Below are 57,671 nucleotides of genomic sequence, written 5' to 3' on the forward strand. Positions count from 1 at the left end.
TCTCCCCTGAACTCGCTTTTCCCGCAGGAGTGTCGTAAATTTCGCTAAAAATCATCCTATTAAAAAATCAACATTAGCCTTTAACATAGCCTTTTGGAAAAAAAATAAGAAAAGCGCAAGCGCCTATGAACACGAGCGTAGGGCAGTGCCTTTCCCCTAAAAACACCACTCATGTACTACCTCTGATTAAACGCTAATCGATTTGACTAGAGACATAAATAAAACTTATATTGATCTTACAATAAATGGGTTTTAAATGTTTGATAAATATAGCATAGTTATTTAAAATAATAAATACATTCTCCTGCATCTATCAAAACATCGCATTTTTCGATATGGAGTTCGACAATAAGCCTACGAATCTTTTGTACAAGTTGGTTTTTTCACTATAAAAAGAGTTGCTGATTCCGTTTCAGCAACTCCAGAAAAATTATATCCCTAGAACTTTTCACACTGGTAATAAGTCTGATTCCAACCATTTGGTCTTTACCTTACTAGTTAAAACGAAAGGTTTTAAGATTTAAACACAAAGTAAATACAATTCATTACTCATTCAGAGAATCTCAATCTTTAAAACGAAATAGATCACTATAGATAATTTTATCGGAGTAGTACAATTCCCATTCCCCACGATCTATTGCAGGTACACAATATTCCATGGAGATTTTTTCCCCGGTATCCGCCTCTAAACAGTCTCCATTGTAATAAATAACATCATCTGTAACAACAGTTCCATTACGGAGTACAGCGAAATCATCCTTCTCTTCTGAAAATAAATCACTTCCAAACATTATTTTATCTCCTTCTGGGATTCCCAGTAGATTTAATAATGTTGGCATAACATCCACTTGCCCAGATACCGTATCTAGTGTCTCCCCTTCTATACCCGGGATATGAACAATAAGAGGGACACGGTTTAACTTTACTTCTTCCACTGGAGTAATTTCCTTATCCAGAAATTTCTCTAAGGAAGGATAATGGCTATTAGCAATTCCGTAATGGTCTCCATACATGACGATCATGGTGTTTTCATAAAGGCCTTGCTCTTTTAAGTTCTCCACCAACACTTTCATAGCCTCGTCAGTATATCTCACCGTTTGAAAATATTGATTAACTATTTCACTTTCTGAATCAAATGGTTCGATGAAGTAATTCTCCTCATTTAATTCATATGGAAAATGATTGGTAAGAGTTAGGAAAGTACCATAAAAGGGTTCTGGAAGATCCAACACATAATTCATCGATTGTTCAATCCACTCAATATCTTTCATTCCCCAACCAACACTATTTTCTTCCGTAATTTCATAGTCTTCTAATTCAAAGTAACGATCATAACCTAGATTTTCATACATGACATCCCGATTATAAAATGTACCATCATTGGCATGGAAGGATGCATTATAATATCCGTACTCTTTCAAAGTCTCTGGTAAAGCTTCAAACTGATTACTAGAATGGGTATGAAATACCGCACCCCTTCCCAATGGATAGAGGGAATTGTTTATGAGAAACTCCGCATCGGAAGTCTTGCCCTGCCCTGTTTGGTAATAAAAGTTCTCAAAATAAAAGCTATCATCTATTAACTCATTTAAAAATGGAGTAATCTCTTCTCCATTCAACGTTTCTCCAATGACGAAGCTTTCAACAGATTCCAATGATACGACGACAACATTCATATCCTTTGCTATTCCAATTAAATCTTTATTCGGCTCCGCTCGAAACTGCTCTAAATGTTTTATGATTGTACTCCAATCATCGTGATCTGCAAACACTCTTTGAGCATTCGTCTGTGTGTGTACAAAAGCATCATAAACGTAAAAATTATATAATCCCATAGATTGAACTAGATGGTCTCGATTAAAAGAGTGAGTTCTTGATTCTGGATGATTGAATTGAGGTAGGGCTCCTAAGGTTAAGACAATGACTCCTATAACAGCAAATTTTTTCCTCGTTTTCCGGAGTGATGATTGCGTTATCGTTAAACTGGAAGGAGTTTTTATCATAAGATAACCAATAACTAAAACGGCCATGAAGTAGAAAATATCGTACCACTGAATTAACGCAAAAATACTAGTGCTTAAATCTCCCATATTGGCACTCATGACAAGCATTGGAAGAGTAATAATGTCACTGAATTCTCGAAAATAAACAGAGTTGGCATAAAGCACCACTGTTAACAATAGACTGATAACAAAATAATACTTCGGTTGTATCTTTGTGTTAAGCAAAATACCTACGCTAAACAAAACAATCAAAAATGCCAGCGGATTCAAGGCAAATATAACAACGTCAATATATTTATTCATCTGAATGTTGAATGTTAGTAAAGAGACAGTAAAGGTCTTCCCCCATAAGAGAAGAAGACAGAATAACATAAATTTATGACTTAGAATAAAGTCTTTCATCACTAGCCTTCCTTTCAAGATTTATTAATCCATAGTTCCTGTAGTTTAATAGACGTATGAGCGGAAATAAAAGTTTCAAAGGGTACAAGTATTATAGTCTTAAAACCCTCATGCAACCACTAATCCGCATTAAGCAGAATATTCGGTTATTCTATACTTTATGCTTACCGTATGAAAAGGAATGGTTGCCTGTTCCTTCGGGGCTCGAAGTTTCAAATTCAATTAGAAACTGTTACAATAATACCGATACAAATGGAATACATACCGACAGAAAAGGGAGATGAATATGGGACAATTTCAAGAAAAGCTGGAAAAGTATGCAGAACTAGCTGTCAAAATTGGTGTAAACGTACAGGAAGGGCAAACACTAGTCATTAACGCACCAATATCTTCTGTAGATTTTGTACGATTAATTGCAACGAAGGCATATGATGTTGGGGCAAAAAATGTTCATGTGGAGTGGAATGACGATGATCTAACTCGTTTGAAATATGACCGTGCTCCACTAGATGCCTTTAAGGAATTTCCTGTTTGGAAAGCAAGAGGTTTTGAAGAACTGGCCGAAAACGGAGCGGCGTTTATGTCCATTAAGTCCACTGATCCTGAATTATTAAAGGGAGTAGATGGTGATAAAATTGCTACCGCAAATAAAGCAGCAGGTAAGGCCATGGATAAATATCGCGAATACATACAAACGGATAAAGTAAGCTGGCTTGTCATTTCTGCCCCTTCTAAATCATGGGCAGCGAAAGTTTTCCCAAATGCCGCTGAGGACGAGCAAGAAGAAAAACTCTGGGAAGCGATGTTTGAAGCTGTACGTGTCAATAAACCAGATCCCGTTGCTGCATGGAAAGAGCATGATGAAAATTTACAAAATAAATCGAAGTTTTTAAATGAAAAGAAATACAAAAAACTTCATTATCGTGCACCTGGCACCGATTTGACCATTGAATTACCTGATGGGCATATTTGGGTTGGAGGTGGAGGTCCAAACCAGGACGGTGTTCATTTTGTGGCAAATATGCCAACGGAAGAAGTATTCACTGCCGCAAAAAAGGATGGCGTAAACGGAACAGTATCCAATACGAAACCTTTAAACTATGGAGGAAATACGATCGACGGGTTCACATTAACGTTTAAAAATGGTAAAGTAGTTGACTTTAAAGCAGAAGTTGGGGAAGAAACGTTAAAACATCTCCTCGACACAGATGAAGGTGCACGTTATATTGGTGAAGTTGCCTTAGTACCTCATAGCTCACCTATTTCTCAATCTGGAATTCTTTTCTACAACACACTTTATGATGAGAATGCCTCAAACCACCTTGCATTAGGTAGTGCTTACCCGACTAACCTCAAAGGGGGGGCAACGATGTCGAAGGAAGAACTGGAATCAAACGGAATTAATACAAGTATTACACATGTTGATTTTATGATGGGTTCTGGAGAAATGGACATTGACGGTATTAAAGAGGATGGCTCTGTAGAGGCTGTCTTCCGAAAAGGGGAATGGGCCATTTAGTTTTACTGATATATTCTCCATATATATTTATAAAGGAGATAATCTTAAAGGGAATGTAACCTAGTGATTACTTAGAAAATAGTTGAGGCTGTCCCACTTGATTGATTAATGGGGCGGTCTTTTTTTAGGACTAGTGATGATTTTTGAAATTAAAGTTGATTAAAGCAAAAGGTACTTTCTGTCTCTTCCTCTACTAACGTATGCTTCGAAGTATATCTGTCGAGACAATTCGTTGCCGTCTTGGAGAAGTAACCTCTTGCCTGTGGGAAAAGCAAACCAGGAGACACCGAAGGGTGCACTTTCAGTTAGGTGCAGCGACGTTGCCCGGAGCACTCTTTATTTGCGACGAGTAATCGCAGGAGCACTCTTTATTTGCGACGAGTAATCGCAGGACAGCTAGAGGAAAGTTCTCGTTTAAGTACTTCTATTATTTATCTCACACTCATTAAAATCGTGTTTTCTATATTTTTTCTATTTTTATAAATCCATAGGAACATTTCCTTATTAATTTCATAAATTTCTTTATTATTGACAAAATAGGACATAAAAATAGTTTGGATACACAGCATTACATACCATATAGATTTAATTTCACTAAATGATAAAGGGTTATATAGATTATATCCAATTACTAAATCACCAACGAATTTTATCCAATTTCCCCTCAAACTCTCCTTTGAGAAAACTTCACTTAACACACTGGTTGAACAATAACAAAGATCAAATAGATTAACATTTATCTCAGCAATATCGAAATCGATTACACCACTTAATGAGCCATCTTTAAAAACTATATTATGAATGTGGCTATCCCTATGTATTAGCTGTTTTTGCAAAGATTCAACTACTTTTTTAATGTCATCTTCTAGCTGTTGATATACCTTTAAGAGCTTTTTAGAACAATCGACTTTTACAATTTCGTTTATTGCATAGCCGTAAACCATATGGTATAAGTCTTTCTGTTGAAACTCATTAGCAAGGTTTATAGAGACCATTGCTTTATTTAAAGTAGCAATAGTTTCACCCAGAAGTTTAGGTATCATAGAGTTTTGCAGAGTTTCCGTAGCACTAAAGGTTTCACCATTAATATAATTGTATATACAGTAGTTGGCGTTTTGATAATTAACAATTAAATCACCAAACTTATTGTACAATGGAAATTGAGTTGGAAATTTATTGTTTTCAAGATGTTTTAGCAATTTTAATTCGCTTTCAAACTGTTCCAGGCTTCCCTTCTTCTTCAAAATAAATTTTTGATCAAAAGAAGAAATAATTAGAATTGCCCGTTCCGAAAGTGCTTTAAAATCCTTAACATTAATTTCCCAATTCAAAGAAATATTTCTAATATCTAAAAGCTCCATTATTGTTCCTCCAACTCTACTATAGATCATGTTATATATTCTGTTTTATCTACCTAACATCCTCCAAATTATAACAATAAAACAATGATGTAACACCTTAAATCACATGTGACCTTAGGTGTGAAACCTTGCTTGTCAATGGCTTGTTTACACCTCATAAATAAACCCGATAAATCTATTAACTAGTTGTATTATTTTTTTACTTTTAGAAAAAATTTGTTTCTTATTTTTCAGAAAATTAATATAATATGATCATCAACTATAAAAGGGGGTAATCATATTGTTAGAAAGTATTCAAAATGTCGTAGATTTAATCAATGATATTGTTTGGGGTCCGCCAATGCTTATTCTGATTGTGGGTACTGGGGTTTTCTTAACGCTTCGTCTTGCATTTCTACAATTCCGTACTTTACCTTACGCGTTAAAACTTGCCTTTAGCCCATCAAAACAGGACAAGAAATCTCTTGGGGATATCTCCCATTATCAGGCTTTGACAACTGCACTTGCTGCCACCATAGGAACGGGTAACATTGCCGGGGTTGCAACGGCCGTCGTGCTTGGGGGACCAGGGGCAGTGTTCTGGATGTGGATTTCTGCTTTATTTGGAATGGCAACGAAATATGCTGAGGCCATTCTTGCTGTAAAATATCGTGTACAAGGGAAAAACGGAGAGTTTTCCGGTGGTCCAATGTATTACATCGAAAAGGGATTAGGTTTAAAATGGCTAGCTGTTTTATTTGCTATCTTTGGTGCTATTGCAGCATTTGGTATCGGAAACCTTGTACAATCCTTTAATGTTGCCGACACATTAAGTGGCACATTCAGCATTCCAACTTTCGTCACAGGAATTATATTAACAATATTATCTGGTCTAGTTATTTTAGGCGGTATCAAAAGTATCGGAAAAGTTACAGCTTACATTGTTCCGTTCATGGCTCTTTTTTATGTACTTGCAGGACTCACACTAATTGTATTAAACTTTGACCTCGTTCCAACAGCTGTGGGATTAATTTTCTCAGAAGCCTTTACTGGAAATGCCATTATTGGTGGAGGAATTGGTGCTGCTATCCGGTGGGGAGTTGCCCGAGGAGTATTCTCGAATGAAGCTGGTCTCGGTTCTGCTCCAATCGCTGCTGCAGCGGCAAAAACCGACTATCCTGGACGTCAAGCTCTCGTTTCCATGACGCAAGTATTTATTGATACGATCATTGTATGTTCCATCACTGGTATTGCGATTGTTATGGGTAACCTGTACTTAGGAGACTTAAGGGGAGCAAACTTAACATCTGCATCCTTTGAATTATTCTTAGGAAGTACCGGAGGATACATCGTTGCAATCGGTCTTGTGTTCTTTGCCTTCTCCACGATCCTTGGCTGGTCATATTATGGGGAAAAATGTTTTGGTTATCTCTTTAAAGAATCGAGCATTAAATTCTATCGGATTGCCTTTGTTTTAGCTGTCTTTGTTGGGGCCATTGCCTCCCTCGACCTTGTTTGGGGTATTGCCGATATCATGAACGCCCTCATGGCTGTACCGAACTTAATTGGACTCCTTGGGCTCTCTGGTATTGTTGTGGCAGAGACTAATCGTTTCTTGAAGGTTGCAAAGGAAGAAAAAGAACAGGCAAAACTAGAGGAAAATAGTGCAAAAGCAGAATAACACGCTTTTAATAGCATAGTGAATAAAAAGAAGTGGGCTGCCCTTTAAAATGGACCCTATAAAATAGACAGTTTTAAAAAAGAGGCTTGTCCTTATTTTTTTACTGATTCTGTTTTGCAGGGTCTTTTTTTTGTTATATTTTAATTATTGGGACTGGGGAGGTTGTAAAATGGGGAAAAATAAATTTTCAGAAGAACAACAAAAACAACTACGGTCTAATCCTTTCATCGAGAAAGTAAGTGAAACAACTATTTCTTACACAGAAGAATTTAAAGAACGTTTTTATCAGGAATACCATTCTGGAAAAGGACCCTCGGCTATTCTACGTGATATGGGAATTGATCCTACTCTTTTAGGGAAAAGGAGAAAGGACAGTTTGGTTCTAAGAGTGAAAGAGTATGCAGTACGAATAGATGGTTATAAAGATCTGCGTGGTAAAAATCCTGGTCGTCCTTCCACAAAGGAATTATCAGATGCCGACCGAATAAAACGGTTGGAACATCAACTAAGGTACCTAAAGCAAGAGAATGAATTTCTAAAAAAAACAGAATTTCTAGACAGACAGGCAGAGTGGAAGGAAAAGCAGAAGCAAAGCCAGAAGAAAAATTCAGGCACATCGAAGAAATGACATTGCGAGATAATAATGAGCTTCATATCAATTGGCTTTGTGAAATGGCAGGAGTTTCTAGAGGTGGCTATTACAACTGGCTGAAGTCCGCTGAGAAACGCAGAAGTAAAGATGAGCAGGATAAAAAGAATTTTGAATTAATATTGGAAGCATATCGTTTTCGCGGATATGACAAAGGCAGACGCGGCATATATATGCGCCTTCTGCATATGGGCATAAGGATGAACCAAAAGAAAATCAGTCGCCTAATGAAAAAGTTCAATTTGTTTTGCCCCATCAGAAAGGCAAACCCATACAGAAGAATGGCTAAAGCACTGAAGACAGATGCAGTATCAGAAAATATAGTAAATCGGGAATTTGAAAACCATGGTGCTGGGAAAATACTCCTTACAGATATAACATATCTATATTACAATAATGGCTGTAAGGCTTATCTTTCTGTCATAAAGGACGCTTGTACGAAACAGGTGCTGGCATACGTTCCAAGTAAATCACTTGAAGTCGACTTTGTATTAGAAACTATTAAAATCCTACTAGAAACGCACGGGAATAGCTTAGAGACTGATGCTATCATCCATTCTGATCAAGGATGTCACTATACAAGCATCTCTTTCCGGGAACTTTTAAAAGATAAGGAACTTAGGCAATCCATGTCCCGACGTGGTAACTGCTGGGACAACGCACCACAGGAATCATTTTTCGGACATATGAAGGATGAAATCAATTTGAAAGACTGCAGTTGTTTTGAGGAACTTTGCCAGGAAGTTGATAACTACATGGATTATTATAATAATGACCGGTATCAATGGAAACTAGCAAAGCTCTCCCCTAATCAATATGCAAAATATTTAAAAACAAGTGAATACCCACTTAAAATATAATAGAATCATCACCAATAACGTCAGGGACGGATTTATTATTTAGGCTACCACGGATTTCGAATAATTCATTCATCAAACGCTGCTCATAGCGATGCCACAGCACTGGCAACCACTCTTCTTTGATTAGTGACTGAGGAGAACATTCGGGATCCATAATATCTTGAAAATATACAGCATATGATAAATCATCGAAATCATACTTTAGAATCCATTTTAGTACATAGAAAAGTTGTGCGATGTCCGTAACAAAGGTAACTGGTTCCATTATCTGTTCATAAAACCACTGCCATTGTGAATCATTCAATTGTTTACAGTACCTCCGAAGGTAACACGGAACATCTTCTCCCAGCATAAATACTTGAAAGCTTTCAATTGACATTATAAAATTTCTAATCATATTTACATTTAAGACACGGATAAAATTAAGAACCAGTAACTTTCTGAGGCAGAAGAGTTACTGGTTCTTATGTCGTATCTCTTCCTTAACGGAAGAATACAATACTAATTATCAAAATTTAAGGCCTTTTTTTTAAAGTGTCCTTGACATAGGGACCACTTTACTTAATGGTAGCCCCTTTTTATATGCTCCGTTTTCTAACTTGTGGAAGGTGTTGAAGTGCAATCATTTTGCTACTGCTTTTGAAAAATTATCAAGTCAACCTACGTAAATCTGACCTAAAACGTCCCCTCATAATCTCAAGCAATATTCACCCTTCGAAAAAACTTCCTGTAATCGGCAATAATATTATATTAAACAAATTTTCGGAATATATTAAATTTATAAATATACATTGAAGTTGTCTATTGAGTAGTAATATTAGATATTTTTTGCATAAAAATAAATATTTTTGTTGTATAATTCATGGTGTTGCATTAATATATATTTTATTGAATAATTATTTATTTTTTCGGAGGCGAGTTCGTTGAATATCACAAATCATAAAAACCTTACAATATGGAAGTTTTTAATTCCTTCACTCCTTGGAGTATTCTTGTTTTTAACACCACTACCAATGGAAGATGGATTTCGAATTCCTGTTGCCATTCTCTCTTATTGGTTGGGTGATCTTTTAGTTCATATTTTGCCTAAAGTGATGACGGTTCTTATTACCATTAGTTTCCTCGGAGTCTTTATTCAAAAAACAGTTAAACCTAAGATCCTAACGTCTAGCCCTTTTTTCATAAAGCTGTTTGATGTTAATGGATTCTGGTATGTTGTCAGGTTCATAGCTATGATTTTAGCAATAATGACATATTTCCAACTTGGAACTGAGGCAGTTTATTCCGAAGATACGGGCGGATTGCTTCTAGGGGAAGGGGGATTGCTTACCACATTATTTACAGTATTTGTATTTGCGGGGTTGTTTTTACCTTTACTCTTGAATTACGGCTTACTGGATTTCTTTGGTTCCCTTTTAACGAAAGTGATGCGCCCACTCTTCCGATTGCCGGGACGTTCCTCCATTGATTCCTTAACATCATGGCTTGGGGACGGCACTCTTGGGGTAGTGTTGACAAACAAACAATACGAAGAAGGCTACTATTCTAAACGGGAAGCTGCTATTATTGGTACGACTTTTTCTGTTGTATCTATTACCTTTTCCCTCGTCGTCATTCAAGAGGTGAATCTTGAGCATATGTTCCTCCCTTTCTATGGAACAGTTTTATTTTCAGGATTTGTGGCTGCTGTCATTATGCCAAGAATTCCCCCTTTATCCAGAAAACCATTAACCTATGTTAACGGACAGGAAGGCAATATTGACGAAACCATTCCAGCTGGTTTCACGGCTTTTAAGTGGGGTCTTCAAAGGGCAAAGGAACAAGCTGATAGAAACTCCAGCATTAAAGAATTCTTTCGATACGGTTCTAAAAATGTATTAGACCTTCTGCTCGGCGTTACACCTGTTGTCATGGCTTTCGGAACGATTGCTCTTATCATTGCTGAAAATACGAGTTTCTTTACATGGTTAGGTTATCCGTTTGTACCGGTTCTAGAATTGATGCAAGTGCCAGAAGCGGAGGCGGCAGCCGAAACGTTAGTCATTGGATTTGCTGATATGTTCCTTCCTGCCATTTTTGCAAGTGGAATTGAAAGTGAAATGACAAGATTTATTATTGCCTGTGTGTCTGTTACGCAGTTGATTTATCTGTCTGAAGTGGGCGGAGTATTACTAGGATCAAAAATACCAATTAATTTTAAGGATCTTGTCATTATTTTCTTAGAACGTACAATTATCACCTTACCTATTATCGTAATGATTGCCCATCTTATTTTTTAATAAGAAAAGCAAAAGCGCCTAAGGTCACGAGCGTAGGGCAGTGGAGGAATGACAACAGAAGTCCGCTCTTTGACTTCGGTTGTCACTTCCGAAGTGCCCCGCAGCGATTAAGAAGCAACTGAAAAAGTTTAAAACCACTTTTTCAGTTCCTTTTATTTGTATGGCAATGGCTACGCTCGTCGCTCGCATGATAGGAGAAAACCACTCCTATCAAGCTTTTTAAAGATTGCGACGGCTACGTTCATTGCTTAGGGACTGTAAAAGTGGAAAAGCACCACTTTTTCAGTTCCCATGCGAGTAGGCGATGGAGCTAGACAAATTGCCCGAAGGTGCAAAACTTATACATTCTTATCTTTCAAGAAAAGCGCAAGGGCCGTTCTTTCTTCCATACAAGAAGTTCACAAAAAAGTCGGGGACCAGGTCCCTGACTTTTTTGTGAACTTTATAAATTAATCCTCTTCTATCAACCTATTTACCTGCGCCACACCAAATCCCACATTGCTCTTCTATGCCCTGGATGTGCCGGGTCCACACCACATTTCATTAGCCAATTAGCCGCATAGTCCCTAGTTTCCGGCGTAACTCTCACCTCACAACATTCCGCCAACCGGTCAACTAATCCGTATGCTCCTGCAGGAGTTCTCAAATCACGAACACTACAACATCTTAGAACATGATAAACTCGTTGGGCACATGCAGGATTAGCAATTCTCGAACGAAACATACTCATTAAATGGGGGTCAACATGCCATCCCATACCATCCACCTCCTTGTTCCCTAGTTTATGTTACCATCCTCTATTAGTAACGGCGGATCTCCCGATAGTCTTTTATTTTAGGGAGAAAACTAGTTTCCAATGGGAAAATGCTGGATACTCACGTAATTAGTTGTGGCAGAACGAAAAATAGTACTCCAAGTAGCCACGTGTGTTAACTAACTTTATCCGTTCTCCATCTATATTTATTCAAGTAATGAGTTAAGGCAATTAACGGCCAGATATGGTTATAGCTGTGATAACGAAGATAGAAATTCCCGGGAAGTCCTGCCCCTGTGGGATAAAGCCAATTTCCCTTTTCATCTAATAGAAACCTTACACCACCGATTAATTCAACGGATGGTTTTTCCAGTACTGAAACCAATGTATCTACTGCCCATGCGGTTTGAGACGGAGTACTATCCTCAAGGGGAACGAAAGTATCTCTCACATCACTTTGGCATGATTCCCCCCATCCACCATCATGATTCTGTTTGGAAATAAGCCACCTTACAGCGTTCTGAATAACTGGATCATCCTTTGGTACTCCCACAGCCATTAAACCAGTAACCGCAGCCCAAGTCCCGTAGAGATAACAAACTCCCCATCTCCCATACCATGAACCGTCCTCCCGCTGTGCCCCCTTTAGAAACTTCACGGCAGCATCCACTTGAGGGTTTCCAACTTTTTTTGCCCCATAATTGCCTAAGAATTCTAATACTCTTCCCGTCAAATCAGGAGTGGATGGATCAATGGCAGTATCTTTCATATTTTCTATGGGAAGCTTTGTAATTAGTGATTTCCCCTTGTTTTTTTCAAAAGAACTCCATCCCCCATCAGCGTTTTGCATTTCCAATATCCACCGGACTCCTTTATGCCAACAATCATAAGCTTCTTTATTCTGCATCAGAAAAGGAGATAGGGAGCGTAGTGCTACTTGTGTGTCATCCACATCAGGATTATCGGAATTATTCTCAGAAAACCCCCATGAAATCGTCCCCTTCTCACAAAGAACTTTATGGTTTATGAGGAACTGACAACCCTTCCTCACTGGAAATTCCGTACCTTCCCCAACCGCTTGGATAGCAGATGTTACGAGAGCTGTATCCCAAATCGTGGATCGGGCATTTTGAATATGGAATTCACTATCCACGAAAGTACCTAACCCTTTGAGTCCTTGTATGGCTCCAGTAATGATGGCTGAGCTTCTACTGTATCCAAGGGCTAAGAGACAATATATCATATAGTACGTAGCTGTGGCATAACTCCCGAGCGTTCCATCTGTTTCAATCTGACTTACTACATAACGTTCAGCCCGTTTTAGCCACTTTCTGTTTAAATGCTTTGGGAAAAAGATGGTTTTGAGGCGTTGTAAGAACGTTGGTTTTCCTGTTCGCTGCCGCTCTAGTCTCTTTCGTTTATTTGCGTCATTAATAAGATGATCCAAGTTCGGTGTCCATTTGGTCCGTACTGAAAATCGTTTATTTGCTGTAATTAAAATGGGTGCAAAGTGTGTTTTCACATAACTCGTCATATCATCAAATCGGACTGGAGAAATTGTTGGCATGGATAGTAAAGATAAGGGAATGGGAAAAACGGTTGGCCATGGATATAGATCGTTTAATGCCAGCAAAAATTTAGTAGAGACATGGGCTTCCGGGAGCCCCCCGCGCTCACAGATAAACGTTTCCGTTTTTCTCCTTTCCGTTTCATCTAGTATAGGCTTTCCTGAAAACAAAAGGGCCGTATATGCTTCAATGGTAGCAGATAGATTCCCTTCCTTCTCATCGGGATATAATTTCCATGCCCCGTTTTGCTCCCTTGTTTTTAGAATTCTACTCGTCAATTGTTCTATTAAATGGTTATCTTCTATTCCTAATACCCTTAATACTATAATCATGTGCGCATCTGTTATGGGCCCATTTTCACACGGGAACCTCCAAGCCCCATCAGGACACTGTTTTCTTTTCAGATATTGAACTTTATTTTGTTGATATGCTTGTATCTCTGTTGCAAACCCCATCGTCCTCCTCCCTTTCTTTCCTTCACGTTCTTTAAGGGATCCTATATCATATATACCTATGAATGAAGGAATGGAAAGGACAGATACAACCGTCCAGAAAACAAGAATAAAGTTTTATAATAGTCAGGGACCATGTCCCGCACTCTTTTGTGCGGGACATGGTCCCTGACTATTCTGTGAACAATAATTATAAAAAGATTCCAGTATATTATTTGATGGTTTATTGAAATTTATCTAGAACCAAAAAATAAAAAAGCCTAACAAGATAGCAATGAACGTACCTAAAACAAACAACTTCTTGATGGATAGTTCCTCTTTTTTATCCTTGGCAGTCCTTTGAATATATCTCTTGCTTAATACCATTGCACCGATGGAAATCCCCATAAATACAAACGGTGTTATAAACAGTACATTTGGGTTGTCCACTAAAACTGCTATTAGGAGAATGAGGTTTATCCCAAGGTAAAAAAGGAAAAACAATGCGATGACATAAATGACTACTGCTAATTTAGGATTCATAAGAACCTCCTTTTAATCACTCCTCCTATTCTACCATAATATTTACACGAATTTACACGGGCCTGGTCCCGCACAATTTTGTGTATGTTCACAGAATTGTCGGGGACCAGGCCCGTGGCAATTTAGTTTATATTGTCAGTCCGCCATTTACTTCTAGTACTGTTCCGTTAATATAGGAAGCATCTTCTGAGGATAAAAATACATAAGCTTTGCCTATATCTTCTGGTTCGCCTAACCTGCGTAACGCCACTTTTTCTTTCAGCTGATCAATGATTTTTTCAGGCATGTTTGCGACCATTGCCGTATTAATAAACCCGGGAGCTACCGCATTTACCCGTATTCCTTTTGGTCCCAATTCCTTTGCCCATGTTTTTGTCATTCCGATCACCGCCGATTTTGTGGCAGCATAGTTGGTCTGACCAATATTTCCGTGTACTCCCACTACGGAAGATGTGTTAATTATAATCCCGTGCCCCTGTTCTAGCATCGCTGGAAGAACGGCCTTCCCACAATAAAATACTCCATTTAAGTTCACATTCATTACTTGATGCCACTGTTCTTCCGTCATTTTCCTAAACATGGCATCCCTCGTAATACCTGCATTGTTCACAAGTACATCTATTCTTCCAAAATGTCGTAAAACATTTTCTACCATTGCATTGACACTTTCTGAATTGCTCACATCCACTTGAACAAATAGATGCCCTTTTGTTCCTTCCGCCACGTGTAAGGAATCAACTGTCTTTTGTCCCACATCTTCAACATAATCCGCCACAACAACAGAATCTCCCTGTTCCGCAAAAAGTCGAGCGGCTGCCGACCCGATACCCCCAGCAGCACCTGTAATCACTACTACTTTATTAGCCACTTCACACTCACCCTCTCCACATTCACTTCTATCCTATAATAAGAAATTTTCACCTTCCAATCTTACTAACTGTGTTTTTCCACAAATAAAGTTACCACTTCTATTAATTGATCCAGGTCATCCACAAGGGGAGAATGTCCACAGCCTTTGAGTAAATGATAGGATGCCCTTCCCCCAAAGTCTTCTCGTATTTCACTCGTCATCGCTGGAAAAACAAGTTTGTCCTGTTCCCCTTCTAATATAAGGACCGGTGCTGTGATCGTTTCCACTTCTCCCGTACCTCCGTTCTGAAGACTAATATTGAATCTATCATTAATATAATAAATATCCACAAGGTTCCTCTGTTTACACATTTCATTCAGATAGACATCGTATCTTGTTTCTTCCGGTTCCTTATTCGTATAAACCACCTGCTTCCAGATTCCCTTCAGCATATCCCAATCCTTTTCCCGATAAGCTTTTTCAATGGGTATCGTTCTCCAACTATCTTGTTTTAACTCCTCCCTTGTTTCTATCCGTTTAATTGGCTGTCCTTTCTCATCCAACAAAAAAAATGGATATCCCCTTGTGGATAAAGAACAAAGGAGTGTCAGTGATTCAATTTTTTCCGGATACTTTACTGCGAGATTCATCCCCACTCCTCCACCTGTGGACCAGGCAACCACATGAGCAGATTGCAACTCTATTTTTTCATAAAACTCTGCGAAATCATCGGCCAAATCGTCAAATGAGTTGATGGGATTTATATACGATGATTCCCCAAACCCTCGAACATCAGGTGCAATAAGATGATACTTCTCATCCATCTCTTCAAAAACAAGATCCCAATGCTGTGAAGATGTCATGTTTCCGTGAATCAGTAGAATTGGTTTTGTATCTACCCTTTCCGATCCCTTCCCTGGACGTTCTCGATAGGCGATCGTTTCGCCGTTTGATAACTTTACTTTTTTAAGCTCCACTCCTATCACTTACATCACTCCTCTCCACTCCTAGTTGTTCAAATAATTGTTCTGTCTTTTCCATTGGCGGTACACCGAGTTCTTCCATTAAAACCTCTCGGCATTTATTATAATAATAAAAGACCATTTTCCGGTTTTGTTTACGGTGGTACGCCGTCATCAAGATACGATAAGCCTCTTCCCAACATCGGTCCTTTTCAAGAATTCTCTCCGCTGCTTCAATACACAAATCCCACATTTCATTTAACATATACAACTCTGAAAGCCGTTCTGCCCCTCGTAAATACAGAACTTGTAAGCGCTCTCTTTCTTCTGTACACCAATCCTCATGCATTCTTTCCGGTAAGTAATCCCCTTCATAAAGATCGAGGGATTGTTTTAACAAATGCACGGCTTCTCCATTGTCCTTCGTTTCCATTCCTTTTGTTATTCCATGCTCGAATTCTGCAGCATCCAAATCAAATGGAGACGCGAGATTCAGCCCATAAGCCCTCTCATGGCGTTGGATAAAAAATGGTGTGGATCTGGCTTTCCTATCTGGCTCTAGTACTTTATTCAATGTATTTAAAGCTACCTTGAAATCCCGTCCTGCCACCTCTTCATCCTGTCCTCCCCATAGAAGCTCAAAAATCTCTTCCTTTTGGAGTAAATGTTTCCTCTTCGTAATAAATAACTGCAGCAGTTCCTTTGCTTTTCCCCTTTTCCAATCTCGCTCCAAAATCTCTTCCTCTCCACGAAACACTTTGAATTCCCGAAATGTCTGGATTCGGAGAGTAAACCCCGGGTGGTTCGTCCGTCCCTCCTCCATGCCTAACTGGAGCATCAAGTGATGTAAAAACGGGTGATCCTTCTTCCGTTGATGATAAGCTTCTAACAACATGGGAGAAAGTTGTTGGACATCCACCGGGCCAAATAATGTTGGCTTCTTGAGTAAATCATGGTACCCTTCCTTTTCCATGAGCTGAAGAAAATGCCGGACATAAATATAAAATCTTTTTTCTTCTCCCATCCGATAAGTAATAAAAGACTGCCATAAAGTCGTTACCGTTAAACCATAACTATCACCGCACAACAGGAATTGATCATGACACCTTTCAAACTCTTGAAGCGCCTTTCCGTCATTATGGGAATAACAATAGGCAATGCCTTTACAAAGTCTAAGCCAGGAAGATAACCATCGATCGTCCACTTTATCCGTTTCCTTTAAACCAAGATCCGCAAACTTAATCGCAGCTTCTAATTCCCGTCTTTTCCCGTAAAGTAAACTTAACCCCATATAAGGCTCTGCTTTCCCTCTGGAGATGTTCATCTCTTCCATCATTTTCAGGGATGTCTGATAACAAGTGGATGCTAAGCGCTGTTCATACTTATCCTGAAGTTGAATAGCATGCCCCATTCGCATCCAACCACAAGCTTCCACAAAAGGAGCCTTCGCTTGTACTCCTTGCATAATCGCAGCAGATGCTGCATCCTTTGCTTCCGTCCCCCTTCCGATTAAGGAATAAACATAAGAAAGGAGTAAATCCGTTTCCCGGTGAGATTTAGGAGGTCCGAGGACCGTTTGACCAGGAACACTCTCCATCCCTTTTTGCCTCTTTCTCCGTTCCAGTCTCCGGACCATTTCCGATAATCTCCCAGTACGCAAATGGAGTCTCGCTTCCAGATCATCTTCGATTTCTTCCGGTTCCAAGGCCCGACTTTTTTCAAACCAGCGCTTTGCCTCCACGGCATCACCTAAATTAATTGTATTTTCTGACATGAGTACGTATAAATGACGTAACTGTTTTTGAAGCTCCTCTTTCAAAACAGCCCCATGGTTTTCTTTTTCCACCCGTTCTAATAGTTCAATGGCTTTTTTCAGCAAATCTTGAGCATGTCTAGGTTGTATCGTATCTAAATAAACACTTGCAGCTCCTTCCAATGCCTTGCTTTCACAAATGGGATCTCCCCTTTCCTCCCCAATTTCCCTTGCACGATCATAATGGGTAATCGCCGCTTCATACCTCGACCGGTATCGTTCGAAATCCCCTTGAACAACCCATAAGTACGGATACCTATCCTTCGCACGAACTGGAATTTTTCCTAAGCATATTTCTAAACGCTGAAATTTCCCCTGTCTGATCATTTCCTTTCCGTTCTCATGTAAGAAAACAGCCAGTTTTTCTATAGTCTCACATTGCTCTGCATGATAGAGAGCCTGATCGAGCATTCCGCGCTTCTCATAGTGACTGACTGCCCGTTCATGGAGGGATTCCAAAATATCCGGCTCCCATTTTTTTAACCGACTTTGTAAAAAATCACGAAATAAGGCATGGTAACGATACGCCTCTTTTTTCTCCGTCGTATGTAAAAATAAATGCTTTTTCATTAAATGGGTGATATGCTTTTCACAACTTGGCTCATGTAATACTTCCTGACAACCCCAAACCGTAAAAGACTGAAATATGGATGACTTTAACAGGAACTCATAGACATCCTTAGGTTGTTTATTTAAGACATCCAACGCTAAGTATTCAAATAATTCCTCCATGGAAGTGGCCTGATCCTGGAAGATTTCCTCTAATGTGCTGTCTTCCTGGAGCCTCTGCCACACCATCTGAATAGCCATTATCCATCCTTCCGTTTGGAGAAAAAGAAACCTTGCATCTTCTTCCGTGATAGCCATTTCATAGTGATCTTCAAAAAGAATTTGAATTTCCTCTTCTTTGAAGCAAAGATCCCGTTCATTCACTTCCACTAATTGACCTTTTACACGCCAAGTGGCAAGGAAGTCCCATTCCAATTTCGATCGACTGATTAATATGACGTGGAGCCGCTGTGGGAGGTGCATCAAGAACCATTTCATGAATTGACTGATTTCTTCATTTTCAGAAACAAGTTGAAAGTCATCAATAATTAACAGCCAATCCTTATCTAGGCCTACACAGGCATTAATGAAATGGGAACAGCATTCATAAATGGCACGGGTATCCCCGCGCTGAATATTCATAAATGCTTCCGTTAACCATTCTTCCTTTATATCAGGAACCATCGAACACATCGCTTCCTTTAGATATATTAAAAACGGGGCTAAATGGTCATCTTGTTCCGTTACGGTATACCAGACAAATGGATAGGACCCTGTACGCAAGAAAGCAGACAGGGCTGTGCTTTTCCCAAACCCCGGTCCTCCGTGCACAAGAGTTAAAGGGGCATCTTTCGCTTTCCTTAACCGTTTCATAACCGTTGGCCGAAACAGTACTTGATTATCAACCATTGGCGGTTCAAGCTTTGTCTTCAATACAAAATGCCCATTCCGTTCCAATTTGCAACCCCCTCTTTTTGTCCTCCTTTAATATTAACAAAATTCAGTCAGCTTAATGAACCTGTTTTTTTTGCATTATTTTGTCTACTATTGACTTTTTATCGATTTTTCCAACATGGGTTTTCGGAAGTACATCAAAAATATAAATTTCCTTTGGAATTTTATATCCAGCCAACTTTTCTCTGCAGAAGGCTTTTAACTGGCTTTTGAGTTCCCCTTCCCAGTTTGGGTCCCTCCTTATCCGTTTTTGAACAGCAACAACGGCCACTACCCGTTCTCCCCACTGTTCATCTGGAATCCCCACGACAGCAGTTTCTAACAAGTTAGGGTAAGCTGCAAGAACATTTTCCACCTCAAGTGGATAAACATTTTCCCCACCTGTAATGAGCATCTCTTTTTTCCTGCCCAGAATATAATAATCCCCATCCTCATCTTGATAAGCTAGATCACCTGTGAGAAGTCCACCACCTTGCACTGCTTTCTCCGTCTCGTCTGACCGTTGCCAGTAGTGATCAAAAAGATGATCCCCATAAATCACTAGTTCTCCAATTTCACCTGGGAGCACTTCATTTCCCGCTTCATTCCTAACGGTTATTTCGTTAAACAACATAGGTTTACCAACAGAACCCCGTTTTCGTTCTGCCACTTCCGGGCTGATAACGAAGTTGTTTGGCCCCGCTTCCGTCAGGCCATATCCCTCTTTGAACGGTAAGCTTTTTGCGGAAAAAGCATCGTAAATACTTACAGGGCATGGTGCTCCACCTGATAAAAAGACATTCATATGAGGGAATTCCCCCATTTGAAATTCCTCTGTTTCTATGAAACTCCGATACATGGTTGGAACCATTAATATGATTGTACATCTATAGGTTAGAATTCCTTTTGCAATGGTGTCTGGTTCAAATTGGCGGTACAAAACTACCGTTCCCCCAGCATGGAGGACTGGAATGGTAAGGGCGTTAATTCCCCCTGTATGGAACATAGGTAAAATGGTAATCGTAATATCATTTTCGGACAGGCCCCATGTGAGAACTGTATTAATTGAGTTTGTAAAAACAGATCGATATGTGAGCACAGCCCCTTTTGGTTGTCCGGTTGTCCCACCTGTATAAATCATCAACCATGGGGTGTCTAACGACGAACCGGGTCCAGACACAGTGAACCACCCTGAGGACGCGGTTCTTTCTTCCAGAGATGAAAAAAGTTGCTCTCTTTTTCCAGTAGCATAAGTTCCTTTCCATTTCTTTAAATCTATCGTTTCCACCGGTACACCTTCCAATTTTTCTGCCAACTTCTCAAAGGTCGGGTCGAAAAACAGGCGTGATGGTCTAGAATCGTCAACTAGTCCCTGGAGTTCTATCGGGGAAAGTCGCCAGTTTAAAGGAACGAAGATTGCTGCTAGCTCCCGACAAGCAAAAAGGAGTGCTAAATAGGCGGTGCCGTTCGGTGCAAGCAGTGCGACGCGGTCTCCTCTGGAAATTCCCTTTTGTTTCAGCATCACTGCGGTGGATCTTGTCAGGTGATATAATTCTTGATAATTCCATTGTTCCCCCGTCTCCCCTTCGATGACGGCGGCTTTGGTTGGGTGCAATTGTGCCCGTTTTTTCAGCCAATTCCATTCTATATTCAAGCTTCTCTCCCCCATCGAATTGTATTTGCAGCCCATGCATAGCCAATTCCTGCACTCACCATGGATAGGATCGATCCGTCGGCGAGTTTGTTTTGATGGATCGCTCGTTCCAGTGATATCCATTGATCAAACTGTCCCACATGACCGATATCACTTAAGTAGATGGCCTGATCTTCCCTAAGTCCTAACTCCTTCAAAACATAATCGTGTGCAGATCGTTTCATATGCAAAATGGCGAGGTAATCTAACTGTTCTTCCTTATAACCACTCCGTTCCAGAGATGTACGCACGACTTTTAGGAAGTTATCCATGGACACCTCTTCTAAGCGTTGTTTCATTCCCTCTGGATCCGTGACATCCAACGTCATTCGATCCGATGGATGGAGGCTGCCTCCGTTTTTAACAATAACGTCCCTTGAGAATCTCCCATCACTGATAATTTCCGTTTCTAATAATACATTTTCAGTATGATTCCGTTGCAGAATGCATGCCCCTCCCCCGCATGCCAGATTGTACATGAATCTAGTACGGGTATTGTGGAAGTCGATCAAGTCCCCATTCCGGTATCCTCCCGCCAATAGAACCGTTTTAATACGGGAATCCGTGAGCATGAGGGATTTTGCCACATTCATGGCCATCACACTAGTTCCACAGCGCATGGCAACATCGAATCCCCAGGCATTAACTGCCTGTAATTGCTGTTGAATTTCTGTTGCTGCTGTCCAGACGGGATATTCTTTATATTCCTCTCCAACATATAGAATAAGATCAATTTGGGAAGGTTCCAGTTCTGCTTTTTGGAGAGCTCTTTTTGCTGCCGCAACGCCCATGGCGACTGGATGATCTCCTTTGGAATCCCCTGGAACTGCCAATGTATGAATCCCTAATTTTTCCTTTACTACGAAGACGGGAAGGTCTGCTTTTTCGGCAATCTCTTCTGCCTGTAATCGATTTTCTGGTAAGTAGGTGGCCACTGCCCTTATTCCCACTGGCTGCTGAAACAGTGGTTTATCTTGCTCAGTTTTATCGGTCCGTTCCGCTTTGGATGATGTTGTTGTTGCAGGGTTTGGGTTTGCTTTTGGCATGCCTTTCCCCCTCCTTTTGGTAAAAATCTTGTGGAGTGTTGCTGTATTGGTTAGTTATTTCGGACTATGACCGAATTCTTTACTGCTTTTTGAAACGGATGCCTCCAGATAGTCCCTTACTTCATCAAAGGAGTGGAGATATGTTTCTTCTCCGCTTTGGACATGACTTAACTTAATGCGATAACTGTCTCCATTATGATTCGATTCTGTCCGAATAATTCGAATAACATAGGAGGAAATGAAGTCGTTCATTAGGAAGCACCTTCCTTCTTTTTCCCCCGAAGCTTCTGGTTGATGGTTCCAACAATTCCAGCTGGGAAAAATAAGATGATTAGAATAAATACAATTCCGAAAAGGATAACCCATCGTTCGAAAATAGGATGAATATGAGATAGACCCATTAAATAATGGGAGGAAACTTCCACAACACCGGCACCGATTATTGGACCAAGCATTGTTCCTACTCCGCCTATCACTGTCATTAATAGAACATCGATGGTATTTTCCACCCCTAGAACACTGTCAGGGCTGACAAACCGGATCGAGATGGCATAAACTACACCTGCCAAACCGGCCATTACTCCCGCGATAATATTGGAAATGAGCTTATAGTTCAGTACAGCAAAGCCAAGGGAGGATACACGATCCTCATTATCCCGGATGGCCTGAAGGGTCCTTCCCACCGGTGAATCAATAAACCGTTTCAAGACCACGAACATGGAAACCAGAAAAATTAAAGCAATATAATAAACATGTTGTCGATCTAGCAAGTCAATAAAGCCAAATAAATCCCTTGAGAGCATGGCTGTGAAATTAAATCCATCGTTTCCCATTGTCATCGTCCGCCACTGCTCAGCAATGATGACGAAAATAGTTGCCACAGCCAGTGTAATGAGGGCATAAAATGTATCCCGCAATCGAAGGGACAACAGTCCTACGACTAAACTCAACAGGAAACAAATAACCACCGTTAACCCAAATGCAAATAAAAAACCCAGTTCCCCTTGGGGGATGTGGCGTGCCATTAATGCGAAGCAATACGCCCCAATACCGAAAAACATGGCATGACCAAAGGAGATAATACCTGTGTATCCAAGCAACAAATTATAACTCATGGCAAATACAGCCCAGATAAAGATGTTGGTGAGCATAAACAGTGTGCTGTTCTTTGATACTAAAATGGGAACTGCAAATAGAATCAGCAGACTTATGATCCATGCTGCCTTCTGCCATGTCATGGATTGGAATGGATTTTTCATCGGTTTAGAAGTTCCCGCTCTGTTCCCTTTTGGTGTTTCTGTTCCAGCTCCAGATGTTCCTCCGCCTGCAACAGCTTCTGATTTCGAGTACATTTTTTTTATATTCATCTTTATCACCTCGTTGCTCCGAATAGTCCTGTCGGTCGAATGAGTAATACTGCTGCCATGATCAGCATGTTAACTGCAAGTGATCCCGGTGGAAAATAGTAAGCCATGTACGCCTCAGATAGTCCAACAAGCACCGCCGCGATGGCAGACCCTGCCACACTTCCTAAGCCCCCGATGGCAACGACGATAAAGGCAATTAGCATGAGGTCGAGACCCATTGCCGGGTTCACCTGTCCCTGATAAGGTCCCCACATGAATCCCCCTATGCAGGCAAGCATTGTTCCAAAAATAAAGACAAGCGTGAATACTTTTCTTACGTTTATCCCGAGAGCTTGAATCATTTCGCTATTCTCTACACCGGCTCGAACAACGATCCCAAGCTTCGATTTTTTGAGCATAAATAAAAGAAGGGCTAAAATGACGGTACTAAAAATAATTATAAAGACGCGATAGTAGGTAAGTCGGACATCTCCAACTGCAAAATATCCAGTTAAAAATTCCGGTTGTACGACCCTGATAACATTCGGGCCCCAGAAGACTTTAACCAGTTCCCCAACCACTAACATGACACCTGTGGTAATCAAGATCTGCCGCAGGTGATTTCCATACACCTGTCTCACGGTAAATCGTTCCACTAAATAACCTAAAACAATTCCGATCCCTGCAGCTGCTGCCATTCCTATAAAGAAGTTTAAATTCCCTAGATTGGAATCCCAGCCACCTATGAGTATATACACCCACGTTCCCATATAGGCGCCAAACATAAAAAGAGCACCGTGGGCAAAGTTCAGCACTGACATTAAGCCGAATATGAGAGACAGTCCTGCTGCCAGTAAGAAGATAAGCATTCCTGTTGCTAATCCGTTAAAAACGAGGGTTAAATGGAGCTCCATCGTTTGCTTTCACCTCCTGAGTCTTATAAACCTTGAAACTGACAATAGTTAATGTTGGCGGAAAAATAAAATAGCTACTCTCGAATCCATGAAAGTGGAGCACTTAGGCAATTCCTAAGTATTTTTTACGCAGTCCCTCGTCTTCCTGAAGGAGTTTCATTTCCCCTTCGAAAACGGTCTGACCATCATCAATCATATAGAAATAATCCCCAAGTTGACTTGCCATGATAAAGTTTTGCTCCACTAAAAGGATGGTAGTGGTCTCCCGTATGACATTCATAGCCTCCATCACTTTCTCTACCATGATTGGTGCTAATCCTTTGGATGGTTCATCCACTAAGAGGAGAGGGGTGTCATTGACAAGGGCCCTTGCTATGGAGAGCATTTGCTTTTGTCCCCCGGAAAGATGTCCCCCTTTTCTTTTCCAGGCCAACTTAAGATCAGGGAAGAGGTCCAGAAGCCACTCTTGGCGCTCCCTAGTTTTATCATCCTCTTTTCGCATAGCCACACGCATGTTTTCCTCCACTGTTAATCCGGCAAAGATATCTTGATCCTCTGGAACGTACCCGATTCCATGTTTGGCAATAGTATACGGAGGTTGTTGTAAAATCGATTGATCCTGAAAGAGGATATCCCCTTTTACATTTGGATAAAAGCCCATGACAGAGCGAATCGTCGTTGTTTTCCCTGCTCCGTTCCTTCCAAGAACTACTGTTACACTGCCTTCGGGCACCTCCAAGTTTACCCCTTGGAGAATGTGAAACTGTTCAATATGTGTATGGAGATCTTTAATCTTCAGCATCGTTATATAGCCCTCCTAAATAAGCGGATTGGACTTGGTCATTATTCATGATCTCTTCCGGAGATCCATCGGCCAGCTTTTTGCCGTGGAAAAGTACTGCGATGGTGTCCGATAAATGTTTCACAAGGTCAATTTTATGTTCAATGAGTATAATCGTCCTGTCCCGCTGATCTCTAATGCTTTCGATTACCTCGATGATTTGAGGTACTTCATCCACTGACATTCCTGCTGTGGGTTCATCCAATAACAGGAGTTGAGTGTCAAGAGATAGAAGAATCGCAATTTCTAATTTTCGTTTTTCACCATGGGCTAAGGAAGAGGCCAAATGCTCCGCTTTTGGTTCCAGTTTTACTTTTTCGAGGGATTGATACGCTTCTTCCTCTAAGTGTTTGTAATACTTATAATGGCGGAACATGGAGTAATGGATATTATGTTTCGCCTGGACCGCAAGACGGACATTTTCCAGAACCGTTAATGTGGGAAAAACATTGGTTATCTGAAACGACCTTCCGATACCCAATTTTGTACGCTTATGGGGAGGCAGATTTTGTATTTCATTGCCTTTATAAAAGATTTCACCGGAAGTTGGTTTCATCTGGCCCGACAGCAAGTTAAAAAAGGTGGTCTTCCCGGCACCATTTGGTCCGATAATGGACTTCAATTCTTTATCAAATATGCTAAGGGACACGTCACTGACCGCCGTGTGCCCCCCAAAGGATTTTGTTAATTTTACCGTTTCGATAATTTTATTACGTTCGCTGTTCCTTTCATCCCCTTGCAAGGAATCTGTGGACTTTACAGATGCAGAAGTATCCATGAGGGTCCCCCTCTCTCAAGTAATAGGGGACCTGGTCCCGCACAATTCTGTTAACAAATTGTGCGTAATTTGTACGGGACCTGGTCCCCGACATTTCTGTGACACTTTTCATATTGTAAAAAGCTAATTCAAATCTATTAGTTTAAAATCGGTGGTGCTGTTTCCTCTGGTGATAGTTCTCTAATTAATACAGGTAGCGGATAATCATAATCCGGATGTTCCTCTAGGCGAATGGAAAACAGAGATTGCAGTGCTTGATGATCATCTGGACGGAATGTCATTGGCCCTTTTGGTGAGTCGAACGTCATTCCCTTCATCGCATCCCTTAGAGCATCAGCACTCGCATCACCATCTGTATTTGTTAGCGCTTCCACTGCGGCGATCGCACTTGCCATACCACCTGCTGTAAATAAATCAGGAACTTCCCCGTCATGTCTAGCCATATGTTCTTCCACAAGATAATCATTCACTGGGTTATCTGGAAGTGTATAGTGATAAACAGAAAATCCTTCCATTCCAATTAAATCGTCCATCGTATAGAGGGCTGCAATGTCTGGAGCACCTGTTGAGATGGTAATACCCCGGTCTTGAACACCCATGTCCTGAAGTGCTTGCCATGGGGAATTCGCTCCTGACCAAATGACAAAAAGATATTCTGGATCAGCATCAATGATACGTTGAATGTTTGCTGTAAAATCCGTCGCATCTTGTGCCGGGAATTCCTCGAGTACAATATTTGCCCCAAGGGCTTCCGCCGCTTCTTTAAACGCTGCTGCCCCATCTAGTCCGAAAGCATAATTTGGTGCGAGGACTGCAATATCTGTCCCTTCACCGGCAATTGCCGCGGCACCGGCAACAGCATCCTGAGATGAGTTTCGTCCCGTACGGAAAATATAAGGATTCCATTCCGAACCTGTTATGGCATCTGCTACTGCTGGCTCAACAATCATAATTCGCTCATAAACTTCCGCTAAAGGAAGGACTGCAAGTGTATCTCCACTACTCGCTGCCCCAACGAGGATATCAATCTCTTCGTTTTCATAAAGCTCTGTAGCTTGTTGAACAGCAACTTGAGGATCTGTTTGTGTATCACGAATAATGACTTCAATCGGTCTTCCATTTACTGCCCCTGTTCCATCAGTGGCATAGTCCAGACCTATTTCAAATCCTTTAATCATCTGTTGTCCGTATGCTTCCAATACCCCAGTTTGTGAAGTAAGAATTCCAATTTTAATGGGGTCACCAGTGGCTTCCGCTACATCACCATCATCACCACTATCCCCTTCGTCGTCACCGCTCTCACTATCTGCAGTTTCTCCTCCAGTGTCCGTGTCCTCTGGTGCAGCGTCCGTATCTGCATCATCATCACCACAAGCTACCAACAACACAAAAAATAATGACATCAATAAAAACAAAAATGATTTAATACCCCTTTTCACGTTTGTTTCTCCCCTTTCAATCTCCTCTTTACTCAAACTTGGATTTTCCAAGTGATGTTAGTCTAACTTGGGGGAGTTACAAATCAGTTTCATTTTTATTTTTCTATTCATAATTTTCAGAACTCAAGGTGAGGCGAGACCTGGCGCTGATTTAAATACACCTGCGTACTCCACACCTCATACTCCACTTCGATGAACGTGGATTTTGACGCGGATTCCGTCATACATATGTCAAGGACCTGGTCCCCGACAATTCTGTGAAAAGTCACAAAATTGTGCGGGACCAGGTCCTTGTCTATAATATGAATGAAGAGGTGATTATTCAATGGGTAATAGTTCAAAACAGGAAATCCGGGAAAAGGTTTGGGAAAACATGATGGAGAAAAAGGTTGCCAGATTTCCTTTTCCTATTAAAGGGAGAATTCCGAACTTTAAAGGGGCAGAAAAGGCTGCTCAACTTGTATTTGGCATGGAAGAATACATACAAGCAAAAGTCGTGAAAGTAAATCCAGATTCACCAATGCTACCAATTAGGGCGCAAGTATTAAAGGACGGGAAAACATTACTCGTACCTACTCCGCGACTAAAAGATGGTTTCATTAAAGTAGATCCCGCAACAATCCCTCCTGGAGAAGAAAAGAAAGCGGCAAGTCTTAAACACATCAATCAATACGGTAAAGTCATTCCATTAAAAAAACTTCCAATCATTGACCTGCTATTTGTGGGTTCCGTAGCCTTACATCAGGATGGCCGACGACTAGGAAAAGGGGAGGGTTATGCCGATCGGGAATATGCCATTATTCGTGAACTGGGGAATCCGCCCATCCCTATCATTGGAACGATCCATTCCGTCCAATTAGTAGAGGATGACTTACCAAAAGATGACTACGACCTTACAGTAGACTGGATCGCTACAGAAAAAGAACTCTTTAAAACAAATTCTCCTTATGAAAAACCTTCCGGAATTATCTGGAGTGAAGTAACGGAAGGGGAAATGGAGGAAATGCCTGTCCTAAAGGAAATTTGGGAGATTACAAGGGGGAAAAATAACGGGGGATAAATATTATCTATAACAAGGAAAAAAGGGTGGGGCATGGAATATTCCCCTTCGTATGGAGATCTGTGAAAAAACAAATAAACTCTAGTGGAAATTTTTTGTTATGCTCCCATCTCGGCTTCCATGTCACACTTCCACGGAGACACCTCTTTTACATGAATACTACTATCCACGTAACGATTATCAAACCGATCCATAAATAAAAGGAGGAAAAAAGTAAGTGTAATTAATAACACTATCATACCAGCCACTGAACCCAAAACTATTAAAATAAACTTTATCCAACCCACTTCTCTGATGCTACTAATAACTTTTTTGAACATACTATCACTCCTGGGAAAAATAAAAATATAATGCTCCATTTCTCCCTATTTTAGCATAATTAAATTAATCCACTTTCTTATTTTATTGGTGAACCTCTTCACTTATTTACCGTTCAAGTTGATAGAATGACAGGCGGCCATAGTTTTGGTTCCACTATTACTAAAGGCCCTCATCATTCACTCCACTCGCCATTACGGATTTGCAAAAATTGGGTTATCAAAATCAATAGTAATCCAGTTGATTTTCCAATCCTCCTCTTCCTCCAAACGAATACTCCAATGATAAATATACTCCTCTGGCAATTCTTCCTCAAAATAAAGGATGATGCCATCCCCTTCTACAGCGAAATCCATTAATTCCAAACTAGGATAAGGTGTCCATTCATACAAGTCATCTTCAGAAAAGGAAATAATATGACGATCTCCAGTTTCAGCAAAGGTAACGGAATCTGAAAAATATCCTTGCACCTCTTCAAAACTGTTACTCCTTAAAAAAGAGGAGACAATAGTAAAGGACCGTGCCACATCTTCATTATTAAAGTCATGTGAGGACTCAATAGTATTTTTATAAAAAGCAAGTTCCTCTTTTAACTGTTCCACTTCCCTTTCTAGTTCCAAAGCACTTTTCCCCTCAAAAACAGACGCTTCCTCCTGTGGTTCCCGAAAAACAATCATAAACACAATGACAACAACAGCTGCCAGGACTACACTAAATATGTTTTTCCTCATGTTGTTCGCCCCTTTTATGATAATACTTTTTTCTGACACCATTGAATCCCTAACCCTATCCCTTTCCCTATCCTTCTATCTATCCGTACCCTATCCATCTTCCAATCCCATTCCCATTGTCTCACTTGTCACACTTGTATCACTTGCCACACTTTCCATTTCATACTATGTTTCTCCTAATGCTCAGATTCCAAATGACATAACAATGCCCCAAACGTAAGATAGAATCTATCCTTCATTTGAGGCTATTTTCATTACCAATCAATTCATTTGTTGTATGATCTTTATTTCCGAAGGATCAACCAAACCTTGTTTTTCTAGAGTCCCTTTTCCTTCCCTATCATCTTCATACACACACATTTTTTAACTCTTTTTCTTTGCTCTCACCCATTTAGTGAGCTGTTTTCCCTTTTGTTTTTCCACAAGTTGCGCTTTCACACTAGCCTTTCGCTCCAAAAATGCTAACTCTTTTAACAATTTGATATAGCTGTTGAAACGGGACCTTTCCAACTCCCCATCCTCTATTGCCTGTTCAACTGCACAACCTGGTTCACTGCTATGTTTACAATCCCGGAACCGGCATAAAAGGGAAAGATTTTCAATATCTTCAAAGCTATTCTTAAATCCCACTTCCGATTCCCAAAGCTGGAGCTCCCTCATTCCAGGGGTATCAATTAATACTCCTCCCTCAGGCATCAGGAACAACTCACGATGAGTGGTTGTGTGACGACCTTTGGAGTCATCTTCTCGAATATCCTGAACCACCTGAACTTCTTCTCCCATAAATACATTGATTAATGTGGACTTCCCCACACCTGATGATCCGAGAAGAGCCACTGTCTTTCCTCTCATTACATACAAATCCATTAATTCTGTTATGCCAGCACCCTCATTCTCTACTGCACTTACCACATGCACAGGAACTCCAAAGGAAACCCCATTCACCTCTGCCAATTTTTCATCCACGTCTTCACATAAATCTGCCTTACTCAAAATAATGACAGGATTTGATCCACTTTCCCATGCCATTGTTAAATAGCGTTCCAGTCTCCGGATATTAAAGTCTTGGTTCAATGCCATAACGAGAAAAATCGTGTCCACATTTGCAGCAACAATTTGCTCATCCGTCGTTAATCCCGCTGCTTTTCTCGAAAAACAACTTTTTCTCGGAAGTAAATGGTAGATCGTACCTCTGCCTTCCTGAATCCTACCTTCCAAAACTACCCAATCTCCAACTGCTGGATAATCCCCTCGCTCTATTGCTTCGAACCGGTATTTCCCAGACACCTCACCAAGGAGCGTACCCTCTTCTGTCCAAACATGGTACATTCCTTTATGTTCTTGTGTCACGCGACCGGCGATTCGTCTTTTTTCTTCGGAAAAATAGGGTGCTGCTTTTTCAGCCCATTCTTCATTCCATCCATACATTTCTAGTGTCAATTTTAGTTCCTCCTAAAAAGTTAGTTGATCGTCTCTTCCAGATACCTCTTGCGTATTGTAAGTAGACATTTTCACCATGACAAAAAAACCATGAGCTACCACAGCCCATGGTTGTTCTAACTTTTTTTAGAGGTCAAAAACAAACACTTCCAAAAAAACAGGAATGCTTAACTTATATTACACTTTCAGTCTCCACGGGCTGTGCATATACAATTAACTGAGCATATGAGAAAATACTATTTACGTTACGCATATACAACCCTCCTTGGAAAATATTTACGACACCATTGTATTCCTTATTTAACGTTTTGTAAAGTCTTTAAAGTAGTGTAAGAAGATAAGATAAAGATCCGCTCCCATATAGGTAGGAGTTTTAGTGTTTCTTTGCGATAACCTCAATTTCCACTAATGCATCTTTCGGAAGGCGCGCCACTTCCACAGCACTTCGGGCGGGAAACGGTTCTTCAAATTGGCTCGCATAAATTTCATTTACTTTAGCAAAATCATCCATATCTTTCATAAATACCGTCGCTTTTACAACATCGTTTAACGTACATCCAGATGCCTCCAGAACAGCGCGAAGATTGTTAAACACCCTTTCGGTCTGGTTTACTAAGCCTTTTTCCATTTCCATTGTCTCTGGATCTAGACCAATTTGTCCAGAAGAATAGACGAAGTCCCCCACGATTACAGCTTGTGAATATGGTCCGATTGCCTCCGGAGCATGTTTTGTGTGAATAGGTTTTTTCATTATTACGAAACTCCTTTCAAAATGGTTTTATATCAGTTTATCTTTCCACCTGTCATCTGTCTCTGCAGCCTTAAATAGATTTCTATTTGTTGAAAAAGGTATTCCCGTTTTCTAAATTCCTGTTGAGCCGCTTCCACACTCGTTTTTTCAAAATGAATCTCTTGTCCTGGGAGGAGTTGTGCCACCTTCCAAAGGTCAACAGAAATAACATTTGCAATCTTCGGATATCCCCCCGATGTTTGCCTATCAGCCATCAATAGTATTGGTTTCCCATTACCAGGTACTTGAATGGAACCTTTCGTGACAATATCTGTCAGCATTTCCCGATTTTCCTTATAAGGAATGGAAAGGCTCACCGGGAGTGAATCTCTAGTCACTTTGAAAGCTTGGAGCCGGTATCCCATGCGGTCCGATTGATTAGTTATCTTAAATCGGCTCCGATAAAATACGTCTAGCGTTTCTTTCATAAAAAAGTGATCCTGAGGCCCCGATATTACTCTAATCCTTCCCACTAAAGGATAGTTCGGAATAACTGACGCTGACAATTGAAGTTTACGAAGTTTTCCCCAAATCTCACTAATGGTGGATGATCTTAATGAATCCTCCCCTTCAATGACATCGCCCTCCTCCAATGCCCGCCCTTCCATTCCTCCAAACTTCCCTTTTACATATGTTGACTTGCTCCCCAGGACAATAGGAACTTGAATTCCCCCAAGGATGGTTAAATACGTTCTAGCACCATACCGTGGTCTTTCAAAGCATAATAGTTGTCCCTTAAGGACCATCACAGGTCGCCACATGGGGATCTCTTTGCCGTCTATCGTCGGTGTTAAATCTGCACCACTTAGAACAATAATGGAGGACTGTAATGCTCTAAGACTAGGGCCCAACATTGTCATCTCTAGACCAGCAGCATTACGCTCATTTCCGAGCAAGAGATTCCCAAGTTGGAATGCAAAATCATCCATCGCCCCTGCGGGAGAAATACCAACATGCTGAAACCCTGTTCTTCCAAGATCTTGAATTGTCGTATGTAAACCTGGATCTACTACTTCAAACATTTTCATTCGGTCAATTTCCTCCAGGTTTCTGTACGTTAATCCCTAATTCTGCAAATGTTTTTCGGAGCTCTCGTACAAACTGCAAGGCGTGAGGTCCATCCCCATGAACACAAATGGTATCTGCCTGAATGGAAATATCCGTGCCATCCGTTGCAGTAACAAGACCATCCTTTACCATTCGAACTGCCTGTATAACCCCATGATTAATATCCTTGATGACGGACCCTGGCTTTGACCTTGGGGTGAGTGTTCCATCGGGTTCATATGTTCGATCAACAAAAACTTCTTCCACTACTTTTACTCCTACATAATGACCGGACTTCACCAGTTGACTACCTGCCAAAGCGTACAGAACCGGTCCAGAACCAGGAACCTTTCCAAATCCTTTACTCGCATCCAAAACAGCACGGGCAACTGCATCAGCTACTGAACGGTCTTTCGCAGCCATATTATATAAAGCCCCATGGGGTTTTACATGTTGGAGATCTTGGCCGTAGAGTGCTGCAAACCCTTGAAGAGCGCTTGTTTGATATACAACCATATTATAAACATCTTCCGGGGTAACATCCATTACCCGGCGTCCAAATCCTTGTAAATCCTGAAAACCTGGATGTGCTCCAATTCCAACGTTATTTTCTACTGCAAGTTTTACGGTGTGGTGCATGACATTATGGTCACCGGCGTGATATCCACATGCAATATTTGCAGAAGAGATGTACGTAATGACATCCTCATCTTGACCAATTTTATAGATCCCAAAGTCCTCTCCTAAATCACTGTTCACATCTACCGTCCAAGTCACGTTTTCCCTCCCCCCCTGGATAAGACACGATATCTATAGGATATATCCCAGCCTCTATTTCTTTGAAAATCTTATTATATTCCACCTTATTTATTTCGATGAACTGAATCATATCCCCTGCATGAAATAACACGGGATCCTTATTCACCACATATGGATCAAACAATGGAACAGGTGTTTTGCCAATAATCTGCCACCCGCCAGGACTTCCAACAGAGTAAACTCCTGTCTGTGAACCGGCAATCCCAACAGAGCCTGCTTCAACATGTACACGAGGTTCCTTCCTTCGAGGAGTGGCTATTTTCTCGGACATGCCCCCTAAATAAGGAAATCCAGGAGCAAAACCCATCATAAACACACGGTATATTGGCTTAGAGTGAAGTTCAACTACTTCCTTAGCTGTTATTCCGTTTAAGGAGGCGACTTCCTGAAGGTCAGGCCCCACTTCCCCGCCATATAACACAGGTATGGTAATTAACCTGCGGCTCAGTTCCACTCCGCCTTTGAATTCACGTTTCATCTCCTTCCGTTCTATTAGCTCTTTGAGACAAACTTCGATCTCAAACACCACATCTTCATACAAGACTACCAATGGATTATAAAACAAGGTAAGACTTGAATAGGCTGGAACAATTTCCTCCACTCCAAAAACAGGCTGCTTTTCCCTTATGAAAAAAGCAGCCCGATGGACAAGATCGTTAATCTGTTCTGAAATTTCTGTACCAAATTCCAATCGTACAGCTCGATCTCCTAATGGTGATATATAAATGGAAGTTCCTCCGTGACAAGACAAACGGCTCATCAAGATTCCCCCTTTATTTCTATATTTTACGCATCATAATCCGATTCACGAGATGATTATTCCCTTTATACAAAATTAAATCAGCCCGTGATCTCGTTGGCAAAATATTTTCATACAAGTTTACTTTGTTAATCCTATCCCAGATCCCTTTTGCAACTTCAAACGCTTCCAGATCACTGATTCCAGCAAACTTCTTAAAATATGAATCTTCATGTCGGAATGCCGTTTCCTTTAAAATCTTAAACCGTTGTACATACCATTCAAAAATATTATTATCATCCGCATCCACATATATGGAGAAATCAAAAAAATCGGATACCGATAATTGATCCATTCGTTTCCCCTCAGAAACCTTTGGTGGCTGGAGCACATTAATTCCTTCCACTATCAAAATGTCTGGACTCATAATTCGCTGATTCTCGTCCGGAACAATATCATACGTAATGTGAGAGTAGACAGGCACAGATACTTCTCCCACTCCTGATTTCAATTCCGACAGTACATGCAATAACTTGGCAATATTATAACTCTCTGGAAAACCCTTTTTATCCATAATGCCACGTTCTTCTAGTTCCCTATTGGGATACAAAAATCCATCTGTCGTTAATAGTTCCACTTTTGGATTGTCCGGCCATCTGGAAATTAACGTTTTTAAAACACGTGCAAATGTGCTTTTTCCTACAGCCACACTCCCTGCAATTCCGATTACAAATGGGACCTTACCAACCTTCGTTTTTAAAAACTCATTTCTCATTTCATATAACTCACGGGTGGATCGGGCATGAAGGTATAACAAACGGGATAAGGGAAGATAAATATCCTCCACTTCCTCTAAGCTTAATACTTCATTTAACCCTTTTAATTCTTGTACATCCTTCTCTGTCATCGTCATTGGTGTCGATGAACGGAGTGCTGCCCACTCATTACGGTTATGTGAAATATATGGTGTAAAACTTTCTCTTTGATCCATGACACACCTCGACATTGTAGTCTCTCCTCTTATGTAACTGCTTACATTTTTTCTATACGACATATCATACTATATTTTTAGAATGCAATTACCCTTTGACAAAATGCAACGGACTGTCGATCACAACACGTTTACATGGGATCGCACAAATCACTTGCTTCTCAACAGGAATAATTTCCACCATTTTATCATAAGTGACTTATAACACAACACACAAACATCTTCATTGCTTCGCAAGCACCTATGTGTCTTTTCATAGAATAGTATCCGTCGACACCGATCGAAGCTTATTCATGAAGGATTACTCTTTGAGCGCGAACGGTGGGCAGTACCTCTTCCTCTACTAGCAACCGCTACGTTGTCTATCCGTTCATCGGGCAAAACGCCACGTCCTGTGGCATGCCCGAAGGTGTCAAAACTTATAATTTATGATTCCTTCTAAAAAAACGTCTCCACAAGGAAACGTTTTTTACTATCTATTATTAATCCAATTCAAAAGATTCACCAGACGTAACGTTTTATTTTTTCAATGTCAAACAATCGATTAATTAGTCAACCATCCGGAGACCTTTTCCTTTCCAGATGATCATTGTACTAACCATGATTAACGCAGATGCGCTAACTAACATAATGACATCAATCGAGATACTCAACGCCAACAATAAGGTAGTAAACAAGAAGGATATGGGCATTAATCCCATGGCAGAGAAGGAAATGAAGCTCATTACCCTTCCTAAATACTCTTTTTCTGTGTGGTGTTGAATGACTGCAAGTAATGGGATATTGGCTACACTGGATGCCGCTCCAATTAATATGACGAATGCCATATTTAAGTAAAAAGATGAAGATAAACTAAATGCTAAACAAAAAATAGCCAGAGCTAGTATTCCTGCGATGGAAAAAACCCCACGCTTCTTTTTAATATTTAACACCCCTACCAGTATACTTCCTAACACCATTCCCCCTGCAATTCCGCCACTTAAAAAACTGTAGGTTACTTCTGTACCCTCTAGTACATGCGTCGCAAAAATGGGAAGTCCTAACATAAACGGTCCCGAGAAGAGGAGATTTAAAAATACAGCAGATAACATTAATGCTAATAGGAAAGAACTATTTTTAACATAAAGAAACCCTTCTTTAATGGAGGCAAACATTCCACCACCATTTAATCCTAGTTTACTTTGTTTAGAATCTCTCTCCTCCTTAGGCATGTTCCGTTTCATCATTAAATCAATAATTCCTGCAATGAGAAGTGTTGCTGCTGTAATTCCAAAAATCAGAACGTATCCTCCTATGGCAAGCATGATTCCAGCAAGCAGCGGACCAACAATCATGGATGCCTGACGTGTCATATTCAAAACCGAATTTGCACGAGTCAACTGTTCTTCCTTCACGGTTTCCGGTAGAATAGCACTGCTGGCAGGCCAGAAAAAGGCATCCAGTAATCCGAAGATAAATGCCAGTACAATTAGTGGCCAAATAGCAAGAAGGTCGAACATTAACAAGGCGATAATACCTACTAAAAGGACACCTTTAGTAAAGTCTGATATAAACATGACCCACGCTTTACTAACCCGGTCTGCAATGACACCGCCAATAAGCATAAAAACCAACCTAGGAACAGAGGAAGCAAACATGACGATCCCAAGCATTGCTTCTAATCCAAGAAAATTAACAACATACCAGTTTGTTGCAAGGGAGAAAAACGAAACACTAAAACTAGAAACTAACAATGTTAAAAATAACAACACAAAACGGTATTCCTTAAACACAGATGGAGTCTTCGGAACTTTTTGAACCCTTTTATCCAGTGCCACTGTTACTTCAGACATCCTAATCACCCTCTCTTCATACTAACTGAAACACACTTCCAACAAACATCGAAAGTCCTTCTAGAGATTAACGGAATAGTTCCCTATTCCGTTAACATTTTTTCTAACTGCCTTAAAATATTTTGAATTTCATCGCGATTTACTTCAAAGTAAACTTTATTTTCTCTGCGAATCGATCGCACGAGATGTTGCTTTACTAACGTGGACAAATGATGGGAAACTGTGGAATTAGATACTCCTAATTCTTGGGCTAGTTCGTAACCATATAACGGACGAACCTTTAACAATTGCAACACTTTAAACCGTTTCTCATCCGTAATTATTCTTATTGCTTCTAATGTTTCCTTTTCACCCCTACCAACATTAAATACATTGTAATGATTTGTTCCTAATATAAATGCTGTAATATCCATATTATTTTTGTGGACATCAGCAAATAAAATGGATGTGTCAAAAAAATAAGAAACAAAGAAGTGAATATCTTTCGTCTTAGACCATTCAATACCATGTTGGGATAAAAGTTCCCGAAAATACGTATCATTTCCTTGGTTCAGTTCCCCTTCGAGTAATCCCGCATGATCAAGTTGCTTTGAGTTTGAAAATTTTTCCATCGGTTGATAATACTGATAGTAAAATCGCTCAATTAGTTTAATCAACCTGGTTTTTGTCCGTTCCCCATCAAAGATCAAATAACTTAGTTTCCACTTTTCCTGCTCAGGAAGATTCAGTTCTTTTAAAAATGAAATGACCTCGTTTGGATCTTTAAAATCAATCATCCGTTCTTTCTCTGGACCATATCCTGTATGAGTGAAGGCAAAGTATAAGTCCTCATCATTTAGTTGATGCAAGAAGCTTAAAAATGTATGAATATCTGCATAAACTTTTTCATTAATAATTAACGGGACAAGAGTAATACCAAAGTAACTTTCATAATTAAAAAATATTTGCAGTTCCTCCAACATATCTTTCGGCAGCTGTTCCCTCGTTTTTCTTACCCATTCCTTAATCTCCACCGAATACAGTTCTTTGTGCTCCATATCTTCTTCAGAAGAAATCCGTTCATGATTGACAACCATCAACATACTTACGAGTAAATCCACAACTGGTGTTGAAACAAATGTAAAATTCTCCACTTTACCCATGCTTGCACCTCTCGATCGAATGGGAGTTTCGATTCCTATCAAATCTCTTGATTGAATTATAAGTGAAACACTAATTCGATGTCAATCGAAACTCCAATCATTTTTTCTAATTTTTTCTAATTATTTTTCAAATATAAAATTTATCCACCTTTATTTAATGGTTTAAAGCCTTAAATTTTAAATGTATCTTCAAAAATATTAGAAAAATGGAGGGAAGATTTTATGACAATATGAATTGTTTTGTATTAAGAATAAAAAATGATTTTGTTGAAAATTGTGGAAACATCAGAACGAATATGAGTTTTTTCTTATATTGCACCATTTCACCACTTTATCTAGTTAAAATGCCTGTCTTCATTTCACATAGGTTACGGAATTATTTCAAAATTTTTAAAATTGTATTGATTTATTTTTTGAAATATAGTAATTTTCTATTAACGCTAAAATTTCTGAACAATATAACGAACGTGCTTTACATACTATTAAAAATGAATATTTATAAAGGAATTTTGCATGATACACTCCTTAATAACTAATTCTGGAGGTTCTTATGAAAAAACCAGTTCTAGAAGTTAATCACTTAAAAACACACTTTTTTACAGACCGTGGCGAAATTCCAGCTGTTGACGATGTTAGCTTTTATATTAACGAAGGAGAAGTTCTTGGTATCGTTGGGGAATCAGGTTGTGGTAAAAGTGTAACCTCATTATCTGTAATGGGGCTTGTGCCGAATCCTCCAGGTAAAATTGTTGGTGGGGAAATCCTTTTTCGGCAACTCTCTGGAAACAACAATGAAGAAGATCTAGTAAAAGTAAGCAAGAAGCGGATGCGCCAAATACGAGGGAATCAGATCGCAATGATTTTTCAGGAGCCAATGACTTCTTTAGACCCTCTTTTTACTATTGGATTCCAAATCATTGAAGTGATTAAAAACCATCAGCGTATTTCCAAAAAAGCTGCCCGAACAAAAGCAATCGATTTAATCAAACTTGTGGGTATTCCTAGGGCCGAAGAGATTGTGGATGAATACCCACACCAACTTTCCGGTGGGATGCGCCAGCGTGTAATGATTGCTATTGCAATGGCCTGTGATCCGGAAGTACTCATTGCAGATGAACCAACAACTGCATTAGATGTTACGATACAAGCACAGATTTTGGAATTGATGAAGAAGCTTAATCGTGAAAAAGGTACGGCAATAATGATGATTACTCATGACCTTGGTGTCGTTGCAGAAATGTGTGACAGAGTCGTCGTTATGTACGCAGGTAAAGTAGTGGAAGAAGGGGATGTTCGCACCATTTTAAAATCTCCTCAGCACCCTTATACTCAAGGGTTAATCCGTTCTTTGCCAAAAATGCATGAGCGGGAAAGCCGTCTCTACTCTATACCTGGAAACGTACCAAAGCCTGGTTCCATTACAGAGGGGTGCCGATTTGCAGCCCGATGTGACCAAGTATTCGATCGTTGTTACAAAGAAGACCCTGAACTACTTACTTTAAACGAGGGACATACTTGCCGCTGCTTCCTCTATCAAAAGGAAGGGGAGGCTCTCCATGTCTAAACCATTACTTGAAGTTAGGAACTTAAAAAAGTATTTTGATGTTACTGGTGGAATCCTTTCGAGAAAAGTAGGGGAAGTCAAGGCTGTAGATGATGTTTCCTTTTCCGTTTATGAAGGGGAAGTATTAGGAATTGTGGGGGAATCTGGTTGTGGTAAATCCACAACTGGAAAAACGTTACTCCGTCTCACAGAACCTACTGAAGGGGAAGTCATCTTCGACGGAAAAGATATTACAAAACTTACTGATGAAGAGATGCGGAAAATGCGCCGTGATATGCAAATTATATTCCAGGACCCATATGCATCTTTAAATCCGAGACATAAAATTGAGAAAATCCTCGGTGAGCCACTCCTTGTACATGGAATTGGTGACAAAGAGGAACGTCGTAAGAAGGTAAAAGAAATTCTGGAAATTGTTGGATTGCCTGGCGATCATGCCTCTAGGTATCCTCACCAATTCAGTGGGGGACAAAGGCAACGAATTGGAATTGCCCGTGCCTTAATCGTTAACCCTAGATTAATTGTTTGTGATGAGCCAGTTTCTGCTCTGGATGTTTCCATTCAATCTCAAATCTTAAATTTAATGGAAGATCTTCAGGAAAAATTCAAACTAACCTACTTATTCATTGCCCACGATCTTAGTGTGGTCAAACATATCAGTCACCGAATCGGAGTAATGTACTTAGGCCGTATGGTAGAGTTAACGAGTAATGAAGAGCTATATGACAATCCTCTTCATCCCTACACAAAATCGTTATTATCAGCTGTCCCTAATCCAGATCCTGATGTGAAACAGGAGAGGATAATTTTACAAGGGGATGTTCCAAGTCCGTCAAATCCCCCTTCTGGGTGCGCTTTTCATACTCGTTGCCCAGACTGTATGGATATTTGCAAGACGGTACGTCCAGAGTTTCAAGAAATATCTGATAGCCACTTTGTAGCTTGTCATCTTTACGAAGTTAATGAAAATAATTAACTTAGATGAGTGACAAACTACAAGTTTTATAATCTACTACGCAAATAATTAAGGGGGAAACAGAATGAAGAAAAGTCTTTTATTACTTCTTCTGTCATTAGTACTTGTTGTATTTATGGCTGCATGTGGCGGCGACGACGAGCCTAGTGATAGTGGAGACACAGACGATGAAGACGTAACAGACACAGATGATGGTGGAGACGCTGATGGAGACGACGGAGATGCTGCAGAAGAAAGCACATCTGGTGGCACATTAATTTATGCCCGTGGTGGGGACTCTCAAAGTCTTGACTTCGCTAGTACTCAAGATGGAGAATCTTCCCGTATTACTCTACAAATCTACGAATCTCTATTGAGATTTAATGAAAACTCATTTGAAGTAGAACCTAGTCTTGCTGAAAGCTGGGAAGTTGCTGATGATAATGTAACGTATACTTTCAAATTACGTGAAGGTGTAAAATTCCATGACGGAACGGACTTCAATGCAGAAGCTGTATTAACAAACTATGAGCGTTGGTCTGATCCATCTCATGAATTTGCATTCACAGATGATGGCTATGCTTACAGTGTTTATGGAAACCAATTTGGTGGCTTTAAAGGAGACGAAGGTCATATCATTGATGAAATCAACATTATCAACGATTATGAAATTGAATTTGTATTAAAAGAACCTTTTGGTGCATTTTTACAAAACGTGGCAATGAGCTATTTTGCCATTACATCTCCTGCAGCATTAGCTGAACATGGTCCAGCAATTAATGAAAACCCAGTAGGAACAGGTCCATTTAAGTTCGTTAGCTGGACGAAAGATGACAACATCACTCTAGACAAATTTGAAGATTACTGGATGGAAGGTTATCCAAAACTTGATCGCGTTATTTTCCAAGTTATCCCTGATAACTCTGCACGTTTAACTGCTTTACGTGCTGGAGAAATTGACATCATGGATGGATTAAATCCAGATGACTATGAAACAATTCAAAACGAAGCTGGATTACAGGCATTCGAGCGTGAAACAAACAACTTTGGTTACCTTGGTTTTAACTTAGAGAGAGAACCATTTGATAATGTATTAGTTCGAAAAGCAATGCACCATGCGGTAGATAAAGAAGGATTAATTTCTCTTCTATACGCTGGATTAGCAGAACCTGCTAAAAACCCGCTTCCACCAGCTTACCTTGGTTACAACGATTCTTTAACGCCATATGAGTATAATCCTGAATTAGCTAGAGAACTTTTAGCAGAAGCTGGATTTGAAGATGGATTTGAGTTTGATCTATGGGCTATGCCTGTTGCACGACCATATATGCCTGATGCAGAAAGAGCAGCGGAAGTATTACAAGCTAACTTCGCTGATATCGGATTAACAGCTAACATCGTTACGATGGAGTGGGCAACTTATTTAGATGAAGTTTCCGCCGGTTCTCAAGATGTATTTATGCTTGGATGGTCTGGTACTAATGGAGATTCCGACTATTTCTTAGGAAATTTACTTGGTACACAAGGAATTCCTGACAGTAACTCCACATTCTACTCTAACGCAGATGTGGATGCATTATTAGCAGAAGCTAGAACAACGGTTGATGAAGGGGAGCGTGCAGCACTTTATGAAGAAGCTCTCGCAATCATTCATGAGGATACTCCAATGATTACATTGGTACATTCCATTCCAGTTCTTGCTGGTAGTGACCGCGTGAAAAATTATGTTCCTCACTTATCAACAAGTGAACCTTTAACGTTTGTTGAGTTAGCTGAGTAATAACTATTAAATTTATCTTTTAAAACTATTAATTTAATCAGCCTGATGAGGGCAGTGCATGAGGAAATGATTTTAATAATCACTTTCTCTCCTGCCCTCATTTTTTACTAGTTTATAATCTTGGTTTAGTGAAATATCTTTTTTCACTTCATGTACTCGCTTAATCAACTATTAACAAATTCCTTGTAAGACCGCCTTCATTCTTTAAAGTAATACATATGTAAATGGAAGCTAGAGGTGAACTCTATGATCGCTTATACAATTCGAAGATTATTGATGCTTATTCCCGTTTTAGTTGGAATGTCTATAGTAACCTTTGCTATTATTCACTTCATTCCGGGGAACCCTGCAAGAATCATTTTAGGGGATCAAGCCACAGCAACAGCTATAGCGAATTTAGAAGAACAGTTAGGACTAAACCGTCCTTTCTATGTTCAATATTTCAGTTATGTTTTTGATCTTCTAAAAGGGGATCTTGGTACATCTTTAAGAACAAATAGAGCTATCTCTACAGAAATTTGGCCCCATTTAGCTGCAACGATAGAATTAACAATGTTCGCAATGATTTTTGCAATTATCGTAGGGGTCAATGCTGGAATTATCAGTGCCTGGAAACAAAATTCCTGGTTCGATTACTTATCTATGATCATTGCACTTATTGGTGTATCCATGCCCATCTTTTGGCTTGGTCTTATGCAACAATGGATTTTTGCACAAGAACTTGGCTGGTTACCTGCATTCGGAAGGGGAAATCCGAGGGATCCAGTGGAAACAACGACACACCTGTATATTATCGATTCCATTATAAATGGACGGACAGACCAATTATGGACAAGCTTTAAACACCTTGTTCTTCCTGGAATTGCTTTAGGAACCATTCCAATGGCTATCATCGCCAGAATGACAAGGTCAAGTATGTTAGAGGTTTTACGTTCCGATTATATCCGAACCATTGAAGCAAAAGGTTCCAGACCACTATCTGTTATTTACCGTCATGGTTTTAAAAATGCGGTTATACCAGTTCTCACTGTAGTCGGGCTTCAAACTGGTACACTTCTTGGGGGAGCTATTCTTACTGAGACCATATTTAGTTGGCCTGGAATAGGACGTTACGTTTATGAGGCTATTGGTACTCGTGATTATCCAGTAATTCAGTCAGGAATTCTCGTCATTGCTTTTATGTTTGTCATTATTAATTTAATTGTCGATTTACTCTACAGTTACATCGATCCTCGGATTAAATACTAGGAGGGGGGACATCACATGGAAACTGTAACTTCAACAAATAAAGAACCTATGCCAGGACCTGAAAACCAAGAACCAGATATCACTAAAAATGAATCTGTTTCCCCTTGGAAAGAAGCCTATTGGCAGCTAAGGAAAAATAAATTAGCAATTGTGGGAATTGTCATTATCACGTTCTTCATTTTAGTAGCCATCATTGCACCATTATTAACACCGTATGCATTTAATACAATAAATGCTGGTCCTCGTCTAACTGGTCCGTCTGCAGACCATTGGTTTGGAACGGATGATTTGGGACGGGATACGTTTACAAGAATAGTTTATGGAGCAAGAATTTCTTTGATGGTAGGATTCTTTGCAGTAACTGGAGCATTAGTGTTTGGGACATTATTAGGAATTGTTGCCGGATTTTTCGGTAAATGGGTGGATATGCTAATCTCTCGAATCTTTGATATTATGCTTGCGTTTCCGAGTATTTTACTTGCGATTGCTATCGTAGCAATTCTTGGACCGTCATTACAAAATGCTTTAATTGCCATAGCCATAATCAATATCCCTATTTTTGGCCGTTTGGTCCGTTCAAAGGTTATATCAATTAGACAAGAAGAGTATATTTTGGCTGCCAAAGCGCAAGGAATGAAGAATGGAAGAATTCTTTTCCATCATGTACTTCCTAATAGTGTTGCCCCTATTATTGTTCAAGCTACCCTTAGCTTTGGTACTGCAATTCTGGAAGCAGCGGCACTCGGGTTCTTAGGTTTAGGTGCACAGGCACCAACACCAGAGTGGGGAAAAATGCTTTCTGATTCTAGACAATATATTCAATCCGCCCCTTGGACGGTTCTATTCCCAGGTGTCTCCATCATGCTCGTAGTATTAGGTTTTAATATGATTGGAGATGGATTAAGGGATGCCTTAGATCCAAAAATGAAAAACTGATACAAATACCAAAGTGGTTGCCTATATGGGGACAATTCCCCAAAAGACAACCACTTTTTTCGTTTTTATTTCGCCCGTTTAGAGTTTATTCGCACAAGCATTTCCTCTCTCCGTTCCTTCACCTGTTTTTCCACATCCACCTCGGAAGTACATTTAGGACAACGGAGCGCCCTTGATGGGATATCTGAATAACAATACGGACATGTTTTAACCTTAGTGGATTCCATTGGTGCTCTCCTCAGTTTTACCATTTGAATAATCACAAGGTAAGCTGCAAATGCAATGATAACGAAATGGATTACTGTCTCAATAAATACTCCATAATTAATAGTAGCAGCACCAGCAGCCTGTGCTTCCGCTAAACTGTCATAATGACCGCCCGATAAGTTAATGTACAAATTCGTAAAGTTTACTTTGCCTAAAATGAGTCCAATCGGGGGCATGAGCACATCGGAAACAAAAGAGGTTACGATATTTCCAAAGGCAGCACCGATGATTATCCCAATTCCCATGTCCACCACATTTCCCCGAACGGCAAACTCTTTAAATCCTTGAAAAAAACTCATTTTGCCAATTCCCCTTTTGAACAACTATTCTTTTATCAATATATGTAGTTGTCCAAATAAAATATTCCTTTCTTAAACTAACTCTTCATTAAAAAAACTGCTCATTCACAAAAGTTTGCTTGTTTGTTCCTTTCTTCCATTTTTACTTGCATAGAATCCACCTCCTATGACAAAAAATAAAAGGTAGTTATTGGACGTGTTCTTTACTCTAGGAGGTTAAAAACTAATGACAACTAATTATGAAGGTTTACCACAATATCCAGAATCTTTTTGGCTTGACTCTACCAACCGACCAAGTTTTCCAAAGCTAGAAAGAAACGAAAAGGCCGATGTTGTTATTGTCGGAGGTGGGATTACCGGTGTTACTGCTGGCTATTTACTCGCTATGGAAGGAATTAATGTTGCTCTTCTTGAAGGTGACAGGATCTTTAACGGTACAACTGGTCACACTACTGCTAAAATTACTGCACAACACGAATTAATCTATGATGAACTAATGGAACACTTTGGGGAAGACTTTGCAAAAATATACTATGAAGCAAACAACAAAGCACTGGAATTTGCCAAAAATACAGTAAAAGAATTAAATATTGAATGCCAGTTTGAGGAAAAAGATGCTGTACTATATGGCACGGAGGAGAAGTCCGTCCGTAAACTTGAAAAAGAGTTTGAAGCGTACCAAAAATTAGGAATACCAAGTGAATTAAAAGGTGCTGTACCATTTAATGTAGAAGCTAAGAAATCGCTTATCATGAAAAACCAAGCTCAGTTTCATCCTCTTCAATTTCTATTGAGGTTATTGGATGAATTTTTGGCACTTGGAGGCCAAGTGTTTGAAAATACTACGGCAGTAAGTATTATGACAGAGTCTGAGTCAGGTGCTGACGAACTTCAAGTGGAAACGAGGGACGGTCACTACATCACCTGTCACAAAGTACTAAGCTGCTCCCATTATCCGTTTTATGAAGCCGAAGGCTATTACTTTATGCGTATGCACGCTGAAAGGTCATACGTTGTTGCAGCAAAAGGGAATGTGGAAGACCTCCCCGGTATGTACTTAAGCGTAGACAGTACAAAGCGTTCGGTCAGGACAGCGAATATAAATGGGGAAACCCATTTACTTCTTGGTGGAGAGGGGCATAAAACCGGACAAGGTGAACCTACCTTGAACCATTATGAAGCATTACATAAATTTGGCAAGGAGGTCTTTGAGGTTACAGATGTTCCATACCGTTGGTCTGCTCAAGATTTATACACCCAAGATAATGTGCCGTATATTGGACCTGTATCTGCCTTACATACCAATATCTTTGTTGCAACCGGATACCGGAAATGGGGTATGTCCAGTAGCATGATGGCCGCTCATATTTTAAGGGATTATTGCCTCGGGAAAGAAACTCCGGAAATGGAGGTTTTCTCCACAGAAAGATTTCATGCAGACCCAAGCTTAAAGCATTTCTTTAAGGAAAACTGGGATGTGACGAAACACTTTGTGAAGGGGAAACTACAATTTGGTCAGAAAAAACTTGATGATGTTAAGCCTGGAGAAGGTGCTGTTGTCAGGGTGAACGGAAATCGCTGCGGGGCGTACCGTGACGAAGATGGGTCACTTCATCTTGTAGATACCACATGTACCCATATGGGTTGTGAAGTGGAATGGAACAATGGAGAGCGAACTTGGGACTGCCCATGCCATGGTTCTCGATTTAATTTTGATGGTGACGTCGTAGAAGGCCCAGCGAAAAAAGGGTTAGAAAAAGTGGATGCTGATGAAGGGTTAGCATAAAATGATTAGAATGGAGATTGTCCGAAAAAAACTATTTAATGGGACAGTCTCCTTCTTTAATATAGATGCGACCCCAACAAGTTAGTATATACTCTACCATTTTTATGCGGTTTAACATTACTCTCACTAATATTGTCTGCTGGACAGACTTTAATCTACTCTATGATTCCCATTTTCACTACACAACAGATATAATAATAGAAGAATCTAATTTCAGAGGAGTAACCATATGAAAGAAATAATAATCAAATCAATAGAAGAATATCGGAAAGATTTTTACCGGATTAGCCAGTACATTGGAAATAATCCTGAACTGGGTAATGAGGAATTTAAGGCTTGTGCCACACTCACAGAGGAATTGATAAAACATGGATTTAATGTGGTAACTAATATCGTAGAACAACCAACAGCGTTTGAAGCGGTGTATGACAGCGGTCGTACTGGACCTCATATTGGTTTTATGTCAGAATACGATGCCCTTCCCGAAGTGGGACATGCTTGTGGACACAATCTCATTGGGACGATGGGAATTGCAGCAGGGATTGCCCTTAGTAAGGTTATTGAGGAAACGGGTGGTAAAGTATATGTTTACGGGACCCCAGCCGAAGAAACCCGCGGAGCAAAAGTTACCATGGCTGAAAACGGAATTTTTGACCATTTAGATGTGGCTATCATGGCTCATCCAGCTAGTGCCTATGTGAAAAGCGGTTCATCTTTAGCGATGGATGCCATCCAATTTACCTTTAAGGGACGGTCAGCGCACGCTGCTGCATCTCCAGAAAAGGGGATTAATGCATTGGATTCTGTCATTCAAACATTCAATAGCATTAATGCCTTACGTCAACACGTTACTCCAGACGTTAGAATTCACGGAATCATACCTGAAGGGGGAAAAGCAGCGAATGTGGTTCCTGATTATGCTGTGGCCCAATTTTACGTCCGCGCGGAAAAACGTACTGAATTAAATGACGTAGTAAAAAAGGTAAAAGGATGTGCAGAAGGGGCTGCTCTAGCAACTGGTTCTTCTCTAGAAATCTCAAACTATGAATATTCCTATGATGACATGATAACCAATAACGCCTTATCAGACTGTTTTACTCAAAATTTAATCCATCTCGGGGTGAAACAAGAGGAAATTGAAGTGAAATCAGGAGGGGGTTCGTTAGATATGGGGAATGTCAGTCAACGAGTTCCATCGATTCATCCCTTTGTGAAAATAAGCGATACACCAATTACTGCACATACCCATGAATTTAGAGACGCAGCTCTAAGTGACCGTGGATTTGATGGAATGATTTTAGCGGCAAAAACTATGGCTCTTACCGGATATGAAGTGTTAACAGATAAGGAACTATTAGCAAGAATTAAAGAAGAGTTTATTCTTGGGAAACAGTAAGGGGTTACACAAAATCTGCTAAAGAATAGAGGCTGGGACAAAAGTGTTTTAATCAATGAAAAATCCAAACAATCATTATCTACGGAAATATATTCCGCTATCGTTGTGTATGGTTCGGATTTTCAATTAAACACTTTAGTTATGTCCCAGCCTCTTCTGTTATTTATTTAGTTCAATATTCACAAAACCAAAGTGTTTGCTAAATTCCTCAAAACTCCGTTGTTCCTTAATTTCTTGGCGATGCTCATTCCAAATTTTATTATTTAAACCTCGAATCCGATGATAAAATTCATCCACCCTCTCTTGCTGTAACAATTCGAACCCATGCGCTAAGCGGCTTTTGTTCCGAAGGGTAATAAAGTTATTCATCATTTTCAGATCGATATCCTTAATAAGATGTTCCTCAGATGCTTTTAAAATAAGTAGCCCTTGCATTAAGCCAATTTTAGGACCAAAACTTTTAATTTTCCGATATTCATAGAATGTATCTTTTGCAACCTCATTGACCTTATCCATCAGATCTCCTGCATATAATTTATTGTAATCAGGGTTGAATGGTGAGATATCAAGATTCAGCAAAAGTAATCGCTGTGTAATCATTTCTAAACAACGGTAAATTAATAATGCTGCAATATCTGCCTTGTGCTGTTTCCGATAATGATTAGCCATCAAAAACAAATAACCAAACAAATGCCAATACGTTTTCCCGTCTTTTAATATTCTTTCATCACTCAACTCATGTATCTTTGTGAGGGGTTCAATGGCAATTAGCTGATTCGTCAACTTTAATGTTGGAATCTCTTTCAGATTTAACAGCTCTGATATTCGAATCGTCTTAGTAATATGCTCTCCAGCTTCCCGAAACCGCATTGACTCTAAGTGGGAATACCCTGTTGCAAGGTGTTCATACGCTTGATAAGGTTTTGGATTTACTACTCGATCTTGAATCGTCTTAAAAATTTCTATGGCAGTTTCAAAATCTTCACTATTAAACTTGTTAATAGCCGTTCTTAAATCCCTGTCTCCGAACACCTCAAGTGGATCTTCCAAAATAGTTGGTAATTCTAAGCCTGGCTGTGGTTCTTTATGTCCGGGAAAGTGACCATTGTTTTCAATGTACAGAATATCGATACCTAAGTGGTTTGCAGCTAATGTACAGCCGGAAACCATACTTTTCATCCCACCTGTAATATCGATGGCAATTTTATTAAAATCCGCCTGATCAATTTGTTTATTTCGGATATAGTCCTTTATTTTCCCATAGACATCCTTTACATCAGACCCTCTTACCTTGGCATGCTCTACCTGAGTTAATCTTAATCCCGTTAACTCTCCAATAATATCAACGTTTTCCTCGGTTTCTGGTGAACAAATAAAGAAGACATTTTTCGGTTTTAGGGAGTTTATCCAAAGAACTAGTGGATGAATATCATGACCAACCGGCATAATTAAATATTCATAATCATATGGATGTTTTCCAGTTTCCCTTGCATGTTGAACTTTTTGTAAGAACTGTTCCATGACTTGCTGAAATAAATGCTCCTGATAATAATCAGTTGCTGCTTTTCGATCCTTTGAATGGATCTCTAGATAAAATTTGGATTTCTCCTGAAATGTCTCCATGATATATCTTCCCACCTTTACGAATTAACATGAATAAGAAAAGCGCAAGCGCCTATGGTCACGAGCGTAGGGCAGTGGAGGAATGACAACTAGAAGTCCGCTCTTTGACTTCAGTTGTCACTTCCGAAGTGCCTTAGTGGGACAGTAAAAGTGGAAAAGCACCACTTTTTCAGTTCCCATGCGAGTAGGCGGTGGAGCTAGTCTTAATTACTACTGGATTCCCCACCAAATAATTCAAATGGGTTTGTTACATTTGGAGTATTTTTCAACGTCTCCAGTAATTGGAAGTATCCTTTACTATAAACATCATTTCGTTTCCGGAGATTTTCCACAAACTTTTCCGCATAAACTTTTTCCCCAAAGTATTCTGCTAAATGGAGTTCTACCCATGTGGCAAATCCTTCTAATTCTTCCAATGTCATAAAGCGAACATTTAACTGATCGAATTGCCATACGTGGGTCAATTCATGGACTAATGTCATATATGTCTGAAGTTTCGGAGCTCCATTTTCCACCATAACAGAGATATCTAAATTCTCATCCATTGACGCTTTACCAACCATCCTACCAGGATTCTCTGGAACAAATGATAGTCCACTGGAAGAATGCAACGTTTCCGCATTTACTAGGGATAAATCTATATCTCTTCGTAATTCCACACCAAACTGTTCTATCAGATAGGCTCTGCAATGTTCATAGATAGGTATTAATTCACTAACATGATTCACGGCTGATTCACGGCATTCCGGGCAGCGGTTACGTTCGTCATCCAGCACTTCGTAATGTCCTGCAATATACTCTTTGTCACAAAAAGAACAGGAACGTTTCTCCGCATCTTCCTCCACTTCCCTCAACACTTCTGATCCGATTGAACCCTGATGGGCCAACCTACTTTTATGAACAGTATGTCCTGAAACCATTTTTGCAACAAATTGCTCCGTACCTTTTAAATCAAAGATTTTAGGCAACTTTTCGTTGCCGAAACGTAAGTAAGAACCATTTTCTTGCACATCTTCTAATATCCACTTCAAGTAATCGTCTAATATATTCATTATTCCTTCCCAGTTATCTTGGATACTTTCCAATAATCCTAGCTGTGTGGGAGAGTCTTCAAGTACATAGAAAGTAAATTTACCTTGTTCGACACCACTACCCTTTACAGAAACACTAGGGTGCATTTTTCCAAGTATCTTTTCGGGAGCCCGTTCTCCGGCATCTGTATCCACGAAAAAGTCTTCCGGTAATGCTGACGTAAAGGCTAAAAACGGATAGCTGTGAGGAAATAACGTAACAAACATCTGATTTAATAAGAATGAAAAAGTATATGAAATTTTACCTGTATCAGGTTCATTTCCTGGATTCTCATCACTATTTTCTATATCAATATCAATTTTTAACATTTTCCCATTTTCAAAGGAACGATTAACCAAATGACTATCCTTCGCCTCTTCATATTCCACAAAAGAGTAGTTTGAATCAGGGCGGAGATCCACATATTTTTCAAAACGCACATACCCTTTTGTCTTTACGTGAAATGGAACTTCCATTAACGAAAACTGTAGTTTTGACCCATTCATATATTGTGGTGCTTGTTTCACCGTATTTTTGACGTTGTCCAGTTCCAGTTCGTAATTTCTTTCCTGATGATAAATGAATGCTCTTTTCTGGGCGATATAGGAAACTTCCATATAACCAAGTGCTTGGTGAATTTTATCTATGCGATAAAGTTCCCCATGGAAAACATGCTCCTGACCGGGTAAGTATCGTTGGCTTACATGTCCCTCAAAAAGGTAATCAATAATTTCACCTGATTGCTTTCTCACCTTTAGTATTCTTTTTTCTTCCATCGGAAACAGGGAGGCAAGTTTTTCCGTAATATTATAGCTTATCTCATCTTTAAACTGTTTTGCTTTCCCATCAAAGACCCTACGCTTTCTAACTTTTAAGGCTTCCTTTACTTTGTCCTCTGCTCCAAGCAATTCCATAAAACAGTGTTGTAATTGTTCACGAACAGGGATATCAGGGTCATAGTGATTCTTAGAAAGCATATCAATGACATCCCTCTCCAGGACATAACCATTCATAAGCCTGTCGATCAAAGGTTTTATGATCCCCAAAGGCGTACCAGGCTGTTTCGATGATAATGGGGAGATGGTCCGATTACTGCCCATATGGAATGAAATGTTCTTTCCAAGATAATCACGTAATAAATATGGTGGGGATATAATATGAATAAAACTGCTTTGTCTACCATTCGTCCACCAATGAAGTAATGTATCCACCAGGTTATAATCCACATCCCTGACAAACATAAATGCGTGCTCTTTTTCAGGGACAGACCAATATTGGTCATAAACTTCCACATTGTTTTTCATACTCCGAATTTGAGTATCTGTTAATCCAAAGTCTAAAAGATGCTCTCTGTTATCCAATAAATCCTCCATACTTTCCCTGATCGGAAGAGCTTCTTGATTTATAAATTGCATGGATTCTATATAAAACTTTTGCGCAACCATTGCTAATACCATTTCTCCTGTTATCGTACGGTAGTGTAACTTTGGAAAAATCCGTTGCTGGAAACGTTCATCTCCTTCCAACTTCCAAACCATATATTTTATATCAGGAGATGGCATTCTTTTTGCCAACATATCTTCCGGTTTGATTTGAAATGCTTGCCTGACTGCTGTTTCCAGCCCTTCATACCATTGAGAGAAAACCCAATAAACTGGACGCACTGGCAGTTTGTCCATCAATTGCAGTGTAAAACGCTTTAGGCTCGGTATATCATTTGCAAGAATCCGTTCCCCTTCCAAAATAAGAATCGTGTCATATGGGACTCCATTGAAATCTTCCGTTAAAAATGGCACCGTACCCTTTTCTTGGATTTGGTGTACATCCATTAGCAAGATGTGCGGGGAAATATTGTCTTCTAATGATCGTTCCAATGTTTCGATAGACCAAAGATGTTTTAAGCCATTAGCACCATGAAAGCCTTCCTCCAACCATTTTTTTGCTTCCTTCTGTGCCTGTTGATTTTTCAATACAAGTACCACCCTATGATGGTTGACAAGCCTGGAAATAATAGCAGGGACCAAATATGGTTTTACCTCTCCGTAAAGGGGATCTTCCACCAATATATCCTTCCCTTCCAACATTTCCCTCGTAATGCTAATATATGTTTCCCGTAATGTTACCCCTTGGTTCCGAAGTCGCTGCAAAATAATCTGTAGTTGTTGTTCCGTCTCCGAAGAGGTATTCTTAAAGAAATTGTAATCTCCATTTTGTGTTTCCATCGTATGAACCGGTGATAAACTCTGTTCTCCATTGGCTATTATTCTTTCTGGCCAAAGCTTTTGATAAGCCTCATATAGAGGGGCATGATTTGACAGAATTCTAGACGATGAATCTTCTCCACTGATTTTCCCAGGGCGATAGGTTGGGGTAAGTCCCCCTAAAAACCACATTATTTCAAGAAAGATGATTAACGAAACAGCAGGATAAGTTGGAAGCAAGAAAGCTAATAGCCCCCTCAATTCAAAAGGCAATACAATGATGTAAGATAGGAACAGAATCACTGCTATTAAACTACCATAACGAAAGAGAAGACTTAAAAAGTACCAGTCCGGTTTTAACGTAATACCCCTATGGTCTTTCCTATAGAAAAGGGCAACTGTTCTGTCTTTATTACCATTGGATACAAGTCGATAGCGCCAATATTTCGGAATAAGACGAATAAATTTAGAAATTATCCAATTTATAAATCTGGTTAAAACAGGAACCTTTCTCTGGAATAAACCTCCTATCCATCTTAATCCCAAATCCCCGATTTTAAAAATTAGCTTCACAATAAAGAAGGCAACAATTACTAATACATTAAAAACTAGAGCCGAATAAAACTGTAAGGAAGGTAAATAGGCAAATACCGTGTCCATTATGGGTAACACATTCAAAAGGTCAAATCGCAAAATAGTAATTGAGATTAGAATAGCAAGGATTGGCGCCCAAAGTTGTTTATATCTATCCGCTTTTTTGTAATTTAATTTATGGAGGAGAAAAATAAGTCCACAAGTTAGTAGGATGCCAAAGAAAATTATCCGTAATTCCATCATGATAAATACACCTGATCCTTTTCCAGTTTTATATGAGTTAATAACCGCAGTTTTCCACTATCAATAGTGGTTCCGGACTGACCTATGTGGACTTCCGTGGTAAATCGCTCTGTCAATCCAGTTTCCCCACAAACAATAGGGGAGTAGATGACATTATTTATAATATCTTCAGAAGGTTTAAATTTAGCTTGAACGAACGCTCTTCTCTCTTCATTCTCTTCATCTCTTTTTTCTATGTGTAGATAGTGAGAGATATGCTGCAGGGAATCCAACGCCTCTCGGACACTTTTCAAATGAAATCGAAGTAGATGATTTTCCTCTTGTTCCATAAGCAGGAGTTCCTCCACTTGCATTCTTTTCTTCTGAGTTCTGTCTAAAGCATAGAAAATATTTAAGTATTCATTTGTGTCCCGGTGTTTATCCCCTTGATCCTTAAATAGTTTCTTCTGTTTGTCCTCTGTGTCCTTTAAATAATCATGAATGGGTTGAGTAATTCTTTTTACCGCTATATAGGACGTGCCTATGACAGAAATTGTGGTTAATGCAGGAAAAATCCATTGATGCCATTCAGCGATAGCAGGTGGCCAATCCATAATTGCAAGCATGGGTCCTGTTAATCCTAACCATATGAGGATGCTAGTAATATAAATATTTTTTTTTGAGGGATAGGCTCTAATCTGATTGGTTAATTCGAATTCCGTTTCATTACAAAAATCTTTCCACTTATTTATTTCTGTTAATGGTGGTGGAGTATATCTTTCCAATTGAAGTAATAACTCTATTTCCTTTTTCCTTAGTTGTTCTAAGTACTCATAAATTTCCAATTCCTCATGTTGCTTTGTTATTTTTTTTCTTTGAAGCACCTTAATGGTGCGTATTCCTGATTTCGCATCCTCTATCATATCTTTTTCACGATCCATTAAATCTTCCATTATCTTTTTAGTCAGTTGTTTCCAATCAGTAACAATAGTATTTTTCCTTTTTCCTTGAAAGACTGGAAAATCAAATGGGTCCTCTTTTATTTCCAATGCCGTATGGGGATGGGGTTTCGTTTCTTCAAATAACGTAGTCACCATCTCTTCCCGTGACATCAATTGATTTTCAAGGGAATAAATCGCTGCGTTTAAAACCTCATAATATTTTTGGAACATGCTTTGGAAAGATTCACTGTCGATTTTCTCTTTTAATTCGTAGACACTCCCATCTGGAATTTTCCCGTAAATACTGGGGTTGTCTATGGTGGTATTAATAAAAGCAATAACTTTTAACCATTGTTCATACTTTCTTTGTTTGGAGAACGGGGAAACATGGTGTCTCAATAACTTAAATCCTTCTTCTCCTTGAATCGAAAGTGTTTCTTTCAGAACATTTTTAAGCATGCCAGAAGGTTTAAACGTTCGAAGGTCATTGTGCAATGGCGGTGTTAATTCTTTTTCCAACCGTTCCATAAAATAATCAGAAATATCTTCTTTCATGAAAACAGAGTAAGCATCTAAATATAATGCATTTTCATTTCTATTTTCATAAATCCCTTGTTTCTCTTCTAGACACCGCTCAAATACTCTCTCCACTTTCTGCTTTCGGATCAATAAGTCCGCCATGAATTCTTTAGTTGGTTTTTCAATAAGTCCCACTTCCTGAAGGTTTATTGCTTCTCCCCAAGCCTGATCAAGGTTATGGAAATCCTCTTCACTCCAAAGATTTGTATCCTCCTGAATAATGTTTCCTTTCGTTAAATAGCCGTTAATATCCATTTGTACAGATATCTGACTGACTGTATCTTCTGGATCATCCCCGTTACCATTATGTAAAGAATCTAAAAGGATAGCGGCAGCCATTGCTGGTGCCGCCTCTCTTTTTTCAAGGGGATGGATTAGTTGTGTTTTCAGTCGGTTGAACTGATTAACGAGCCTGTTTGACAAAGACATGGGAGCGTCCAAATGCATCAGTATGATAAGCTGCCAAGTTTCTTCATGCTTCTCAATCAACTCATTATAGATCTGTTGGAATGTATGATGATAGCCCTTTTCCACATCATACGGTATGCGTAAAAGGCGAGCATCTTTTTCATGATGGTAAAAGAATGGCTCAAATAACTTCCACTCTGGATGTGCTGTGTCATCTGTGAGCAAAATGGTTAACATTTGGTTCATCCACCCCTTAAACAATGGAATAATTAGTTATGCTGTAGCAATTGGTCTGTTTTATTTTTAATTAATGAATTCCATGTTGTATATTCCATTGACTCTTCTTCCAATTCTTCCCGATAAATGGACTCACTCCATAATTTATCAATAAATGATGCCGCTGCTTTCCGAGCTTCATTTTCTCGATTTTTCCCATAGATTTTTGTGAAGTACTGTTCGATTTCCTCTAAGAGGCGCCTTCTGAGACGTTCCCCCTTTTCTGGAAGTGTGTTGTCCCCTAATGCTTCCCTTTCATAAGACAATAAGACATCAAATATATTTTTCACATGATTTTTACCAAGATGTGATAAATCTAACGAACCAGTAACGAATTTATGTTCTTGGATCGTTTTGATCCGGCGTTGATCCTGAACCGTTCTTTCTTTAAACCGGGCGAGTATTTCTTCATAAATTTTAGGATTATGAGCCAATGCCTTGTGTAGAAGGTAGGTCTCTTCCTCAACCTTAGCGCCACTTTGACGGATGAGTGTGGGACTGTCTTCCCCATCATATAAGTAGACCATGTGTCCATCATCTTTCACTAGTGTAATCCAACCGTATATAAGACCTAGTATTAGAGCACGGTCATTTTTTTCCGTATCAAGCTCCACTTGATTTTGGTTGAGATCAGGCATAAAGGCTGGAACATGCCAATAACGGTCTAAGTGTGGTGTTACAGTTGATTCACCTCTATTTAACCTATCTACTCTCTTACGGTAGGCTTCATAATAGATACCTGGTAATTGCTTGTGAGTATCTGACTCTTCTCCTGAAGAGAACTTTGTAAAACTTTCAACTGTCAAACCATAATGGGCCCTGTAGGAAACCACTTCATAGCGTGAAAATGCTTCATCAACCACTTCTTTTCCGGAGAAAATTTGATTCATGACTGCATTCCCCAGCTCTTCTTTTACTTGTGTATGCATTCCCCAAAACTTTAATTCACGGTGGTTGTCGATTCTTGGGATAAACGGAAGGGACAATTGATCCAATGCACCGATTTTCTCTTCCACATGTTTATTTGGATTTATTCCAAGATGGCGCCCCTCTAATCTTAGAGCCTGAATTATGGAAAGATCAAGGCGGTCATGGTAACGTCGTCTAAGTTCATCTCGACAGTGCCCTAAAACGTGCTCCCGATATAATTCTTCCACACGGATTTCCTGAAGGTAGTTACTATACGTCTGCTCATTTCTCTTACAGTACTGCCGATAATGACTGAGATAGATTTGACGACTAATCTCCTCAGGAAGGATCCCCTGGTCCACAGACCCCCTCAATGATTCCCACATATTCTCCATCATTTGCTTTGTGCCTAATACATAATTAATTGTGGGATCGTTGTTATGTTCAAACTGCACTGCCAGTTGGTTTATTTCCATCAGTAAAGAATCCCTCGTATCTTTGAGGTTATCAAAGA

Annotated in this window: 45 protein-coding genes (1 of these 45 running past the window's edge); 13 read left to right on the plus strand and 32 right to left on the minus strand. The window is 39.7% G+C overall.

What is annotated here, in order from left to right:
* Positions 1 to 563: 563 nt before the first annotated feature.
* Positions 564 to 2,405 (minus strand): LTA synthase family protein, encoded by a 1,842-nt coding sequence (locus KS419_RS21560; protein ID WP_217068820.1) that lies wholly within the window; start codon positions 2,403 to 2,405, stop codon positions 564 to 566.
* Positions 2,406 to 2,691: 286 nt separating this feature from the next.
* Between KS419_RS21560 and KS419_RS21565 the strand changes: the two genes are divergently transcribed.
* The gene (locus KS419_RS21565; protein ID WP_217068822.1) at positions 2,692 to 3,924 is read left to right on the plus strand and encodes an aminopeptidase; all 1,233 of its coding nucleotides are present in this window, start codon (positions 2,692 to 2,694) and stop codon (positions 3,922 to 3,924) included.
* Positions 3,925 to 4,355: 431 nt separating this feature from the next.
* On the opposite strand, the gene KS419_RS21570 is transcribed toward KS419_RS21565, so the two are convergent.
* Positions 4,356 to 5,285 (minus strand): phosphotransferase enzyme family protein, encoded by a 930-nt coding sequence (locus tag KS419_RS21570; RefSeq protein ID WP_217068824.1) that lies wholly within the window; start codon positions 5,283 to 5,285, stop codon positions 4,356 to 4,358.
* A gap of 340 nt (positions 5,286 to 5,625) precedes the next feature.
* Between KS419_RS21570 and KS419_RS21575 the strand changes: the two genes are divergently transcribed.
* The 3 genes from KS419_RS21575 to KS419_RS21585 all read left to right on the plus strand — a co-directional run bounded on the left by KS419_RS21575 (position 5,626) and on the right by KS419_RS21585 (position 8,454).
* Positions 5,626 to 6,945 carry an alanine/glycine:cation symporter family protein gene (locus KS419_RS21575; RefSeq protein WP_217068895.1) on the plus strand — a complete coding sequence of 440 codons (1,320 nt, stop codon included), beginning with the start codon at positions 5,626 to 5,628 and terminating at the stop codon, positions 6,943 to 6,945.
* 169 nt (positions 6,946 to 7,114) lie between these two features.
* Positions 7,115 to 7,573, plus strand: coding sequence for an HTH domain-containing protein (locus tag KS419_RS21580; RefSeq protein ID WP_217068825.1), 459 nt, complete (start codon positions 7,115 to 7,117; stop codon positions 7,571 to 7,573).
* The gene (locus tag KS419_RS21585) at positions 7,516 to 8,454 is read left to right on the plus strand and encodes an IS3 family transposase (protein WP_217068826.1); all 939 of its coding nucleotides are present in this window, start codon (positions 7,516 to 7,518) and stop codon (positions 8,452 to 8,454) included. The genes KS419_RS21580 and KS419_RS21585 overlap by 58 nt, the downstream gene beginning before the upstream one ends.
* Here the strand turns inward: KS419_RS21585 and KS419_RS21590 are convergent.
* Positions 8,444 to 8,833 carry a hypothetical protein gene (locus KS419_RS21590; RefSeq protein WP_217068828.1) on the minus strand — a complete coding sequence of 130 codons (390 nt, stop codon included), beginning with the start codon at positions 8,831 to 8,833 and terminating at the stop codon, positions 8,444 to 8,446. The genes KS419_RS21585 and KS419_RS21590 overlap by 11 nt on opposite strands.
* Before the next feature lie 544 nt (positions 8,834 to 9,377).
* On the opposite strand from KS419_RS21590, the gene KS419_RS21595 reads away from it, so the two are divergent.
* Positions 9,378 to 10,733, plus strand: coding sequence for a YjiH family protein (locus KS419_RS21595; RefSeq protein ID WP_246594419.1), 1,356 nt, complete (start codon positions 9,378 to 9,380; stop codon positions 10,731 to 10,733).
* Between the two features lie 472 nt (positions 10,734 to 11,205).
* Here KS419_RS21595 and KS419_RS21600 read toward each other — a convergent pair whose 3' ends face one another.
* From KS419_RS21600 to KS419_RS21665, 14 genes are all read right to left on the minus strand, one after another.
* Positions 11,206 to 11,490 carry a hypothetical protein gene (locus tag KS419_RS21600; protein WP_217068830.1) on the minus strand — a complete coding sequence of 95 codons (285 nt, stop codon included), beginning with the start codon at positions 11,488 to 11,490 and terminating at the stop codon, positions 11,206 to 11,208.
* A gap of 172 nt (positions 11,491 to 11,662) precedes the next feature.
* Positions 11,663 to 13,510, minus strand: a complete 1,848-nt coding sequence (locus KS419_RS21605) for a terpene cyclase/mutase family protein (RefSeq protein ID WP_217068831.1) — start codon at positions 13,508 to 13,510, stop codon at positions 11,663 to 11,665.
* A gap of 234 nt (positions 13,511 to 13,744) precedes the next feature.
* Positions 13,745 to 14,029, minus strand: a complete 285-nt coding sequence (locus KS419_RS21610; RefSeq protein WP_217068832.1) for a hypothetical protein — start codon at positions 14,027 to 14,029, stop codon at positions 13,745 to 13,747.
* A gap of 127 nt (positions 14,030 to 14,156) precedes the next feature.
* Positions 14,157 to 14,897 carry a 3-oxoacyl-ACP reductase FabG gene (gene fabG, locus KS419_RS21615; protein WP_217068834.1) on the minus strand — a complete coding sequence of 247 codons (741 nt, stop codon included), beginning with the start codon at positions 14,895 to 14,897 and terminating at the stop codon, positions 14,157 to 14,159.
* Positions 14,898 to 14,962: 65 nt separating this feature from the next.
* A complete protein-coding gene (phaZ, locus tag KS419_RS21620) occupies positions 14,963 to 15,865 on the minus strand; it encodes an intracellular short-chain-length polyhydroxyalkanoate depolymerase (RefSeq protein WP_217068835.1) in 903 nt (300 codons plus the stop codon).
* A complete protein-coding gene (locus KS419_RS21625) occupies positions 15,846 to 19,160 on the minus strand; it encodes a winged helix-turn-helix domain-containing protein (protein WP_217068837.1) in 3,315 nt (1,104 codons plus the stop codon). Before KS419_RS21625 ends, phaZ begins: the two co-directional genes overlap by 20 nt.
* Before the next feature lie 52 nt (positions 19,161 to 19,212).
* The gene (locus tag KS419_RS21630) at positions 19,213 to 20,790 is read right to left on the minus strand and encodes an AMP-binding protein (protein ID WP_217068839.1); all 1,578 of its coding nucleotides are present in this window, start codon (positions 20,788 to 20,790) and stop codon (positions 19,213 to 19,215) included.
* Complete coding sequence (locus tag KS419_RS21635) at positions 20,787 to 21,875, minus strand: 3-oxoacyl-ACP synthase (protein ID WP_217068841.1); 1,089 nt, start codon at positions 21,873 to 21,875, stop codon at positions 20,787 to 20,789. The genes KS419_RS21630 and KS419_RS21635 overlap by 4 nt, the downstream gene beginning before the upstream one ends.
* Positions 21,876 to 21,929: 54 nt before the next feature.
* Positions 21,930 to 22,127 carry a hypothetical protein gene (locus KS419_RS21640; RefSeq protein WP_217068843.1) on the minus strand — a complete coding sequence of 66 codons (198 nt, stop codon included), beginning with the start codon at positions 22,125 to 22,127 and terminating at the stop codon, positions 21,930 to 21,932.
* Complete coding sequence (locus KS419_RS21645) at positions 22,127 to 23,242, minus strand: branched-chain amino acid ABC transporter permease (RefSeq protein WP_246594429.1); 1,116 nt, start codon at positions 23,240 to 23,242, stop codon at positions 22,127 to 22,129. The genes KS419_RS21640 and KS419_RS21645 overlap by 1 nt, the downstream gene beginning before the upstream one ends.
* Positions 23,243 to 23,247: 5 nt before the next feature.
* Complete coding sequence (locus KS419_RS21650) at positions 23,248 to 24,135, minus strand: branched-chain amino acid ABC transporter permease (RefSeq protein WP_217068845.1); 888 nt, start codon at positions 24,133 to 24,135, stop codon at positions 23,248 to 23,250.
* Positions 24,136 to 24,238: 103 nt separating this feature from the next.
* On the minus strand, positions 24,239 to 24,937 hold the full coding sequence (locus KS419_RS21655) for an ABC transporter ATP-binding protein (protein ID WP_217068847.1): 699 nt from the start codon (positions 24,935 to 24,937) through the stop codon (positions 24,239 to 24,241).
* A complete protein-coding gene (locus tag KS419_RS21660) occupies positions 24,924 to 25,754 on the minus strand; it encodes an ABC transporter ATP-binding protein (protein WP_217068849.1) in 831 nt (276 codons plus the stop codon). Before KS419_RS21660 ends, KS419_RS21655 begins: the two co-directional genes overlap by 14 nt.
* Positions 25,755 to 25,891: 137 nt before the next feature.
* A complete protein-coding gene (locus KS419_RS21665) occupies positions 25,892 to 27,193 on the minus strand; it encodes a substrate-binding domain-containing protein (protein ID WP_343215108.1) in 1,302 nt (433 codons plus the stop codon).
* A gap of 325 nt (positions 27,194 to 27,518) precedes the next feature.
* Between KS419_RS21665 and KS419_RS21670 the strand changes: the two genes are divergently transcribed.
* On the plus strand, positions 27,519 to 28,253 hold the full coding sequence (locus KS419_RS21670) for a 5-formyltetrahydrofolate cyclo-ligase (RefSeq protein ID WP_217068850.1): 735 nt from the start codon (positions 27,519 to 27,521) through the stop codon (positions 28,251 to 28,253).
* A gap of 98 nt (positions 28,254 to 28,351) precedes the next feature.
* On the opposite strand, the gene KS419_RS21675 is transcribed toward KS419_RS21670, so the two are convergent.
* The 10 genes from KS419_RS21675 to KS419_RS21720 form a co-directional block, all read right to left on the minus strand.
* Complete coding sequence (locus KS419_RS21675; protein WP_217068852.1) at positions 28,352 to 28,573, minus strand: hypothetical protein; 222 nt, start codon at positions 28,571 to 28,573, stop codon at positions 28,352 to 28,354.
* A 192-nt stretch (positions 28,574 to 28,765) separates the two neighbouring features.
* Positions 28,766 to 29,302, minus strand: coding sequence for a hypothetical protein (locus tag KS419_RS21680; RefSeq protein WP_217068855.1), 537 nt, complete (start codon positions 29,300 to 29,302; stop codon positions 28,766 to 28,768).
* A gap of 363 nt (positions 29,303 to 29,665) precedes the next feature.
* Positions 29,666 to 30,742, minus strand: a complete 1,077-nt coding sequence (rsgA, locus tag KS419_RS21685) for a ribosome small subunit-dependent GTPase A (protein ID WP_246594483.1) — start codon at positions 30,740 to 30,742, stop codon at positions 29,666 to 29,668.
* Positions 30,743 to 31,115: 373 nt separating this feature from the next.
* Positions 31,116 to 31,493: a RidA family protein gene (locus tag KS419_RS21690; RefSeq protein WP_217068856.1), complete on the minus strand. Its 378-nt coding sequence runs from the start codon at positions 31,491 to 31,493 to the stop codon at positions 31,116 to 31,118.
* A gap of 32 nt (positions 31,494 to 31,525) precedes the next feature.
* Positions 31,526 to 32,560 (minus strand): 5-oxoprolinase subunit C family protein, encoded by a 1,035-nt coding sequence (locus KS419_RS21695; protein ID WP_217068858.1) that lies wholly within the window; start codon positions 32,558 to 32,560, stop codon positions 31,526 to 31,528.
* Positions 32,561 to 32,564: 4 nt separating this feature from the next.
* Entirely contained in the window at positions 32,565 to 33,356 is a 792-nt protein-coding gene (locus tag KS419_RS21700) for a LamB/YcsF family protein (protein ID WP_217068860.1), read from the minus strand.
* Positions 33,328 to 34,158 carry a 5-oxoprolinase subunit PxpB gene (gene pxpB / locus KS419_RS21705; protein WP_217068862.1) on the minus strand — a complete coding sequence of 277 codons (831 nt, stop codon included), beginning with the start codon at positions 34,156 to 34,158 and terminating at the stop codon, positions 33,328 to 33,330. Before pxpB ends, KS419_RS21700 begins: the two co-directional genes overlap by 29 nt.
* 19 nt (positions 34,159 to 34,177) lie before the next feature.
* Positions 34,178 to 35,143 (minus strand): type I pantothenate kinase, encoded by a 966-nt coding sequence (gene coaA, locus KS419_RS21710; protein ID WP_246594485.1) that lies wholly within the window; start codon positions 35,141 to 35,143, stop codon positions 34,178 to 34,180.
* 533 nt (positions 35,144 to 35,676) lie between these two features.
* Positions 35,677 to 36,960, minus strand: a complete 1,284-nt coding sequence (locus tag KS419_RS21715) for an MFS transporter (protein ID WP_217068864.1) — start codon at positions 36,958 to 36,960, stop codon at positions 35,677 to 35,679.
* A gap of 83 nt (positions 36,961 to 37,043) precedes the next feature.
* On the minus strand, positions 37,044 to 38,102 hold the full coding sequence (locus KS419_RS21720) for an ArsR/SmtB family transcription factor (RefSeq protein ID WP_217068867.1): 1,059 nt from the start codon (positions 38,100 to 38,102) through the stop codon (positions 37,044 to 37,046).
* 550 nt (positions 38,103 to 38,652) lie between these two features.
* Between KS419_RS21720 and KS419_RS21725 the strand changes: the two genes are divergently transcribed.
* The 5 genes from KS419_RS21725 to KS419_RS21745 all read left to right on the plus strand — a co-directional run bounded on the left by KS419_RS21725 (position 38,653) and on the right by KS419_RS21745 (position 44,585).
* On the plus strand, positions 38,653 to 39,666 hold the full coding sequence (locus tag KS419_RS21725; protein WP_217068869.1) for an ABC transporter ATP-binding protein: 1,014 nt from the start codon (positions 38,653 to 38,655) through the stop codon (positions 39,664 to 39,666).
* Entirely contained in the window at positions 39,659 to 40,642 is a 984-nt protein-coding gene (locus KS419_RS21730; RefSeq protein ID WP_217068871.1) for an ABC transporter ATP-binding protein, read from the plus strand. The genes KS419_RS21725 and KS419_RS21730 overlap by 8 nt, the downstream gene beginning before the upstream one ends.
* A 64-nt stretch (positions 40,643 to 40,706) precedes the next feature.
* Positions 40,707 to 42,401, plus strand: coding sequence for an ABC transporter substrate-binding protein (locus KS419_RS21735; RefSeq protein WP_217068873.1), 1,695 nt, complete (start codon positions 40,707 to 40,709; stop codon positions 42,399 to 42,401).
* Positions 42,402 to 42,647: 246 nt separating this feature from the next.
* Positions 42,648 to 43,649 (plus strand): ABC transporter permease, encoded by a 1,002-nt coding sequence (locus tag KS419_RS21740; protein WP_217068875.1) that lies wholly within the window; start codon positions 42,648 to 42,650, stop codon positions 43,647 to 43,649.
* A 48-nt stretch (positions 43,650 to 43,697) separates the two neighbouring features.
* Positions 43,698 to 44,585: an ABC transporter permease gene (locus KS419_RS21745; RefSeq protein ID WP_246594523.1), complete on the plus strand. Its 888-nt coding sequence runs from the start codon at positions 43,698 to 43,700 to the stop codon at positions 44,583 to 44,585.
* 65 nt (positions 44,586 to 44,650) lie between these two features.
* Here KS419_RS21745 and mscL read toward each other — a convergent pair whose 3' ends face one another.
* Complete coding sequence (gene mscL / locus KS419_RS21750; protein WP_217068879.1) at positions 44,651 to 45,151, minus strand: large conductance mechanosensitive channel protein MscL; 501 nt, start codon at positions 45,149 to 45,151, stop codon at positions 44,651 to 44,653.
* A 226-nt stretch (positions 45,152 to 45,377) separates the two neighbouring features.
* Between mscL and KS419_RS21755 the strand changes: the two genes are divergently transcribed.
* Both KS419_RS21755 and KS419_RS21760 read left to right on the plus strand, forming a co-directional pair.
* Positions 45,378 to 46,937: an FAD-dependent oxidoreductase gene (locus KS419_RS21755; protein WP_217068881.1), complete on the plus strand. Its 1,560-nt coding sequence runs from the start codon at positions 45,378 to 45,380 to the stop codon at positions 46,935 to 46,937.
* Between the two features lie 229 nt (positions 46,938 to 47,166).
* The gene (locus tag KS419_RS21760; RefSeq protein ID WP_217068883.1) at positions 47,167 to 48,333 is read left to right on the plus strand and encodes a M20 family metallopeptidase; all 1,167 of its coding nucleotides are present in this window, start codon (positions 47,167 to 47,169) and stop codon (positions 48,331 to 48,333) included.
* Between the two features lie 159 nt (positions 48,334 to 48,492).
* Here KS419_RS21760 and KS419_RS21765 read toward each other — a convergent pair whose 3' ends face one another.
* The 4 genes from KS419_RS21765 to KS419_RS21780 form a co-directional block, all read right to left on the minus strand.
* Positions 48,493 to 49,956 carry a TIGR02710 family CRISPR-associated CARF protein gene (locus KS419_RS21765; protein ID WP_217068885.1) on the minus strand — a complete coding sequence of 488 codons (1,464 nt, stop codon included), beginning with the start codon at positions 49,954 to 49,956 and terminating at the stop codon, positions 48,493 to 48,495.
* 203 nt (positions 49,957 to 50,159) lie between these two features.
* The gene (locus tag KS419_RS21770; protein WP_217068886.1) at positions 50,160 to 54,065 is read right to left on the minus strand and encodes a hypothetical protein; all 3,906 of its coding nucleotides are present in this window, start codon (positions 54,063 to 54,065) and stop codon (positions 50,160 to 50,162) included.
* Positions 54,062 to 56,209: a hypothetical protein gene (locus tag KS419_RS21775; protein ID WP_217068889.1), complete on the minus strand. Its 2,148-nt coding sequence runs from the start codon at positions 56,207 to 56,209 to the stop codon at positions 54,062 to 54,064. Before KS419_RS21775 ends, KS419_RS21770 begins: the two co-directional genes overlap by 4 nt.
* 32 nt (positions 56,210 to 56,241) lie before the next feature.
* A protein-coding gene (locus KS419_RS21780; protein WP_217068891.1) for a tubulin-like doman-containing protein crosses the window boundary here: on the minus strand, positions 56,242 to 57,671 show its end. 1,933 nt of this gene lie beyond the right edge of the window; 1,430 of the gene's 3,363 nt are visible here — the last part of the coding sequence; its start codon lies off the right edge, out of view — the gene reads right to left on this strand; its stop codon occupies positions 56,242 to 56,244.

Source organism: Evansella tamaricis (assembly GCF_019042215.1).
In the GTDB taxonomy this organism is placed as follows: Bacteria; Bacillota; Bacilli; order Bacillales; family Salisediminibacteriaceae; genus Evansella; species Evansella tamaricis.

Bases quoted from the DNA above. Each gene is read 5' to 3' on its own strand.
- KS419_RS21575 (WP_217068895.1), top strand. From the start codon at position 5,626: ATGCTTATTCTGATTGTGGGTACTGGGGTTTTCTTAACGCTTCGTCTT.
- KS419_RS21725 (WP_217068869.1), top strand. From the start codon at position 38,653: ATGAAAAAACCAGTTCTAGAAGTTAATCACTTAAAAACACACTTTTTT.
- KS419_RS21590 (WP_217068828.1), bottom strand. From the start codon at position 8,833: ATGTCAATTGAAAGCTTTCAAGTATTTATGCTGGGAGAAGATGTTCCG.
- KS419_RS21655 (WP_217068847.1), bottom strand. From the start codon at position 24,937: ATGCTGAAGATTAAAGATCTCCATACACATATTGAACAGTTTCACATT.
- KS419_RS21775 (WP_217068889.1), bottom strand. From the start codon at position 56,209: ATGTTAACCATTTTGCTCACAGATGACACAGCACATCCAGAGTGGAAG.
- KS419_RS21730 (WP_217068871.1), top strand. From the start codon at position 39,659: ATGTCTAAACCATTACTTGAAGTTAGGAACTTAAAAAAGTATTTTGAT.
- KS419_RS21715 (WP_217068864.1), bottom strand. From the start codon at position 36,960: ATGTCTGAAGTAACAGTGGCACTGGATAAAAGGGTTCAAAAAGTTCCG.
- KS419_RS21755 (WP_217068881.1), top strand. From the start codon at position 45,378: ATGACAACTAATTATGAAGGTTTACCACAATATCCAGAATCTTTTTGG.
- KS419_RS21645 (WP_246594429.1), bottom strand. From the start codon at position 23,242: ATGAATATAAAAAAAATGTACTCGAAATCAGAAGCTGTTGCAGGCGGA.
- KS419_RS21660 (WP_217068849.1), bottom strand. From the start codon at position 25,754: ATGGATACTTCTGCATCTGTAAAGTCCACAGATTCCTTGCAAGGGGAT.
- KS419_RS21640 (WP_217068843.1), bottom strand. From the start codon at position 22,127: ATGAACGACTTCATTTCCTCCTATGTTATTCGAATTATTCGGACAGAA.
- KS419_RS21600 (WP_217068830.1), bottom strand. From the start codon at position 11,490: ATGGGATGGCATGTTGACCCCCATTTAATGAGTATGTTTCGTTCGAGA.
- KS419_RS21760 (WP_217068883.1), top strand. From the start codon at position 47,167: ATGAAAGAAATAATAATCAAATCAATAGAAGAATATCGGAAAGATTTT.
- KS419_RS21735 (WP_217068873.1), top strand. From the start codon at position 40,707: ATGAAGAAAAGTCTTTTATTACTTCTTCTGTCATTAGTACTTGTTGTA.
- KS419_RS21635 (WP_217068841.1), bottom strand. From the start codon at position 21,875: ATGCCAAAAGCAAACCCAAACCCTGCAACAACAACATCATCCAAAGCG.
- KS419_RS21740 (WP_217068875.1), top strand. From the start codon at position 42,648: ATGATCGCTTATACAATTCGAAGATTATTGATGCTTATTCCCGTTTTA.
- KS419_RS21695 (WP_217068858.1), bottom strand. From the start codon at position 32,560: ATGAAAATGTTTGAAGTAGTAGATCCAGGTTTACATACGACAATTCAA.
- KS419_RS21680 (WP_217068855.1), bottom strand. From the start codon at position 29,302: ATGAGGAAAAACATATTTAGTGTAGTCCTGGCAGCTGTTGTTGTCATT.
- KS419_RS21745 (WP_246594523.1), top strand. From the start codon at position 43,698: ATGCCAGGACCTGAAAACCAAGAACCAGATATCACTAAAAATGAATCT.
- KS419_RS21720 (WP_217068867.1), bottom strand. From the start codon at position 38,102: ATGGGTAAAGTGGAGAATTTTACATTTGTTTCAACACCAGTTGTGGAT.
- KS419_RS21770 (WP_217068886.1), bottom strand. From the start codon at position 54,065: ATGATGGAATTACGGATAATTTTCTTTGGCATCCTACTAACTTGTGGA.
- KS419_RS21675 (WP_217068852.1), bottom strand. From the start codon at position 28,573: ATGTTCAAAAAAGTTATTAGTAGCATCAGAGAAGTGGGTTGGATAAAG.
- KS419_RS21610 (WP_217068832.1), bottom strand. From the start codon at position 14,029: ATGAATCCTAAATTAGCAGTAGTCATTTATGTCATCGCATTGTTTTTC.
- KS419_RS21570 (WP_217068824.1), bottom strand. From the start codon at position 5,285: ATGGAGCTTTTAGATATTAGAAATATTTCTTTGAATTGGGAAATTAAT.
- KS419_RS21560 (WP_217068820.1), bottom strand. From the start codon at position 2,405: ATGAAAGACTTTATTCTAAGTCATAAATTTATGTTATTCTGTCTTCTT.
- coaA (WP_246594485.1), bottom strand. From the start codon at position 35,143: ATGTCGAGGTGTGTCATGGATCAAAGAGAAAGTTTTACACCATATATT.
- KS419_RS21765 (WP_217068885.1), bottom strand. From the start codon at position 49,956: ATGGAGACATTTCAGGAGAAATCCAAATTTTATCTAGAGATCCATTCA.
- KS419_RS21690 (WP_217068856.1), bottom strand. From the start codon at position 31,493: ATGAAAAAACCTATTCACACAAAACATGCTCCGGAGGCAATCGGACCA.
- KS419_RS21605 (WP_217068831.1), bottom strand. From the start codon at position 13,510: ATGGGGTTTGCAACAGAGATACAAGCATATCAACAAAATAAAGTTCAA.
- pxpB (WP_217068862.1), bottom strand. From the start codon at position 34,158: ATGAGCCGTTTGTCTTGTCACGGAGGAACTTCCATTTATATATCACCA.
- KS419_RS21565 (WP_217068822.1), top strand. From the start codon at position 2,692: ATGGGACAATTTCAAGAAAAGCTGGAAAAGTATGCAGAACTAGCTGTC.
- mscL (WP_217068879.1), bottom strand. From the start codon at position 45,151: ATGAGTTTTTTTCAAGGATTTAAAGAGTTTGCCGTTCGGGGAAATGTG.
- KS419_RS21650 (WP_217068845.1), bottom strand. From the start codon at position 24,135: ATGGAGCTCCATTTAACCCTCGTTTTTAACGGATTAGCAACAGGAATG.
- KS419_RS21670 (WP_217068850.1), top strand. From the start codon at position 27,519: ATGGGTAATAGTTCAAAACAGGAAATCCGGGAAAAGGTTTGGGAAAAC.
- KS419_RS21580 (WP_217068825.1), top strand. From the start codon at position 7,115: ATGGGGAAAAATAAATTTTCAGAAGAACAACAAAAACAACTACGGTCT.